The sequence below is a fragment of the Vibrio sp. A1-b2 genome (assembly GCF_021726015.1).
GTDB classification, from domain to species: domain Bacteria; phylum Pseudomonadota; class Gammaproteobacteria; order Enterobacterales; family Vibrionaceae; genus Vibrio; species Vibrio diazotrophicus.
In genome coordinates this window covers 1-57,671 of the sequence record NZ_JAKKCI010000015.1, presented here as the reverse complement: position 1 = coordinate 57,671, position 57,671 = coordinate 1, and the positions used below count along the sequence as shown (strand labels likewise).

The window sequence follows — 57,671 nt, the reverse complement described above, 5'->3', positions numbered from 1 at the left end:
CACCCATAGCATCTACTTCTTTAACTAAGTGGCCTTTACCAATGCCACCGATCGCTGGGTTACAAGACATCTGTCCTAGCGTGTCAATATTATGCGTTAGAAGTAACGTACTTTGTCCTGTACGTGCGGCTGCGAGAGCGGCTTCCGTTCCTGCGTGACCGCCACCAACCACAATGACGTCAAATGTTTCGTGATAAAGCATGAACGACCTCAGGTATTCAATGAGATTAAGATTAAACAAAAGAGACGTATTCTACCCTCTTTCCTAAGTCTAGAAAATCGCTTTTCTATATTTTCCTCTCACTACCGATAACTTAATATATATAAGATCTTTATATAGAGATCTTTTATTACTCTTACTATTAGGATCGACGATCTCTGTGGATAAGTGGAAAATGATCAACAAGATCATGGTTCTTTAATGGATCAGAACTTGTGATCTACACATGATCTTATTGCGTATTAGCTGGGATCAAAATTGCCAGTTATGCACAACCCCCTAAACTGATCAAAGTTGTTATTGGGATAACTATAGGTTGATCACCGGATAAAGGTGTAGTTATCCACAAGTGATTTGTTTGAAATAGCATCAATATTGAATAAGTTTACAGTTCAATTTTAAGTTTATTTTCTTTCAAGTATAAAAAAAGCAGCGTTTCCGCTGCTGTTCTTATCAATTTTGTGCTTATTTAAGCTGGTGGATGATGCTTTTCAGCCACTCTTCTGCGGCATCTTCAGGAACTGGATGCTCTTGAATATCGATAGTAAAACACTCAGATAGCGGAGTTGCACCGATATCCTCAAGCAGTGCATGAGCATGCTTGCCTGCGGCACAAAAGGTGTCATAGCTTGAATCACCAATCGCAACAACCGCAAATTTTAAGTTGCTGGTTCTCGGTGGTGTATTTTGCAATGCTGCTATAAAAGGCTGAATGTTATCAGGATAATCTCCAGCACCATGAGTCGAGGTGACGATTAGCCAAGTACCGTCTGCTGGAATTTCTTCAAATGCAGGTTGGTTGTGGATCGTCGTTTCCAATGACTGCTCTTGAAGTAAATCACTGAGATGATCGCCCACGTATTCAGCACCGCCAAGGGTGCTACCCGTAATTATATGGATCATAGTGCTCCGCTTTATTTACCAATACAGAAAGATGAGAAGATTCGGCCCAATAGGTCGTCTGAGCTGAATTCACCGGTAATTTCGTTTAAGTGTTGCTGAGTAATACGCAGCTCTTCCGCTAATATTTCACCAGCCATGTAGCCTTCAAGTTGTTGCTGACCTATGTCTAGGTGCTCTGCGGCACGTTCCAGAGCTTCTAAGTGGCGACGACGCGCCATAAAGCCACCTTCTTGGTTACCAGAGAAGCCCATACACTCTTTTAAGTGTGTTCTCAGAGCTTCTACACCTTCGCCAGTCTTCGCTGAAAGACGGATTAATGTTGGTGTGCTCACATGGCAAATGCCCAGCGTTTCACCTGTTTGATCCACTTTATTACGAATAACCGTCATACCCATGTTGTCTGGTAGACGATCAACGAAGTCTGGCCAAATATCTTCAGGGTTAGTGGCATCTGTTGTGGTGCCATCAACCATGAACAGTACTCGGTCAGCTTGCTTTATTTCGTCCCAAGCGCGCTCAATACCGATTTTTTCTACTTCATCTGAAGCATCACGAAGGCCCGCTGTATCAATAATGTGCAGCGGCATACCGTCTATATGGATATGCTCACGCAGAACGTCACGAGTGGTACCTGCGATATCCGTTACGATAGCGGACTCTTTACCTGACAAAGCATTCAGTAGACTGGACTTACCGGCATTTGGTCGGCCAGCGATTACGACTTTCATGCCTTCACGTAAAATGGCACCTTGGTTGGCTTCTTTACGTACAGCATTCAGGTTATCAATAATTGCTTGCAGATCAGCGGCGACTTTACCATCGGCCAAGAAATCAATTTCTTCTTCTGGAAAGTCAATCGCAGCTTCCACATAGATACGCAGGTAAATAAGTGACTCCACCAGCGTGTTGATACGTTGTGAAAACTGTCCTTGCAAAGATTGCAGTGCTGATTTCGCCGCTTGTTCAGAGCTGGCGTCGATCAAATCCGCAATGGCTTCCGCTTGGGTTAAGTCCATTTTGTCATTGAGGAACGCGCGCTCTGAAAACTCACCTGGTCGTGCTGGGCGAACGCCTGAAATTTTCAAAATACGCTTAATCAGCATATCCATTACTACCGGACCACCATGGCCTTGCAGCTCTAATACGTCTTCGCCAGTAAATGAGTTCGGGTTAGGGAAGTAAAGCGCAATGCCTTGGTCCAGCTCTAGACCGCTTTCATCTTTGAAAGGCAAGTACTCCGCATAGCGCGGTTTTAACGTTCGTCCCGTTACTTCTAAAGCAACCTGAGCCGCCTTTGGACCAGAGACACGGATAATGCCTACACCGCCTCGTCCAGGGGCTGTTGCTTGAGCAACGATGGTATCAGTTGTCATAAAGGTTGTTACCTAAATACATTTCGAATTAGCGTCATTGTAATCAGCAAAAAACAAAAAGGCGACCTTTTGGCCGCCTTTGCTGATTCATCATTAACTTACTTAGAGTGTAAGCCTTTCTTCTCTAGCGCTTTGTAAATCAAAGTCTGCTGAATCAGAGTCACGACGTTCGATACCAACCAGTAAAGAACCAGACCTGAAGGGAAGAACAAGAAGAAGAATGTGAACATCACCGGCATGAAAGTCATGATCTTTTGTTGCATTGGATCAGTAACTGTCGTTGGGCTCATCTTCTGAATCATGAACATACTTGCACCCATTAATAGTGGCAAGATGTAGTATGGGTCTTGTGCTGACAAGTCATGAATCCAACCAAAGAATGGTGAGTGACGTAGTTCAACAGATTCCATTAGTGCCCAGTATAGCGAGATGAAAATTGGCATCTGTAGGAAGATTGGTAAACAGCCACCAAGTGGGTTTACTTTCTCTGTCTTGTACAGTTCCATCATCTCTTGGCTCATGCGTTGACGGTCGTCGCCAATACGCTCACGCATTGCTTGCAGTTTAGGTTGCAGCATGCGCATTTTCGCCATAGATGTGTATTGAGCTTTAGTTAGTGGGTACATAGCACCACGAACGATGAAGGTCAGACACATAATTGCTAGACCCCAGTTCACTACAATGCCTTGAATGAAAGAAAGCAGTGAGTGTAGAGGTTTTGCGATGAACCATAACCAACCGTAATCCACTACAAGGTCTAGGCTTGGTGCAACCGCAGCCATTTCATCTTGCAGTTTTGGACCAACCCATAGCGTAGATGTGAAGGTTTCTTGAGTACCATCAGCCAAGGTTTTGTTTGGCATACGAATACCGATATCACCTAAGTTACCGATAATACGAGAGTAGATATTAGTGCCCGGTTCGTTACGTGGAATCCACGCTGTTGCGAAGTAGTGTTGGATCATTGCTGCCCAACCAGTACCGCTTGGTAGGTTGATAGACAGGTTACGATCTTGCATATCGTCGAAGCTGTACTTTTTGTAACGAGTATCTTCACTTGAGTATGCGCCGCCACGATAAGTTGGCATTGCTAAGCTACCGCCAGAATCTTGTAGATTTTGACGTAGGTGCGCGTACATACCCATAGTTGCGTTGCTGCCAGAGTGGTTAACAACGTTGAATTCAACGTCGATAGCATAGCTGTCACGCTTGATGATGAAGGTTTTGGTGTACTCAATACCGTTTGCTGAATAAGTCATCGGAACACGAAGTTCGTCCTGACCGTCTGCTAGCGTGTAGCTGTCAGCGTCAACATGATAATTTGGACGTGTAGTGCTGCTTAGGTCGATACCTTGAGGACCGATCAAGCCACTTTGAGCAATAAACTGGTGTCCTTGCTCATTTTTAAGTAGTTGGAATGGAGTCTCTGAATCTAGTTCTTCTGCATACTGATTAAGTTTTGCAGAAACAACATCACCGCCAACTGTGTCAATCGACAGAGTTAGTACATCTGAAGTAACGGTAATCGTTTTTGCAACAGCACTAGTTTGAGATGGTGCTGGGTCAAACTCATCTGCAAATGATGGTGCAGGTACTGTATTGCCTGATTGAGCCTGTTCAACCGCTTGCGGAGCTGGATTCTTAGCTACTTGCCATTGTTGGAAGAGTAAAAAAGAAACCAGAGCCAAAGCGATTAACAGGATATTACGTTGAGAATCCATCGTTAATTATCTCTGTCGTGTTTTTGGATCGGTGGAACGGGGTCAAACCCGCCTTCATTCAAAGGGTGGCATTTTAATAGACGTTTGCCAGATAACCAACACCCTTTTACAAAACCGTGAACTCTCAGAGCTTCTATCGCATATGAGGAACAGGTTGGAGTAAACCGGCAGCGAGGGCCGATAAGCGGACTAATAGTCCATTGGTAAAGTTTTACTAAACCAATGGCTATCCACGTGAAGGGCGAGATAGGCGTTGCCATAACTTTTCGAACAAAGTAAATAGTTCTTCATTGCTCAAATACTGCGCGCTATTTTTCGCTATTACAACAAAATCTTTATTAGGAAGTTTGTGCTGTTGTAGACGAAAACTTTCTCTAGATAAACGCTTAAAGCGGTTACGACCAACGGCAGTTTTAATTTGTTTTTTTGGAACAGCTAAACCTAAACGAGGGTGAGAAAGATTATTGTTGCGGGCAATGATTGTGAAATGAGGAGAGCCAGCTCGATGAGCTTGCTGAAAGACATTTTTATAATGCTCGGGAGTTAACAAGCGTAACTCCCGATTGAATGCGTACGTACTCAAAATAATTTATGGATTATTTTGAAAGGCGCTTACGGCCTTTTGCACGACGTGCATTAATTACTTTACGACCGTTCGCTGTCGCCATGCGAGCACGGAAACCGTGAGTACGCTTGCGCTTTAGAACTGTAGGTTGAAAAGTGCGTTTGCTCATTGTAAATACCTTACTGATCAGTAGTTTTTAGGTTTGTTAAACCCGGCGTGGGCTTTGTGTCTTCTCTTTATATAAAGAAAGGACTATCCGACGCCTCTCAACAAAGAGGCGGAATTGTAATCACTGTCACAAAAGGTGTCAATGATTGGGTTTGCCGAAGTCCTGTTCAGTTTCTCAAATTACTAAGAAATCGAGGCTTCGGTTTTTCCGGTCGGGCGATTATACGGAGTCTCGGTAAAATCTCAAGGATCCTTATTCGATCCCAACCATATTTAAGAATTTCTTTAAACGAGGATCCTGTGGATTACCAAATATATCCTGTGGAGAACCTTGTTCGACGATATTGCCTTCAGCCATGAAGATCACTCTATCCGCGACTTCTCTGGCAAACTGCATCTCGTGAGTAACCACTAACATCGTTTGATGTTGCGTGGCGAGTTTTTTCATCAGCGCAAGAACTTCACCGACCCATTCTGGATCCAGTGCAGATGTTGGCTCATCAAACAGCAGTAGTTCAGGTTGCTGTGCCATTGCTCTGCCAATACCCACTCGTTGCTGCTGGCCACCAGAAAGCGCAGAAGGGTAACTGTCTCCCTTGTCGCCAAGTCCAATGTCATCAAGTATCTGTTGAGCTCGTGCTAAAGCATCGCTCTTTTTCCAGCCTTTCACTGTAATTAGACCTTCAGCGATGTTCTGTCTTGCTGTCATATGAGAGAACAAGGCGTAGTTCTGAAAGACAAACCCCGTTTTGCGTCTAAGCGCTAACACTTCCGATTTGCTGTGTGATTGGCAATCAACGGCCACGTTATCAATAGTGATCGTGCCTTGGTCTGCTTGCTCTAGGAAGTTAACACAACGCAACAGCGTTGATTTACCTGTACCACTTGAACCGATAATAACGATGATCTCTCCTTTATTAATAGAGAGATCGATGCCTTTAAGAACTTCGCTATCGCCAAAGCGTTTGTGAATGTTAGTTAAGTTGATCATCTTACATACGCCTTGTTGAGTTTATTTTCAGCCCACATCTGTACTCGTGTCAGAACCACAACCACAGCCCAGTAAATCAATGCTACTGCTAGGAATGCTTCAAAAAAGCGAAAACTGGATGATGCTTCCATCTGAGCTTTAGCCATAATTTCCGCAACACCCAAAGTAAAGGCGAGGGAGGTCGACTTAATCATATCAATGAAGTAGTTCATCAGTGACGGCAAAGCCACACGTGTTGCTTGCGGTAATATAATGCGACGCATAGCCTGACTAGTGGTCATTCCCACAGAGAGGCTGGCTTCCATCTGGCTACGGTCAATACCAATAATCGCCGCACGAATACTTTCTGCCATGTAGGCGGAGAAATGCAACGTGATACCAATAACCGCGGCACTGAAAGCATCAATACCGACTAGGATCGGGAATATCTGTGGCAAACCATAATAAAGAAGGAACAGCTGTACTAATAGTGGTGTTCCACGGAAGAAGCTGATGTAGAGCTGACTAAGCTGATCAAGAACCGGAACTTTGAACACCCGAATATTGGCCAAGATTACAGAAAGAATCAGAGAGAAAAACATTCCCCATGTCGCCATTTCCATGGTGGTGCCAAGATACTTGAGCAGTATCGGCATCAGATCCAGCATGTATTGAAAGTCAAAACCCATTTACTTCCCCTTAAAGACAACAAAAGGCGGGATCATACAATCCCACCTCTTTAAAAGTACAGTCTAGCTTATTAATTAGTAATATCAGTGCCAAACCACTTGTTAGAGATCGCGCTTAGCGTACCGTCTGCACGGATTGCTGCAAGCGCTTTGTTAACTTCAGCTTGTAGTTTCTGACCTTTTTCGTTGTTCAGGAATGGCCAAGCATTTTCAATGGTTTCGAAAGGCTTACCTGCAAGTTGCAGTGGTAGACCTGTTTTCTCGATAGTCTCTAGCACTGATAGACGGTCCATTACGAATGCGTCAGCACGGCCAAGAGCAACATCATGTTCAATACCAGTGTCGTACGTCTTAATGTTGATTTTACCGTCTTTGTCGTAGTCACGTAGTAGCTGTTCAAAGTTTGAACCTAGGTTAACGGCAACTGTTTTGCCTGCAAGGTCTTCAATACCTTTGATGCTGCTGTTACCTTTACGAACCGCGATCTGTGCACCGTCAATAACATATGGGTCTGCAAACAGGTATTTCGCTTTACGTGCGTCGGTAATCGTAATTTGGTTAGAAATCGTATCGATACGACCTGTTTCTAGTAGACCAAATAGACCAGAGAAGTTTGAAGTAACAAACTCAACCTTGTAATCATTGCGTTTAGCAATTTCATTCCATACATCGACTTCAAAACCTTGAAGTTGGTCTTGCTTAACAAATGTGAATGGGAAGTAACGGCCAGACATGCCGACTTTAATATCTGTTGTTGCTTGAGCTGCTGAAGCTGCCAATACAAGAGAGGCTACTGCGAGTTTAATCCAGTTTTTCATTTTCTAACTCCGAATGAATATAGGGCAGAATGTTACTGGTAAATGTTAGTACAGAACAAATAACCTTATGTTATTAACAATAACCATAATAAGTTTTTATTTTGGGATAACTCACTAATTTTCTGGGATATGTGGGTAAAAATGGGGATGTTTATGTAGATCTTCATAATTGAGACGGAAATATTGTGAATAACTTTGATCTTATTCACTGGATCTTCGATCAATCGCTGGCGATCTTAGTTATCAACAGGTAGAATTATCAACCTTTATCGATCATCAGATTAGAGTGAGAGCACAGTGTCATCTTCGCTTTGGTTGCAATGTTTGCAACAGCTTCAAGAAGAATTACCAGCCGCAGAATTCAGCATGTGGGTTCGTCCGCTACAAGCGGAGCTCAATGATAATACTCTCACTTTGTTTGCCCCTAACCGTTTTGTGCTTGATTGGGTTCGCGATAAGTACATCAACAACATTAACTTATTGTTGAGAGAGTATTGCGGCAACGATGTACCAAGCCTGCGTTTTGAAGTGGGTAGTAAACCTGTAGCGGCTGTGAAGCCAGCGCCAAAGCGCTCAGCTGCAGACGTGGCAGCAGAATCATCTGCGCCAGCTCAACTAGCTCAGCGTCGTCCTGTTCATAAAACATGGGATGATGAATCCGTTGAAGCGGATATTACTTATCGTTCTAACGTCAACCCTAAGCATAAGTTCAATAACTTCGTTGAAGGTAAATCGAACCAGTTAGGTTTGGCTGCTGCTCGTCAGGTGGCGGACAATCCGGGTGCTGCGTATAACCCTCTATTCTTATACGGTGGCACGGGCTTAGGTAAAACTCACCTTTTACACGCTGTGGGTAATGCGATTGTCGATAACAAACCGAATGCTAAAGTGGTTTACATGCACTCTGAGCGTTTCGTTCAGGACATGGTTAAAGCACTGCAAAATAACGCGATTGAAGAATTTAAACGTTACTACCGTAGCGTTGATGCGTTATTGATCGATGATATTCAATTCTTTGCCAATAAAGAGCGCTCTCAAGAAGAGTTCTTCCATACTTTCAACGCTTTGTTGGAAGGTAACCAGCAAATCATCTTAACTTCTGACCGTTATCCTAAAGAGATAAATGGCGTAGAAGATCGCCTTAAATCTCGCTTCGGTTGGGGTTTGACGGTGGCGATTGAACCACCAGAGCTAGAAACTCGCGTGGCGATTTTGATGAAGAAAGCGGAAGATCACCAAATTCATCTGCCAGATGAAGTGGCGTTCTTTATTGCGAAACGTCTGCGTTCAAACGTTCGTGAGTTGGAAGGGGCACTTAACCGTGTTATCGCCAATGCGAACTTTACCGGTCGTCCAATTACCATTGATTTTGTTCGTGAAGCGCTGCGTGACTTATTAGCTCTGCAAGAAAAGCTGGTCACCATTGATAATATTCAAAAGACAGTCGCAGAGTACTACAAAATTAAAATGGCGGATTTACTTTCAAAACGCCGTTCACGTTCTGTTGCGCGTCCTCGTCAATTAGCAATGGCGCTAGCGAAAGAACTCACCAACCACAGCTTACCAGAAATTGGTGATGCTTTTGGTGGTCGCGACCATACCACTGTGCTTCACGCATGTCGTAAAATTGAGCAACTGCGCGAAGAGAGCCACGACATAAAAGAAGACTATTCGAATTTGATTCGCACGCTTTCATCATAATTGCGCTATAGTTTGCGCTGATTTTGCGTCGTTAATCCGTCTATCGTTTAAGAGCACACTATGAAATTTACTATCGAACGTAGCCACTTCATTAAACCTCTACAACAAGTTTCCGGCACTTTAGGTGGCCGAGCGTCACTGCCTATATTAGGTAATTTGCTGATTAAAGTTGAAGACAATCAATTGTCGATGACGGCAACGGATTTAGAAGTTGAACTGATCAGCCGAGTGACGTTGGAAGGGGATTTTGAAGCAGGCAGCATTACCGTTCCGGCGCGTAAATTTCTCGATATTTGCCGAGGTCTTCCAGACTCAGCGGTGATCACTGTGCTTTTAGAAGGTGATCGCATTCAAGTTCGTTCTGGGCGAAGCCGATTCTCATTAGCGACTCTGCCAGCGAACGATTTCCCAAATATCGAAGATTGGCAAAGTGAAGTTGAAATTTCACTCACTCAGGCAGAGCTTCGTGGTTTGATAGAGAAAACGCAATTTTCGATGGCAAACCAAGACGTGCGTTACTACCTAAACGGTATGCTGTTTGAAATTGATGGCAGCACGCTTCGTTCAGTAGCAACTGATGGTCACCGTATGGCGGTTTCTCAAACCGAATTAGGTGCAGATTTTGCTCATAAGCAAATCATCCTACCGCGTAAAGGTGTATTGGAATTAGTGAAGCTGCTGGATGCTCCAGAACAATCTGTGGTACTGCAAATTGGTAGCTCAAATCTGCGTGCAGATGTGAACAATTTTGTTTTCACTTCTAAGCTGGTTGATGGTCGTTTCCCTGATTATCGACGCGTAATGCCGCAAAGTACCAACAAAGTATTGCTTGCTAACTGTGATGAGTTGCGTCAGTGTTTTTCACGCGCTGCGATTTTATCGAATGAAAAATTCCGTGGTGTGCGAGTGAATCTTGATGAAAACGAAATGCGCATCACAGCAAACAACCCGGAACAGGAAGAAGCGGAAGAGGTGTTAGATGTTACCTTCGAAGGAGACGCCATTGAGATCGGCTTCAACGTAAGCTATATCCTCGATGTGTTGAATACCCTTCGTTGTGATAACGTACGTATCTCTATGTCAGATGCTAATGCCAGTGCGCTGGTGGAAAATGCGGAAGATGACAGCGCGATGTACGTCGTGATGCCAATTCGCCTGTAACCAAGAGTTAACTACGCGCTATGCCGCTAACCCGTCTGGTTATTCAGCAATTTCGTAATATTAGAGCCTGTGATATTTCATTATCATCAGGCTTTAACTTTCTTATTGGTGTCAACGGAAGTGGCAAAACCAGCGTCTTAGAAGCAATTTATCTGCTTGGGCATGGTCGCTCTTTTAAAAGTTCGCTCACTGGTCGAGTGATTCAAAATGAGTGCTCTGAACTGTTTGTTCACGGGCGTTTTTTGACATCGGATCAATTTGAGTTACCTATTGGTATTAATAAGCAGCGCGACGGTTCAACTGAGGTTAAAATAGGCGGTCAATCTGGGCAAAAATTGGCACAGTTGGCACAAGTTTTACCATTGCAGTTGATTCATCCTGAAGGCTTTGATTTATTAACGGATGGACCGAAACAGCGTCGATCATTTATTGATTGGGGTGTGTTTCATTCTGAACCTGCATTCTATGATGCATGGGGAAGATTTAAGCGTTTAAGTAAACAGCGTAATGCATTACTCAAAACAGCAACCAGCTATCGTGAGCTGAGTTATTGGGATCAAGAATTAGCCTTGTTGGCTGAAAATATTGACCAATGGCGCAGAACTTACGTCGAACAAATGAAAGTTGTCGCAGAAGAGTTATGCCGCACGTTTTTACCCGAGTTTGATATTGCGGTAAAGTACTACCGCGGTTGGGATAAAGAGACCCCATACCAGCAGATATTAGAAAAGAACTTCGAACGCGATCAACAGCTTGGCTACACCTTCAGTGGCCCAAATAAAGCTGATTTGAAGATAAAAGTTAACGGTACTCCGGTGGAAGATGTGCTTTCACGGGGGCAACTGAAATTAATGGTGTGTGCACTACGTGTCGCACAGGGCCAACACTTAACTGAGTTGACCGGGAAGCAATGCATCTACTTAATTGATGATTTTGCTTCCGAACTCGATAGCCAGCGTCGTAAGCGTCTTGCAGACTGCTTGAAGGCGACGCAGGCTCAAGTTTTTGTAAGTTCTATTACACAAAGCCAAGTTGCCGACATGGTCGAGCCAAACAGCAAGATGTTTCATGTGGAACATGGCACAATAGAGCAAGGATAATTTAGTCAGAGAGTAACTCATGTCGAATAATTACGATTCATCGAGTATTAAGGTACTAAAGGGTCTGGACGCAGTACGTAAACGTCCAGGTATGTACATCGGGGACACTGATGATGGCACCGGTCTACACCACATGGTTTTTGAGGTGGTGGATAACTCAATAGATGAAGCGTTAGCAGGTCACTGTAAAGACATCATCGTTACTATTCACGAAGATAACTCAGTATCGGTTAGCGATGACGGCCGTGGTATCCCAACTGAACTGCACGAAGAAGAAAATGTTTCTGCGGCAGAAGTTATCATGACAGTACTGCACGCTGGTGGTAAGTTCGATGATAACTCTTACAAAGTATCAGGTGGTCTGCATGGCGTAGGTGTGTCAGTGGTTAACGCACTATCAGAAAAAGTGCTTCTGACTATTTACCGCGGTGGTCACATCCATACTCAAACCTATCGCCATGGTGTGCCTCAAGCGCCACTAAGCGTTGTTGGTGATACTGAAAAAACAGGTACAACGGTTCGTTTCTGGCCAAGTGCTGACACCTTTACCAATATCGAATTTCATTACGATATTCTTGCGAAACGTCTACGTGAGCTTTCATTCCTAAACTCAGGCGTATCAATCAAACTGATTGATGAGCGTGAAGAAGATAAACAAGACCACTTTATGTATGAAGGTGGTATCCAAGCGTTTGTTACTCACCTTAACCGCAACAAAACTCCGATTCATGAGAAAGTTTTCCACTTTAACTCAGAACGTGAAGACGGTATTAGCGTTGAAGTGGCGATGCAGTGGAACGACGGTTTCCAAGAAGGTATTTACTGCTTTACCAACAACATCCCACAGCGTGATGGTGGTACTCACTTAGCCGGTTTCCGTGCAGCGTTAACTCGTACGTTAAACACCTACATGGATAAAGAAGGCTACAGCAAGAAAGCCAAAACAGCGACATCTGGTGACGATGCGCGTGAAGGTTTGACTGCGGTTGTCTCGGTTAAAGTTCCAGATCCAAAATTCTCAAGCCAAACCAAAGACAAACTGGTTTCTTCTGAAGTGAAATCTGCAGTTGAATCTGCAATGGGCGAGAAACTTAACGAGTTCCTAGCTGAGCATCCTTCTGAAGCAAAAATGGTGTGTAGCAAAATTATCGATGCGGCACGTGCACGTGAAGCAGCGCGTAAAGCTCGTGAGATGACTCGTCGTAAAGGCGCGTTGGACCTTGCTGGTCTTCCAGGTAAACTTGCTGACTGTCAGGAAAAAGATCCTGCACTGTCTGAACTGTACATAGTGGAGGGTGACTCTGCTGGCGGTTCAGCTAAGCAGGGACGTAACCGTAAGAACCAAGCAATTCTTCCGCTGAAAGGTAAGATTCTAAACGTTGAAAAAGCACGTTTTGATAAAATGCTTTCTTCTCAGGAAGTGGCAACACTGATTACTGCATTAGGTTGTGGTATCGGTCGCGATGAATACAACCCAGATAAACTGCGCTACCACAACATCATCATCATGACCGATGCGGACGTCGATGGTTCGCACATTCGTACGCTACTGTTGACCTTCTTCTACCGTCAAATGCCTGAGCTTATTGAGCGTGGCTACATCTACATTGCACAGCCACCGCTTTACAAAGTGAAGAAAGGTAAACAAGAGCAATACATCAAAGATGAAGAAGCTATGGAACAATACCAAGTTTCTCTCGCGTTAGATGGCGCAGCACTGCATGTCAATGCGGATGCTCCGGCATTGGCTGGTGCTCCACTTGAGCAGCTTGTACACCAGTACAATGCTGCGGTTAAGCTAGTTGGTCGTATGAGTCGTCGTTACCCATACGCGATGGTTCAGGAATTCATGTATGTGCCTCGATTGACGGCTGAACAATGCCAAGATCAGGCGGCAGTAGATGCTTGGACGGCAGTTTTAGTTGATCAGCTTAACGCAAAAGAGTCTGGTGCGAGCCAATACAGCTACCAAGTAGAACACAATGAAGAGCAAAATGTTTATGCGCCTAAGATTGTCGTTCGTACTCATGGTGTGACTTACGAATACTTGATCAGTGTAGACCTGCTTAACTCAAGAGAGTACAGCAAGCTGGCTGACGCTTCAGAAGCACTACGTGGTTTGATTGAAGAGGGTGCATTTATCAAACGTGGTGAACGTACTCAACCAGTAGATAGCTTTGCTTCTGCGCTTGATTGGTTAATTAAAGAGTCTCGTCGTGGTCTTTCTTTACAACGATACAAAGGTCTTGGTGAGATGAACCCTGATCAGCTTTGGGAAACCACGATGGACCCAGAAACTCGTCGTATGATGCAAGTAACCATTGAAGATGCGGTCGGTGCTGATGAGCTGTTTACTACTCTAATGGGTGACCAAGTTGAACCTCGTCGTGCGTTTATTGAAAACAACGCACTGAAAGTAGCTAACTTAGACGTGTAGTTAGCTTGGACGTATAGTCTGAGTTATTCGAAATAGTAAAAGGCGCACTTTAAAGTGCGCCTTTTTTATGCTTGCCGTTTTACTTTAGCCTTTAGCTATTGAGCATTACGTAGCTCTCGACGCAGTACTTTCCCAACCGCAGATTTTGGTAGTTGCTCATGGAAAGTAATTCGTTTTGGCACTTTATAGTTGGTGAGGTGCTGTCGACAGAAGTGGATAATATCGCCTTCGTCTAATGGCTCTAGTGTTGCGACATGAGCATGTACTAACTCACCAGTATGTTCGTCATGATCGCCGACAACCGCGGCTTCAAAGATGTGTTGGTGGCTACATAGAATATCTTCTACTTCATTTGGATAAACATTGAAGCCAGAGACGATAATCATATCCTTCAGGCGATCGACTATTTGCACTTGGCCGTCGGTTTTAATCAAGCCGACATCACCCGTTTTAAAGAAACCATTAATAATTGAGTTGTTGGTTTCATCTGGTCGTTGCCAGTAGCCCGGCATGACCTGTGGCCCTTTCACCACCAATTCTCCAACTTCTCCTTGCGCGAGAGGTTGATTATTGATGTCCCAAACTTGGACTTCGGTTTCAAGTAGTGGAATACCGACACAACCAACTTGTTCTTTACCAAATTCGTTAAGGGTAATCACTGGTGACGTTTCAGATAATCCCCAACCTTCCGTGATGGTGCACCCTGTTGTTTGGTACCAGACATGAAACGCTTTGCTGGTCAGCATAGAACCGCCGGAAACCGTGACTTTCAGGTGACTAAAATCGACAGATGAAATCTCTGGATGCTGGCAGAGCCCCATAAACAGCGTATTGATGCCGGATAAGCCAGAGAAACGAACGTTTTTCAACGTATTAACGAAACCATCCATATCACGTGGATTAGGGATGAGAATATTTTGAACCCCAACGCTGAACAGGCTGATCATATTCACGGTAAACGCGTAGATGTGATAAAGCGGTAGCGGGCAAACAAAGCTGTCTTCACCTTCAATCATCTTCTGTGTGAGACGAATGTTCATCTGAGCTGCATTGGTCATAAGGTTGCTATGTGTCAGGCAAGCTCCTTTAGATACACCTGTTGTGCCACCCGTGTACTGAATAACGGCAATATCATCTGCAATTGCACTGTTTTCGTCGACGACAGGTAGGTGTTTACCTGCGGATATGGCGCTATTAAAGTCGCTATAAGTGCCGCGATCTTGTTCTTGTTGGGTTAGCAGATCTGGTGCGGCAGTAACGATCACATGCTTGATATTCAGCTCAGATTCTATTGCTTGGTATTTTGGTACTAAGTCTTCCAGAATGATCAGTGCTTTTGCGCCGGAATCACTAAACTGATGTTTCATCTCTCTAGAGGTGTAGAGAGGATTGGTATTAACAATAATCAGCCCTGCTCGTAGTGCGGCATAAGCGGCAATAGGGTACTGAGTTAAGTTCGGTAGCTGAATGGCGATTCGGTCACCGGCTTCTAGTCCGCATTCATGGCGCAACCACTGTGATAAGTAGCGTGATTTTTGCTCAATATCCTCATAAGTCAATGTTTGACCTAAACAATGAAACGCAGGCTTATCGCTATAGCGAGAAAATCCATCTTCAAGTAGTTGAGCTAGGTTATTGAATTTATTTGTGTAGTGGTAAGCATCTTTAATCATGTTCTATTCATTCCTTTTATGCATGACGGCAGATACGGTGTAGGAGTCTATCTTGGTTTAGCACCGTCATCAGGCTTATTAGATATGCAATTGTGGGAGAATGATGACTCAATATTCTTTTAACATTGCATTAACAATAAGCGAGTCTAACTGACCCAAATTTTTTGGCTATAGTCCTGAACGGTATATTGTGCGGATTGGCACTAATTTGTGATAGGCATCCAATACTCTTGATACTTTTATCATTTTTTATGCAATCAGATGCCAGACGAGTTGCCTCTATAAAAAACAAAAAATTTTTTAAGTGAGACTTGAAAGAGTAAAAGGTGGCCTTATATCTATTTACGAAGCAGGAAATGCCGCAGCTGGTGGGTTTCCACTGACTCGTCCAAAAGGAGAGTCCGCTTCATTATTTAGCATCTAATCAATGCATCATTTAAAAATATTGCTTCACAGAAGGATACTTATTATGAGAACTGTAGATTTTACTCCTCTATACCGCAACGCAATTGGTTTTGATCGTCTTCTTAATATGATGGAAGCGAACGCAGCAAAAAATAGCCAAGGCGGTTTTCCTCCATACAATATCGAGCAGCAAGAAGAGAATAAGTTCCGCATTACTATGGCGGTGGCTGGATTTGCTGACGAAGAGCTAGATATCACTCAACAAGAAAACACCTTGATTGTTCGTGGTGAGCGTAAACCAACAGAAGAAAAAAAATACGTTTATCAGGGCATTGCCGAGCGTGATTTCGAGCGTAAGTTCCAATTAGCTGACTACGTAAAAGTGATTGGTGCCAATATGGAGAATGGTTTGCTACACATTGATTTGGAACGTGAAATTCCAGAAGTGATGCAACCACGAAAAATAGCCATTAACGGCAAGCACTTACTAGAGAATTAATATGAAAGAGCCCGCGAAAGCGGGCTTTTTTGTGTCTGTTTTATGCTTCCTGATACGCTTTCTTCACTTCTTCAGCGATCACTGCAATGCCTTTTTGCATCGCTTCATCGTCCTGAACGTAGTTCATGCGCAGACACTGATGTGCATGAGCCCAATCTTCTTTCTGACCAATAAAGAAATACTCACCCGGAACAATCAGAACACCGCGATCTTTCAGGCGTTTGTAGAGCTCCATAGTGGTGATTGGCAGTTCATCAAACCATAGCCAAAGGAAAATCGCGCCTTCAGGTTTATGAATGCGGAAACGCTTATCATCGATAGCCTGTTGTAGAAGTTCTACTGCACGTTGAGACTTCTGTTTATAGAAAGGCTTAATCACCTCTTCACTCAGACGCAATAAGTCATTCTTTTCAATGATGCGGTGTGCCAAAGCTGGGCCAATACTGCCCGGCGCTAAGCTGATGATGCCATTCATATTGCTTAGCGCTTCCGTTACCTGTTCATTGGCAATCACGATACCGCAGCGTACGCCCGGTAGACCGAGTTTTGATAAGCTCATGCAAAGAATGGTGTTTTCATTCCAGAACGGTTCTACATCTTCAAAGATGATGTTTGGGAACGGTACACCATAAGCGTTATCCACCAGTAGCGGGATATTGTTCTCACGAGCCAATTGGTCGAGCTTGTGGATCTCTTCCTCGGTTAACACGTTACCTGTTGGGTTGGTTGGACGAGAGGCGCAGATAGCGGCAACAGAATCGTCGATTTTTAGCTGCTCAAAATCGACATGGTATTTGAACAGACCGTTATCCAGTAGTTCGATCTCTGGGTGGTATGAAACGAAAATATCTTCGTCGATACCCGCATCACCATAACCAATGTATTCCGGTGCTAGAGGCAATAAAATCTTCTTAAAGCTGCCATCTGGTTGCTTACCAGCAAACAGGTTGAACAGGTAGAAGAAACCACTTTGGCTGCCGTTGGTTAAGCTGATGTTCTTTTCTGTAATGTCCCAGCCATAGGTATCACGCAGCAGTTTTGCCAACGCGCTGATAAACACATCTTTGCCTTGAGGGCCGTCGTAGTTGGTCATTCCAGCCAGTAAAGAGCCATCGGCCAGCATTTCTTCGGTTGTCAGTCGGAAATAATCGAGCATTTCAGGAATGGCGGCAGGGTTACCTCCACCAAGCATGATGGCACCCGGTGTGCGTAAACCATCATTCAAATCGTCCATTAATTGGGTTATTCCAGAATATCGATTAAATTTCTCGCCAAAAGTTGAAAACTGCATTACTGACTACCTGGGGTTGTGTTTATTTGAGTATTGCCGGCGGATAGATTCTCAGCCGTTTAGAATAGTTCCTGAACATACCGTAATGCTTTTGTGAGGCAAAGCACTATTTCTTATGATGTAAAAAAAGCGGCGCAACTCGGAGGAGTCAGGCCGCTTTTTCAAGCTTTAGTGGGATAATCTCAGTGTTATAAACTGAGTTACTCCATTACTTTTGTAGTAATGAGATATCCGCAATTTGCAGGAACAAGTTACGTAGGTTGTTAAGCAGAGTTAAGCGGTTTTTCTTCAACGCTTCATCATCTGCCATTACCATTACGTTATCAAAGAACGCATCTACTGGCTCGCGTAGTGCAGCAAGTTGGCTCAATGCTTGTTGATAGTTACCCGTTGCAAATGCAGGCTCTAACGCTTCAGTGAGAACTTCAACGTTTTCAGCCAGAGCTTTCTCTGCATCTTCCTGAAGAAGAGACAGTTCGATCTCTGCTGGCAGTTCGCCTTCGAATTTCGCCAGAATGTTACCCACGCGTTTGTTTGCTGCTGCAAGTGATTCTGCTGCATCCAACTCGCGGAAGTGAGAAACCGCTTTAACACGTTGGTCAAAGTCTGCTGGTTTAGTTGGGCGACGAGCCAGTACCGCTTGGATGATGTCTACGCTGAAACCTTCATCTTGGTACCATGCACGGAAACGACCTAGCATAAATTCAATCACATCTTGCTCTACGCTTTCGTTGGTTAAACGATCACCGAACAGTGATTTCGCTTTCGCGACTAAGTCTACTAAATCTAGGTTGTAACCGTATTCAACAATGATACGCAGAACACCCAGTGATGCGCGGCGTAGTGCAAATGGATCACTGCCTTTTGGTGCTTGGCCAATACCGAAGATACCTACGATAGTGTCCAACTTATCCGCCATAGCAACCGCTGCTGATACACCGTTGGTTGGCAGGCTGTCGCCAGCGAAACGAGGCATGTATTGCTCGTTAAGTGCTACCGCAACTTCTTCTGCTTCACCGTCGTGGCGTGCGTAGTGCATGCCCATAACACCTTGAGTATCGGTAAACTCGAATACCATTGATGTCATTAGGTCACATTTTGCTAGCAAGCCAGCACGTTTTGATTTCTCAACATCCGCACCGATTTGCTCAGCAATGTAGCCTGCAAGTTCAGTAATACGGTCTGTTTTGTCTTTGATGGTGCCCAGTTTTTGCTGGAAGATTGCCGTTTCTAGCTGAGGAAGGCGATCAACCAGTTTGCTCTTCAGGTCAGTGTTGAAGAAGAACTCTGCATCAGCAAGACGTGGACGAACTACTTTCTCGTTACCTTCGATAACATGGCGAGGCTCTTTAGACTCGATGTTTGATACGAAGATAAAGTTAGGCAGCAGTTTCTTATCTGCGTCATACACTGGGAAGTACTTCTGGTCGCCTTTCATGGTGTAAACCAAAGCTTCTGAAGGTACTTTGAGGAACTTTTCTTCAAACTTAGCAGTAAGCACAACAGGCCATTCAACCAGTGAAGTTACTTCTTCTACTAGGTCATCTTCTAGGTCAGCAACACCGCCAACTTGTTGTGCTGCTTTTTGTGCATCAGCGATGATAGTAGCTTTACGAGCATCGTAATCAGCGATGACTTTGCCACGCTCTTCCAGAATCGCTGGGTATTGAGATGCAGAATCGATAGTAAATTCTGCTTCACCCATGAAACGGTGACCACGGATAGTACGAGAAGAACTCACACCAAGGATTTCACCTTCGATAAGTTCATCACCGAACAGAATGGTTAGCGTTTTTACTGGACGGATAAATTGAGTTTCTTTATCACCCCAACGCATTGGTTTCGCGATAGGCAGGTTAGCCAGTGCTTTTGCTGCAAGTTCAACAACAACCGCTTTTGCTTCTTGGCCTTTCACTTCTTGTTTGTAAAGCAGCCATTCACCTTGGTCTGTCTTTAGGCGATCTGCTTGTTCAACAGTGATGCCGTTACCACGAGCCCAGCCTTCAGCAGCTTTGGTTGGTTTACCATCTGCATCAAAAGCAACCGCAATCGCAGGACCACGTTTTTCAACTACTTTATCCGCTTGGCCTTCAGCAAGGTTAGCGACTTTAAGAGCCAAACGACGTGGCGTTGCAAACCACTTGATGCCTTCATGAGCAAGGTCTGCGGCTTTTAATTCAGCTTCAAAGTTTGCAGCAAATGCTTCCGCTAGCGTGCGAAGTTGCTTTGGTGGTAACTCTTCAGTACCGAGTTCAATTAGAAATTCTTTTGCCATCTTATTTGTCCTCACCCTTTTTACACATAGGGAAGCCCAAAGCTTCACGAGATGCGTAGTACGCTTCTGCAACCGATTTAGTTAGGTTACGAATACGTAGGATGTAACGCTGACGCTCTGTTACTGATATTGCTTTACGCGCATCCAGTAGGTTGAACGCGTGGCCAGCTTTCAAAATACGTTCGTAAGCTGGTAGCGGGAGAGGTTTTTCAAGCTCAAGCAGGTGTTTACACTCTTTTTCGCACTGGTCGAAGAAGGTGAATAGGAAATCCACATCTGCGTGTTCGAAGTTGTAAGTTGATTGCTCAACTTCGTTTTGATGGAAAATGTCACCATAGGTTACTTTGCCTAGTGGGCCATCTGTCCATACCAAGTCATACACAGAATCCACGCCCTGAATGTACATCGCCAGACGTTCGATACCGTAAGTGATTTCACCTGTAACAGGTTTACACTCTAGACCACCAACTTGTTGGAAGTAAGTAAACTGAGTTACTTCCATACCGTTTAGCCAAACTTCCCAGCCAAGACCCCATGCACCTAGCGTTGGGTTTTCCCAGTTATCTTCCACGAAACGGATATCGTGTACTTGTGGGTCAACACCTAGCACTTTCAGAGAACCTAAGTACAGTTCTTGAATGTTGTCTGGTGACGGTTTAATGATCACCTGGAACTGGTAATAGTGCTGAAGACGGTTAGGGTTTTCACCGTAACGACCATCAGTTGGACGGCGTGAAGGTTGAACGTACGCTGTAGCGATTGGCTCTGGACCAAGAGCTCGTAAGCACGTCATTGGGTGAGACGTACCAGCGCCCACTTCCATATCTAATGGCTGAACAATGGTACAGCCTTGTTGGGCCCAATAATCCTGCAGCGCGAGGATCATACCCTGAAAGGTTTTGATATCGTATTTTTGCATAGTCAGGTTCGCGCGATTCTTCTGTCTGAATTGATAAAAAATAACGATCAAGTATACCCAGTTATTCCCTGACAAAGTAGTGCCAATATTGCTTAATTATTGGCTTAAACTTTCTTTTAGGAGAGTTTTTGTCGTTTATTAGTCTTTCTTCTTTGATAAGAGAAAGGCTGAAATGGAAGTGTATGGTGAATTTGGGGTTGAGATTAATAACGATGCTGTATAGAATTCGGCCTGTCTTTGGGGAGTAGCTTATCGGGCGCTGTGGCAAACAGTACCGATTCGTTCGTCAACATAATTGGTGCAAAATCACCATGGCGTCCGAGACTCGAAGCCCTTCGAGTTTAGCAAGACCTTAGACAAACACCGCGAACTTGGGTAGGGCGTGGGGTTTGTCTATGGTTTATATAATAATCCCTACCCTAATGAGTAGGTCGTGAGCGTTTTAGCTATTTCAATTACAACTGTCGCCTTAGCCGAAATTGGTGACAAAACCCAATTATTATCTCTTCTGTTAGCCAGCCGTTACCGTAAACCGGTACCAATCATTGCTGCTATTTTCCTTGCAACCGTTGTGAACCACGCATTAGCTGCTTGGTTAGGTGTTGTCGTTGCCGATTATTTATCTCCGGAAATCCTTAAATGGGTCGTGGTGGTCAGTTTCTTAGCCATGGCTGGCTGGGTGTTGATTCCAGATAAATTGGATGATGACGAGGAAATCTCGAATCGCGGACCTTTTATTGCAAGTTTTATCGCGTTCTTTGTCGCTGAAATTGGTGACAAAACTCAGATTGCGACTTCTATTCTTGGTGCTCAGTTCGCAGACGCGTTAACCATGGTGGTGTTGGGTACGACAATTGGTATGCTGCTAGCCAACGTTCCGGTTGTTCTGATTGGCAAATTGTCTGCTGACAAACTTCCTTTAGCTATGATTCGAAAAGTCACCGCACTGCTGTTTTTGGCCTTAGCTGCGGGCACTGCTTTCTTATAAATCTCACATGTCAGTCTGTCATTTTCGGTTGCAAATATTGTTTGAATAACAATCAATAATGCGCGGGCTGACATATTTGTGTCATGCTTGTCATGCTAATGTAATAGGCGATGGTTTTCTAAAAAAGAGGGCTCGTTTATGTTGTCACGATACATGGGGATGAGCGTTAAGAGTCAGGCTTATTTGTTTACGTTTGGCTTTGGTTTAACTTTGCTTGGAATGTCGTTAACTGAAATGTGGCTACCAATGGTTGCTGGTGCAATCATTATGGCGGCTTTAAGCGTCGAGTCTTGGATTCGGGTATCCCACATCATTCCACTGCATAACGAAATTCGAGCGTTACAAAAACAGGTCAACAAACTGCAAGCGGAGTTACGTTCTGTAGAAAATCAAGATTAAGCAAAAGGCTGCCACGACATCCATTCATAAAGATGAATGTGTTGTGGCAGCCTTTGTTTGTTTCCATTCTCGCTTTTTATTCCAAACCTTTCTTAATCAGGTACTGGTAAGGCAGCTCGTCTGTTTTTGATGACAATAACTGGTGGTCCATAAAGCGACAGAAACTTGGGATATCCCGAGTGGTTGACGGGTCATCCGCTTTTACCAGCAGCACTTCACCATCCTGCATAGTACGAATTGTCTTTCTGACCATCATTACAGGCTCAGGGCAGCGTAATCCTTCAGCTTCCAATACTTGATTGACACTGATGTTATCGGTGATTTCTGGATTGATACTCATAGCAAACCTAACGGATGTCACATTTAGGGCGTTGATAATACTGTTGGGGAAAAATTATTCAATAAACTCTTGGCAAATGAAACAATTTGGTTTAATTTAATTAACAAGTTGGTAACAAGTGAGCTGGAGGTTGTATGTTAACAGCGTTAGATAGACTGACCATCTATTCGGTTCTGTGTTTTATCTCTTTCTGCTCATTAGTTATTAGGACACCTGCTGAACCATCACTCATGCCACTACTTGGCGTGATTGCTTCAATCAGTGGTATCTGGCTTGAGATGCACCTGTGGCAAGGCTCATCTGAAGAACAGAAACATTAATTGTCATACTATGCTCTACGATATTCCGACACTATCCCCAGTTTTCTTGGGCTTCCCCGCTGAAAGGCGGGATTTTTTTTATTTATTGGTTACACTCAGAGTATCGTTATAAACCAGAGTGTTATTGTGGAATTAGAAGATGTTTATCGTCGGGATTTAAACTTACTTATTGCTTTACGAGTTCTGGTCGAAGAGTGCAGTGTCAGTCGAGCTGCTGAACGCCTCAATTTAAGCCAGTCAGCAATGAGCCGAGTGTTAGGGCGGCTGCGTAGTTTATTGGCTGATCCGCTTTTTACCCGTCAAGGTCAAAGTCTTATCCCGACAGAAAGGGCTTTAGCGATTAACTTAGCGCTAGGTGAACCTTTAGAATCTCTGCGTCAGGTACTTTCCCCTTTGGATTTCAATCCAACCTCCTGCGATCACACCTTCACGATTGCAACTACTGATTACGCAATGCAAACCATTTTGCCATTCGCTCTGCCTCGAATTTATAAAGAAGCGCCGAATGTCGCTTTTGAATTTTTGCCTCTTCAACATGAGCGATTGATGGATCAGCTCACTTATGATGGTGCTGATCTCGCTATTTGCCGACCTATTCGTTCGATTGAACCTTTGCGACACGAGATACTAGGAAGAGTAGGGGTTCTATGTTTGCTATCCAAACAACATCCGTTGGCGAACAGCACGATGAGTTTGCAAGATTATCTGCAGTATCCTCATGCAATGATAGCAATCAGTGATGGCGTGAAGGCGCTGATCGATCAGGCTCTTGAAGGTTGCCCTCCTCGTCATATGGTGTTGCGGGCTTATCATTTAGAAGCCGCACTAGCCATCATTGATATGATGCCTCTGATTATGACGGTGCCGGCGGATTTAGCTTATCTGGTTGCTGAGCGGTATGACTTGGTTGTTAAACCTTTGCCATTTCAGTTCACACCTTTTGACTACTCAATGATTTGGCATCCAAGATGCGAACATTCGCCAGCTCAGGAGTGGCTTAGAAGTATAGTGAAAGAAGAGTGTGGAAAGTTGATCGCTAAGCGTGTGGAAGATATGGGATTGGAATAAAAAAGATAAGGCTCAATGAGCCTTATCTTTCCATCTTTTACAGCTTAATCACAACACGACCAGTCACTTGGCCATTGGTAATGTCTTCAGCGTATTGTGCTGCTTTCTCAAGCGTAATCTCTGTGCACGCTTGTTCGAAGTAACTTGCTGGTAATAGTTCAGCCAATTTTTCCCATGCAGCAACACGTTTTTCAAACGGGCAGCTTACTGAATCCACACCTTGCAAACGAATGTTACGCAGAATAAAGGGCATTACAGTGGTTGGAAGATCAAAGCCACCAGCAAGCCCACAAGCAGCAACAGCACTGTTGTAATCCATTTGCGCTAACACTTTTGCTAATACCTTGCTACCCACAGTATCAACGGCACCAGCCCAAACTTGCTTCTCTAGTGGGCGTGCAGGTTCTTCAAACTCACTGCGGTCGATAATTTGGCTAGCACCTAACTTTTCAAGTAACGGACCGTTAGTTTCAACTCGGCCAGTAACTGCGGCAACTTTGTAGCCTAGTTGTGCCAGTAGGGTAACCGCAACAGAGCCAACACCACCGCTTGCACCAGTCACCAAAATGGGGCCATGTTCTGGTTTGATTTCTGCGTCGATGAGAGCTTGAACACAAAGCATTGCGGTAAAGCCAGCAGTACCTACCATCATGGCTTGTTTTGCCGAAAAACCTTGAGGAAGAGGTACTAACCAGTCTGCTTTAAGACGAGCTTTTTCTGCCATGCCGCCCCAATGATTCTCACCAACACCCCAACCAGTCAGAACAACAGCGTCACCTTCTTTATAGCGAGAGTCTTCAGAGCTGATGACTTTGCCCGCGAGATCAATACCCGGAACCATAGGGAAATTGCGGATTATTTTTCCTTTACCTGTAATGGCAAGACCGTCTTTGTAGTTCAGAGATGAGTAATCAACAGCAACAAGTACATCACCTTCCGGAAGTTGTGATTCATCAAGCTGTTCAATAGTCGCAATAGTTTGTTTTTCTTCTTGGTTTAGAGTTAAAGCCTGAAACATACAGTTTCTCCACAAAGGTTATCGGGTTATTGAGGACAGTCTAGCGCTGAAAGACTAATGAATTAAATGAAACTTTAGCATTAGATCTATGCATTTTAGTCATAGTCTATGTAAATGTTTTTAAACACAGAGTATAGACCAAGCGTTTTATCCCATGAGACAGCGGCATGTTTTGTTTTTACTTTATGCTGACTAAATTTATTTCCTTTTAAATGGTTTAAATACCATTAACAACTATCCTTTATGTTTGGCGTTAATTTCTTCGTTATTTTAACTTTTTGATTTTTAAGTGTTGGTTTGAAGTTCATGACTGATTTTATTTTTTGAGTTGTTTAATAGATTTCTCTTATTGATTAAATCGGTTTAAAGAATGTGATCATATTTCAGGCTACTCATATACTCATTGTTGAAATAACAAAGAGACATAAAACCTATTTCGAAATAGAGAACAATTAGCGTCTAGATAATAGGTTTTGGGTGTAAGAACGACAGACAGAACTTCGCTTTGAAAGGAGCATGCTCAATGGATAAGAAAGATCACAACTCTGCAGGAAAGTGCCCGGTGATGCATGGTGGCATGACATCAACGGGATCTTCGGTAATGGCTTGGTGGCCGAATGCTCTAAACTTGGACATCCTTCATCAACACGATAAGAAAACCAACCCACTTGGTGAAGACTTTAGTTACCGAGAAGAACTTAAAAAGCTTGATGTAGAAGCTTTGAAAAAAGACCTAACAGCATTAATGACAGATAGCCAAGAATGGTGGCCAGCAGACTGGGGTCACTACGGCGGTTTGATGATTCGTATGGCTTGGCACTCAGCAGGTAGCTACCGTACTGCGGATGGTCGCGGTGGTGCTTCTACCGGTAACCAGCGCTTTGCTCCTCTCAACTCATGGCCAGATAACGCGAACTTAGATAAAGCGCGTCGCCTACTATGGCCAATCAAGAAAAAATACGGCAACAAAATCAGCTGGGCTGACTTGATGATTCTTGCAGGTAATATTGCTTATGAATCAATGGGTCTGAAAACCTTTGGTTTTGCGTTCGGCCGTGAAGATATCTGGCATCCAGAAAAAGACATTTACTGGGGTTCTGAAAAAGAGTGGTTAGCGAAGAGTGGTGGCGAAGGTAGCCGTTACTCCGGTGAACGTGACCTAGAAAACCCTCTAGCAGCCGTAATGATGGGCTTAATTTACGTAAACCCAGAAGGTGTGGACGGAAAACCTGACCCACTAAAAACTGCGGCTGACATGCGTGTGACGTTCGCTCGCATGGCAATGAACGATGAAGAAACCGTAGCGCTAACGGCTGGGGGTCATACTGTGGGTAAAGCTCACGGTAACGGCAAAGCTGAAAACCTAGGTCCAGATCCAGAAGGCGCTGACGTTGAAGAGCAAGGTCTGGGCTGGAACAACCATAAATCTCGCGGTATCGGTCGCGACACAGTGACAAGTGGTATCGAAGGCGCATGGACAACTCATCCAACACAGTGGGACAACGGCTTCTTCAAGATGCTTCTAGAACACGAGTGGAAATTGACTAAGAGCCCAGCAGGTGCATGGCAATATGAGCCAGTAGACATCGCTGAACAAGACAAACCAGTAGACGTTGAAGACCCATCAATCCGTTACAACCCAATGATGACGGATGCCGACATGGCACTTAAAGTTGACCCAGAATACCGTAAGATTTCTGAGCGCTTCCACCAAGATCCAGCGTACTTTAACGAAGTGTTTGCGCGTGCTTGGTTCAAACTGACGCACCGCGATTTAGGTCCGAAAACAAACTATGTTGGTCCAGATGTACCTGCAGAAGATTTGATTTGGCAAGACCCTATCCCAGCAGGCGTTACTGGTTACGATGTTGAAGCGGTTAAAGCCAAAATCGCAGCGACGGGTTTAACTGTATCTGAATTGGTTTCAACGGCATGGGATAGTGCGCGTACCTTCCGTAATTCAGACTTACGCGGTGGTGCAAACGGCGCTCGTATTCGCCTTGCTCCACAAAACGCATGGGAAGGTAACGAACCTGAGCGTCTAGCTCGAGTGCTTGCTGAATTAACTAAGATTGCACAAGAGTTTGGTATCAGCATTGCAGATACGATTGTTCTTGCAGGTAACGTTGGTATCGAGAAAGCGGTTAAAGCAGCCGGTTACGACTTTAAAGTACCATTTGCAGCGGGTCGTGGTGATGCGACAGCAGAACAAACCGATGCCGAATCATTTGATGTACTTGAGCCTGTCGCAGACGGTTTCCGTAACTGGCAGAAGAAACATTACACAGTGACTCCTGAAGAGATGTTGCTAGACCGTGCTCAACTGCTTGGTTTGACAGCGCCAGAGATGACAGTGCTTATCGGTGGTATGCGTGTTCTAGGTACTAACCATGGTGACAGCAAACACGGTGTGTTTACTGACCGCGTTGGTACTTTGACTAACGATTTCTTCGTTAACCTAACCGACATGGCATTTACTTGGAAACCAACGGGTCGTAACTCTTACGACATCTGTGACCGTAAGACTGGCGAAGCTAAGTTCACGGCAACTCGTGCTGACCTAGTGTTTGGTTCAAACTCTGTCTTGCGCTCATACGCGGAAGTGTATGCTCAAGATGACAACCAAGAGAAGTTCGTAAAAGACTTCATCGCCGCTTGGACTAAAGTGATGAATGCAGACCGTTTTGATCTGAACAAGTAAGACTTAGAAATCTAAGTGTCATTAAAGCTCCTGCCATCGGTGGGAGCTTTTCTTTTGCGCCAAAGCCAAAACAAGCAGAAAAAGAAAAGCCATCGACTTTCGATGGCTTTCGTACTGAAGTTGCTATTTAGCTAAGAAGAAACGGTAAGACGGGTTGTCGGTTTCATCTTTACAGCGATAGCCCAGCTCAACAAGATGAGCAGAGAAACGTTCTAAATCAGATTGTTCAAGTTCAAAGCCACAAAGTACGCGACCATAGTCAGCACCGTGGTTACGGTAGTTGAACAGACTGATGTTCCAGTGAGTACCGAGGGTGCTTAAGAACTTAAGCAGTGCGCCCGGATATTCTGGGAATTCGAAGCTGTATAAACGCTCTTTCAATGGCTTAGATGGCTTACCACCAATCATATAGCGGGTGTGCAGTTTCGCCATTTCATCGTCAGAGAGATCCTGAACTGGATAACCAGAGTTATGCAATTCTTTGATGATGGATTGCAGCTCTTCCTGACCACCTACCAGACGAACACCGACAAAGATGTTTGCTAGTTCGTCATCGCTATAACGGTAGTTGAACTCTGTCACTGCACGGTTGCCAATGATTTGGCAGAACTTAAAGAACGCACCTTTCTGCTCTGGAATGGTGACCGCAAGTAAGCCTTCGCGTTTTTCACCCAATTCACAGCGCTCAGAAACATAACGCAGACCGTGGAAGTTGGTGTTCGCACCCGATAGCACGGTTGCCAGCTTTTTATCTTTCAGTTGGTTTTTCTCAGCGAATTTTTTCAATCCCGCCAGAGCTAAAGCTCCTGAAGGCTCGGCAATCGCGCGAGTATCTTCAAAGATGTCTTTTACTGCAGCGCAGATTTCATCACTCGATACCGTGATATGACCGTCCAGATATTGCTGACATAAGCGGAAGGTTTCATCACCGATGCGTTTTACTGCCACGCCGTCGGCAAACATGCTGACTTGGTCAAGCACCACAGGTTCACCAGCATCCAGCGCTGCTTTTAAACAGGCTGAATCTTCAGGTTCTACCGCAATGACTTTGATTTCCGGCATCAACTGTTTAACCAGTACCGCGACACCCGCCGCTAAACCGCCGCCGCCAACTGGGACAAAAATGTAATCGAGATGGCCGTTTTGTTGCAGCATCTCCATACCGATAGTGCCTTGACCTGCGATGACCAGTGGGTGGTCAAAAGGTGGCACAAAGGTATAACCGTTTTCTACCGACAGACGCTCAGCTTCTGCTTTCGCTTCGTCAAAATTGCTGCCGTGAAGAATGACGTTGCCGCCAAAACCGCGAACTGCTTCAACTTTGATATCCGGTGTGGTGCGAGGCATAACTATGGTGGTTTTAATACCTAGCTTGGTCCCTGACAACGCCATACCTTGAGCATGGTTGCCCGCAGAGGCTGCAATAACACCGGCTGCTTTCTGCTCTTCGGTCAGGTTCGCCACCATGTTGTAAGCACCACGTAATTTAAACGAGTGCACTGGCTGGCGGTCTTCTCGCTTGATCTGCACTTGGTTACCGATACGAGCAGACAGACGAGGCATATCTTGAAGTGGCGTGACATTTGCCACCTCATAGACAGGAGCGCGGAGGACTTGGCGCAGATAATCTGCGCCAGTTTGTTGGGTTAAGGTCATAAAGCTAGCCCTCTAGCTTAGATTTATCTCGCACCGCACCTTTGTCAGCACTGGTTGCCATGCTGGCATAAGCTTTTAGTGCAAAAGAAACTTCACGTTGACGATCAACCGGCTTCCAACCGAGTTTATCTTGTTCAGCGCGGCGCTCAGCAAGCTCCTGCTCTGATACTTGTAGAGAAATAGTACGGTTTGGAATATCGATAGAGATAGTGTCGCCCGCTTTCACTAGACCAATCGTGCCACCATTCGCTGCTTCAGGAGAAACGTGACCAATCGATAGACCAGAAGTACCGCCAGAGAAGCGGCCATCGGTTAATAGCGCACACTCTTTACCTAGACCCATAGATTTTAGGTAAGTGGTTGGGTACAGCATCTCTTGCATGCCCGGACCACCTTTAGGGCCTTCGTAACGGATAACGACCACATCGCCAGATTTCACTTTGCCACCAAGAATGCCTTCAACCGCATCTTCTTGGCTTTCAAATACCACTGCTGGGCCTTCGAACTTGAGGATACTTTCATCCACACCTGCAGTTTTAACGATACAGCCGTCCAACGCGATGTTACCGCTAAGTACAGCTAGGCCACCGTCTTGGCTGAAAGCGTATTGTTTCTCACGGATACAACCTTCTTTACGGTCAACGTCCAGCGTGTCCCAACGGCAGTCTTGCGAGAAGGCTTTAGTGGTACGGATACCCGCAGGGCCTGCGCGGAAAAAGTCTTTTACCGCGTCCGAATTGGTTTGCATCACATCGTATTGGCTAAGCTGCTCTTCCATCGTTAAACCTAGCACCGTGTTGGTTTTACTATGTAGCAAGCCTGCACGGTTTAGTTCGCCCAAAATACCCATTACGCCACCAGCGCGGTGAACGTCTTCCATGTGGTATTTCTGAGTTGATGGCGCCACTTTACACAGATGCGGAATTAAGCGAGACATGCGGTCGATATCGGTCATATCGAAATCCACTTCGCCTTCTTGAGCCGCAGCAAGCAAGTGAAGAACCGTGTTAGTTGAACCTCCCATTGCGATATCTAACGCCATTGCGTTTTCGAACGCATCTTTGTTCGCGATATTGCGTGGCAGAGCGGTTACATCATCTTGCTCGTAGTAACGCTTTGTCAGTTCAACGATACGACGGCCTGCATTGAGGAACAGCTCTTTACGGTCAGCATGTGTTGCCAGCATAGAACCGTTACCCGGTTGAGAAAGACCGAGAGCTTCTGTCAGACAGTTCATTGAGTTTGCGGTGAACATACCTGAACAAGAACCACATGTTGGACATGCAGAACGTTCTATTTGCTCACTTTGCGCGTCAGAGACTTTAGGGTCAGCACCTTGCATCATGGCATCAACAAGGTCTAGCTTGATGATCTGGTCAGAAAGCTTGGTTTTACCCGCTTCCATTGGACCACCAGAAACAAAGATCACTGGAATGTTCAGGCGCATTGACGCCATTAGCATCCCCGGAGTGATTTTGTCACAGTTGGATATACACACCATAGCGTCTGCACAGTGTGCATTCACCATGTACTCTACTGAGTCTGCAATCAGCTCACGAGAAGGCAGTGAGTAAAGCATGCCGCCGTGACCCATTGCGATACCATCGTCAACCGCGATGGTATTGAATTCTTTGGCGATGCCGCCTGCCGCTTCAATTTCAGCAGCAACTAGCTGACCTAAATCTTTAAGGTGAACGTGACCCGGAACGAACTGAGTGAACGAGTTCACGACTGCGATAATCGGTTTACCGAAATCTTCTTCTTTGACGCCAGTGGCACGCCATAGTGCGCGTGCTCCAGCCATATTGCGTCCATGTGTTGTGGTGGCCGAACGGTATTTAGGCATGTTGTGTTTCCTTACCTTATTTCTTTATAAATTAGTGGCTTTAAGAACTAATGCTTTAAGCGCAAATTTGTTGTTGTAAATTGTTATTTGGCAGCTCGTCGTTTCTGATGTTGGTCACATCAACAGTGCGAACATCCCATAATTTTTCAATCTGGTTGGTCAAAGTTGTGATTGGTCTGTCGCTGTCGACAATAATCTCTACACTTGCAACCTTGCTTTCATGGTTTTGAGTTGCCGCTACTTGTCTAATGATAAAACCGCGGTGGCGAATAACACGCAGAACACGCTCAAGTAGTACTGGTTTATCGTCTGCTTTGATGTCTAACAGATATCTTTGCATGGTGAGCCTCTCTTAAGTGTTCTCTAGCATGTCATTGTTGGATGCGCCCGGTGGTACCAGCGGCCATACGTTTTCTTCTTCATCAATTAAGACATGAAGCAGATAAGCGGTTTTGCTTTCAAGCATTTCTTTTAATGCGGGTTCAACTTCTTCTTTCTTAGTGATGGTTTTGCCCGGAATATCGAAGGCTTTTGCCAGCATGACGAAATCTGGGTTGTCATCTAGGATAGTTTCACTGTGGCGACCATCGAAGAATAGTGATTGCCACTGACGAACCATACCCAAGCGTTGGTTGTTCAACAGAACCATCTTCACCGGAATTTTACGGCGTTTCAGAGTGCCAAGTTCTTGGACGTTCATCATGAACGAACCGTCTCCAGAAACCAGAATCGATTGGTCTTCTGGACGAGCGACAGCTGCACCCATCGCCGCAGGTAAACCAAAGCCCATCGTGCCTAGACCCGCTGACGAGATGAAGTTTTGTGGCATACGAGGTTGGATATGCTGTGCAGCCCACATCTGGTGTTGGCCTACGTCGGTAGAAACAATTGAGCTATCCGGCATCATGTCAGACAGTTGCTTCAATAGCAGTGGGGCATAAATAAGATCACCCGGATGGTCATAGCGCCATTTAAAGCCACTACGTAAGCTTTCACTGTGGTGAACCCAAGGAGCAATGTCGTGGCTCAGTTCTAGCTGAGGCAAGATACTGTTGATGTCACCACGCAGCGCAGCATTTGCTTTACGCAGTTTGTTGAATTCCGCTGCATCAATATCAATGTGAATGACTTTCGCGTGCGGCGCAAAAGTATCCAGCTTGCCGGTCACACGGTCATCAAAACGAGCACCGACAACGATCAACAAATCGCTTTCCTGAACGACTAGGTTAGCGGCTTTGGTACCGTGCATACCCAACATACCAAGGTAATGTGGGTCGTGGCGCTCGATGGTTCCCAAACCTTTCAGTGTGCTCACTGAAGGCATTGGGTTCAAACGTAAGAAGTTGCGCACGCAGTCGGTAGCATGAGCCAGTTGAACCCCACCGCCGACATACAAAACAGGACGTTTGCTTTCTGTCATCAGCTGTTGAGCTTTGACTAACTGCTGAGGGTCAACTTGAGGAATCGCTGGTGGGGTAAAACTCGGTAGCGAAGTCACAGGTGCTTGACCAAGTTGCACATCTTTAGCGATATCAACGATAACCGGACCTGGACGGCCAGTTTTAGCAACTTCAAATGCTTCTGCAAGTGTTGGAGCAAGCTCATTAATATCGGTAACGAGGTAGCTGTGCTTGGTACAAGAGAGAGACATACCTATCACATCCATCTCTTGGAAAGCGTCAGTACCAATGTGAGAGCTGGCGACCTGACCTGTGATAGCAACGAGTGGAACGGAATCTAGAAAGGCATCGGCAAGGCCGGTTACAAGGTTAGTGGCTCCAGGGCCTGATGTTGCCATACATACTGCTACGTCTTGAGTTGCTCTGGCCATACCGATGGCAGCCATTGCAGCACCTTGTTCGTGGCGACACAGTATGTGTTCTACTCCGCCATCATACAAAGCATCATAGATGGGCATGATTGCGCCACCCGGATAACCAAAAACGGTCTTGATACCCTGCTGTTTTAAAGCGGCTACGACTAGTTGCGCTCCCGTCATCGTATGCCTCCGTTATTGCGATTTGAATCGCTGTGATTGTTTGTTGTGTTGTGTTTGCACGTCATGTGCGCTCCCATTCTTCCTGACATATCCGACTAGGTATTAATCAGTATGTGCTTTTTATTTATCCCCTTCCTACTTGAATCTGCAGCGGTGTTGTCTTCGTTCGTTCACCCCAATCACATAGTTATCTATGCTCATGGGGATTCACTCACTTGCCGCCTACCTGCAACTTCAAGTAGTTTGGGTATAGTCTTATTGTTTTTGTTTCAGCACAAAGGCTGTAAAAAAGCCCCCGGACTTTTCAGTGCGGGGGCTTTTTGAATCTTGGCAATTATTTTACGCCTGCAAGTCCCCGCGCGGTCTTAATAATGACCACGATAATCAGGGTAATCAGAGAGTTAAAGCGGGCGTTTAAATTCATTATTTGCTCTAAAAAATCGTTTTAATAGTATGCGCAATTGTTTGCGTCTCTAGTGGTAACACACATCTCCGTTACATGACAAGCAAAAACTCATTCTTTTTTCACATTCTCGTTTTGAACTGCCACGATATATAACAATTGCCACTAGCCGATTGGAGACTCGATTGGCTGCTGAGTGATTGTTAATCAAAGAATAAGGGAAAAAATGGGACTCGCGATTATTCATAGCCGGGCAAGTGTGGGTGTGGAAGCACCTTCAGTGACAGTGGAAGTTCATATTAGTAACGGCATGCCGGGGTTCACTCTGGTGGGGTTACCTGAAACCACCGTAAAGGAATCAAGAGACAGAGTACGCAGTGCCATTATCAATTCTCAGTTTGTGTTTCCTGCCAAAAAAATCACGGTCAACTTAGCTCCGGCTGATCTTCCCAAGGAGGGTGGCAGATTTGATTTGCCTATTGCATTAGGCATCTTGGCTGCATCGAACCAAATTTCTCAAACCAGTTTGAATAAACACGAATTTATCGGTGAACTTGCGCTGTCTGGTGAACTTCGTCGTGTGAAAGGTGTGCTACCAGCGGCGTTAGCGGCGTCTAAAAAGAGTCGTTGTTTGGTTGTTCCGCATTGGAATGGCGATCAGGCTGCTCTCGTAGACAGAAAGCTACATAAATCGGCGCAAACTTTACTGGAAGTGTGTGCAGACCTTTGTGGACAGAAAACACTGAGCTTGTTTGAGAGTTCAAATATCGCACCAAGCGTACGCACTCAAAGAGACTTGCAAGATATTATCGGTCAACAACAGGGCAAGCGAGCTTTAGAAATTGCAGCGGCGGGTAACCATAATCTGCTGTTTTTGGGGCCACCCGGAACAGGCAAAACCATGCTGGCTTCGCGCTTATGTGATTTATTGCCGCCAATGAGCGACGTTGAGGCGATGGAAACCGCCTCTGTCGCTTCTCTCACTCAGCAAGAGATTAATATTCACAACTGGAAGCAAAGGCCGTTTCGTTCGCCTCATCACTCCAGCTCGATGGCGGCGTTAGTGGGCGGAGGTTCTATTCCTCGTCCGGGAGAAATTTCTCTCGCTCACAATGGATTGCTGTTTCTCGACGAGATGCCCGAGTTCGAACGAAAAGTCTTAGACTCACTACGTGAACCTTTGGAATCTGGCGAAATCATTATTTCTCGCGTGCAAGGTAAGACGCGTTTCCCCGCTCGTTTTCAGCTGGTGGGTGCATTAAACCCAAGTCCGACTGGGTATCACGAGGGGGAACAAGCTCGAGTCAATCCTCAGGTGATTTTGCGTTATTTGAGTCGCCTGTCAGGCCCATTGCTCGACAGGTTTGATATGTCGATAGAGATCCCCTCTTTACCGAAAGGCACACTGTCTAATGGTGGTGACAGAGGAGAGCCTACGGCGCTTGTCAAAGAGCGAGTGCTGCAAGCGCGGGAAAAAATGTTAGAGCGAAGCGGAAAAGTGAATGCCTTGCTGCAGAGCCGAGAGATAGAGCAAGTTTGCCCTTTAACTAAGCCGGATGCGGAATTTCTAGAAAATGCTCTGCACCGTTTGGGGTTATCCGTTCGGGCGTATCATCGCATCATCAAAGTCGCGCGTACGATTGCTGATTTACAGGGCGAGATACAGATAAATCGTTCTCACCTAGCGGAAGCATTGGGTTACCGAGCGATGGATAGGCTACTCAAACAACTTACTTCACAGTCGATTGGTTAATAGAAACGGATGCTTAGTTGACGTTTACTGATAAGCACTGGCTATGAGTACTCTGACCATTGCTGAACGATATTTTAAAAAAAGAACAAACTTGTATAATTGGGCGCTTATTTTTTGTTCATTGAATTGAAGGCTCTGCGTTGTCTTATTTTCTGCTCATTATTAATGCATTACTGGTTATCGTTAATACGGCGATAAGCTCTCTGATCATCTGTGCAATTGCTGTCATTAAAGTGCTGTTGCCAACTCCAAAACTGAAAGCGCGAGCCACTCAGATGGCAGATAAAGCGATGTGGATGTGGGCGACGGTGAATACTAGATTGCTTGCTGTTTCAAATCCTGTGCAGTGGGATATTGAAGGGGGTGAAGACTTAAAGAAAGATGGCTGGTACTTGCTTATCAGCAATCATTTGAGCTGGACGGATATTGTTGTGCTGTGCTCGGTATTTAAGGATCGTATACCTATGCCGAAGTTTTTCTTAAAGCATCAGCTCCTGTATGTGCCTTTTGTTGGAATGGGTTGTTGGGCGCTTGATATGCCTTTTATGCGTCGTTATTCCCGTGAATATTTGCTTCGTCATCCGGAAAAACGTGGTCAGGATTTGCAAACGACTCGCCGCTCATGCGAGAAGTTTAAGTTCCATCCGACCACAGTGGTTAACTATGTTGAAGGTACTCGTTTTGATACCCACAAGCAGCAAGCGGTACGTTCTTCTTATCAGCACCTTCTGCCGCCGAAATCCGGTGGTATGGCTTATACCTTAGCGGCGATGGGTGAGCAGTTTGAAAACATTATAGATGTCACTCTGGCGTATCCAGACAATTTAGAAAAACCATTCCGAGACATGTTGATGGGGCGTATGAAAAGAGTTGTCGTGCGTGTTCGAGTATTGCCTGTTGATGAGAATGTCTCTGGCGATTATTTCAATGACAAGCCATATAAACGTCAGTTTCAGCAGTGGCTGGGGGATGTGTGGCAAGACAAAGATAAGATGTTGGAAGAGATTTATAAATCTTAATCAAAAACAAAAGGAAGCTTGAGCTCCCTTTCTTGTGTTTATTTCTTATTGACTAAGAAGTTCACCAACTCGAAGTATTCATCCAATGTTTTGATGCCTTGAGCCTGAACCAAGTAGTGGTTGTTCACTATTACGGAAGGTACACCGCTTAGGCCACTTTCTTGGAACTGTTTGTCAAAACGACGAACCATAGAATCTACCGCAAAGCCGTTAAATGCAGCGTCGAACTTGCCGCCATCAATACCTTCATCAGTAAAGATCTGACGAAGCTCTTGATCGTCTTTTGGTGGCTTACGCAAGTTGTGAATACGATTGAACATGACAGGTATCATTTTATCTTCAACGCCTAGTGCAATCATAGTTGCGTAAGCTTTGCTCATTGATTTACCCATGTTACCGCCCATGAAAGATACGTGATTCTTTTGCAGTTTCACGCCTTCTGGCAGTTTGTCTTTTAGTTGGGCAATGATCGGCTCAAACGAATTACAGTGCGGGCAGTAAAAAGAGAAATACTCTACTACGTTAGGTTTTGAAGAAGGGGTTAGGTCGAGCTCTTTGTAGTGCACTCCTTCCTGAAAGTCTGTTGCGTAAGCCGAAAGGCTGAACATCAGGGTTGCAACCAGTGCAAACAATTTTTTCATTACGGACTCCATTTTTCCTTTTAAAGGCAATAAATTACCATTGTGGCATCAGTGAGAGCGCAGGCTCGTCTAATGCTGAGATTTGTTCTTTGAATGACAGCACTTGGCTTTCCCAATATTTAGGATCGTTAAACCAAGGAAAGGCGATTGGGAATGCTGGGTCATCCCAACGTTTTGCCAACCAAGCCATGTAGTGCACCATTCGTAGACCACGAAGTGGCTCAATTAGTTTCAATTCCGAGACGTTAAAATCGCAAAACTCTTGGTAGCCTTCAAGCAAAATATCCAGTTGAACGAGCTTATCTTGTCTTTCACCGTTGAGTAGCATCCACAGATCTTGCACGGCAGGGCCATTACGAGCGTCATCGAGATCGACGAACATAGGGCCGTCACGCCATAAAATATTACCGGGATGGCAGTCGCCATGGAGGCGAATGTTTGCATGTTTACTTGACCATTGCTGCTCGATTTTCTTGATCAGATAGTCTAGGTCATTAAAGAATACATTCTCTAAATGCATTGGAATGCACTGAGAGTTTTGTAGCAGCTCTCGAGGCTGATATAGGTATTCTTCCAAGCTCAAAGTTGGTCTATGTTGGAAAGTTTTCTCAGAACCGATTTTATGAATTCGGCCTAAAAAGCGACCCACCCACTCCAATTGCTCTTCGTTATCGACTTCAAATTGACGACCACCGACACTATTGAACAGTGCAAAGTCATAGCCTTGATAGTGATGAAGGCTAGCGCCGTTGATGACCAGTGGTGGGACTAGAGGGATCTCCGCTTCTGCCAATTCGAGTGCAAATTCATGTTCTTCGCGAATTTGGTCGGCTGTCCAGCGTTCTGGTCGATAGAACTTTACGACGAAGCGTCGTTTGTCTTCATCCACAAACTGATACACACGGTTTTCATAGCTATTAAGAGCAAGAAAGCCGGATTCTGCACGAATACCGATGCTCTCTAGTGCGTACCACATGAGATCGGGAGTTAATGCGTCAAAGTGAAACGTTGCTTGAGTCATTGATTAAAAAGGGCTCATTACTGAGCCCTTTTCCTTTGATAATGATGAAGTCTATAGCTTCTTAATAAAGCGGCTTTCAACTTCTATCGTGAATTGGTTGGTATCGTCGCTGAGTATAAACTGAATTGTCGCAACAGGAGAACTTAAGCTATCCGGTTTGACTCCTAAACTCATTGGTAGGTTGACCACTTCGCCCGGTTTCACCTGTACTGTTTGTTTACCATACCAAGTCACATCAGTGAGCCCTGAGACATCAAGTTGATAATCTTGGGTCTGTTGTGTTTTGTTGATGACTTTTAGCGTGTAGGTATTTTCTACTTCACCTGCGCTGTTGGTTCTAAATAACTGGTTACGATCGCGAATCACGCTTAGACCAGCAGGGTCGACCGCGGCAATTTGAGCGACAAACAGCCCGCACATAACCAGTAACACTGCTCCATAGCCAATCAGCTTTGGACGCATAACTTTGGTGTGTTTACCGGATAGACGATGCTCAGTGGTGTAGCTAATCAAACCTTTCTCATAGCCCATACGTTCCATCGTAGTATCACAAGCATCGATACAGGCACCACAGTTGATACACTCATACTGCAAGCCGTCACGAATATCGATACCAGTAGGGCACACCTGAACACACAAGTCGCAGTCAATACAGTCACCCAAACCTAGTGCTTTAGGATCGGCTTTGCGTGAACGAGGTCCACGTTGTTCACCGCGATCGGTGTTGTAGCCAACAATGAAGGTGTCTTTATCAAACATGGCAGATTGGAAACGAGCGTAAGGACACATGTGAATGCACATGATTGAACGCATCCAACCCGCATTACCATAAGTACAGATGGCAAAGAACAGAACCCAGAACACCGGCCAGAAAGTTGCATTTATAGTGAAAAAGTCGATAACTAGGTCGCGAATAGGCACGAAATAGCCAACAAAAGTGAAACCGGTGATTAACGCAATCGCAAACCAAGCAATATGCTTGAGCGTTTTACGCATCGCAAGTTTAGCCGTCATTTTGCCTTCATCTTGCTTACGACGTTTATTGGCGCTGCCTTCGAGCTTTTCTTCAAACCATATGTACATAAAGGTCCATACGGTTTGTGGGCAGAGGTAGCCACACCATACTCGTCCTAAGAATGTGGTCAGGAAGAACAGTCCGAATGCGGCAATCATAAACAGGAGTGCAAGCAAGGTTAAATCTTGCGGATAAAGTGTGGTGCCGAAAAAGTTGAACTGTTGGTTACCCATATCCAATAGGATAGCTTGGCGATCGCCGTAAGAGATCCAAGGTACCAATCCAAAAAGTAATAATAAGAACCAGCCACCATAGCGACGCAGTTTCTGGTAAGTGCCTTTACTTTCTCGAACGTATATCCCTTTGCTCGGGTTGAATCTGTCTCCTTCCTGACCTTTGTGGGTTTTGGGATTAAAGACTTTGGGAGTCACATCTTTAATGTCTATTTTGTCCTGACTCATGGAATATTCCTTTGGGCTTTTTGGTGCCGTTTCAAAATGACGGCACTCTCTGACATTGCTTTCCCCTTCCGCACTCAGTGAGAAGGATGAGTATTGTTTTAATAAGTGGGCGATTATAACGCCATCAACATTTTTATTTCTTTAAGGCAATCAATCTTTAACAACAAAATGTGTATTTCTGCTCAGTTATCAACACAAACTCGTTGCTAAAAAAACGGTGATAACAAAAAAGAGCGACATGAAAGTCGCTCCGTTCGATGAGTTTCTTAATCTTTGATGACACCACGAGCACGAAGCAGTGCGGTTTTAAAATCATCTTCGTAATCTTTTTTCAATCCGGGAATGACTTCATCTTTAGCGCTGTTACGCATTTTAAGGTGATAAATGAGAACATCGTCAGTGAGTTCTTCCAACTGACCTTTGTAACCCGCTTCGCCTGCTAATTTCATGATGAATTGTAGTAAGTTGCATTCAGAATCTTTTTGCCATTCAGGCTCAAGTAACTCCAGCAATTCTTCAATACGGTGACACTTCATAGCTTTCTCCACATTCTTTTAATGGTTTTAAGCTAAAGGTATCAAATGTAGGAAAAAGTAGAAAAGAAAAAAGCGCATATTGCTATTTATAAGCAATCTGCGCTTTTCTTTATTAAGCAGCCTGTTCGACTTTTGTCTCTGGCGATGCAGTAAGTGCATTGGTTTCAACAAGAGTTTTTGCAGGTGCGAGCTTTTTCGCAACCGGCGCAGCAACGAAGCCACTACGACGACGCATTGCACTACGGTTTGTGTGCGAAAACCTGACAGTTGTTGGGCGCATTCATTTACCTAACAGTCAGGCATATCCATTGCCGATGTAATGGACCTAGGCAACTATGAGCTGCTCTTCTGGCACCGAGGTGTTTGAAGGATGGCTCCTTCTGGCAATCGCCAATCCACTTAAATTGTCTAGGAATAACGATATAAATAATATCGAAGTTAGATTAGCACCAAGTTTTCAATTGGTCGATAGTTAACCAGTCAATATGTTAAAAAAAAATGAATTGATTGTGTGAGAACTGCAATTGAGTTTTTTTATTCATACGTTTTACTATGAATAGCGATAGAAGGAGGTGTGTATGTCGTTTCTCAAGAAAACCCTCGCAAGTTTTGGAATAGGTTCCGCAAAGGTGGACTCCGTTCTTCAACAAGAAGTACTTTATCCTGGCCAATCGGTGAAATTTACCGTCCATGTTTATGGCGGTTCGAGTGCGCAGGATATTGATAATATTGAATTAAAACTTTGCTGCCGCTATGTAGAAGAAGTATTCGAAGACAGTTCCAAACAGCAAGGTTCACGTAAGCGTAAAGAACATCGCACTTACGTTCTAGCGGATTGGTCGCTACCGTATTCTTTTACTATTCAGCCTGGCGAGACGCGCGATTTTGATGTTGAGATGGATGTGCCTTGGAACACTCCGGTGACTATTGGCGATGCCAAAGTTTGGTTGGAGACTGGTCTCGATATTGCGATGGCGCTTGATCCGACCGATAAAGATATTTTGACCGTTCGGCCAGATCCTTTGATGGATGGTATTTTTTCTGAGCTGGAAGAGCACGGGTTGCGCTTACGCCAAGTTGAGTGTGAAGCTGCAAAAGGCTTTGCACTGCCATTTGTGCAAGAGTTCGAGTTTGTTCCGACCACTGGGCCTTTTCATGGTCGCTGGCGTGAGTTGGAAATTGTGGCTTATCGCGACAAGGATTCTTTGCAAATGTGGTTTGAAATTGATCGCTACCAAAGTGGTGCGACAGGTATGTTAGCGAGTCTTTTGGGTTTAGGAGAACTAAAACGTCAAATGACGATTACTAGCGGTGAATCACCACAAGCTGCTGGGACAAGAGTGCTTGAATATCTGGATTCTCACTCATAGTAGCTTAACTAAAAATTAACACTTCTAGCTTACAGTTGTAAGCTGAATGTGTCATAATCTGCCTACTGTCCTGTTCTATGTGGGTGTGGTATGTCAGTGAGTGAATACAGTGTGAAAGAAGAAATAGCCAATGCGATCAGTCATGGTATTGGCTTGATATTGGGTATTGTTGGCTTGGTTTTATTGCTGGTAAAAGCGGTAAACCATAGTGCAGATGCCCTGACTATTGCCAGCATGAGCGTATATGGTGGCAGTATGATCGCACTGTTTCTTGCTTCGACGCTTTACCACGCCGTTCCCCATCAAAGAGCGAAACATTGGTTAAAAATCTTCGACCACTGTGCCATTTACTTATTGATCGCGGGTAGCTATACCCCTTTCCTGCTCGTTGGCTTACGCACTCCGCTTGCTTTTGGTTTGATGATAGTAATCTGGTCGATTGCTCTGTTGGGTATCGTCATGAAAATCGCTTTTGTGTATCGATTTAAGCGTTTTTCACTGTTCTCCTATCTCGCAATGGGTTGGCTATCTCTGGTGGTGATTTACCAACTCGCTTTGAATCTGGATGTGGGCGGATTAACACTACTGGCGGCGGGTGGCGTGGTTTATTCACTGGGTGTGATTTTCTACGTAGCGAAGCGCATCCCATATAACCATGCGATTTGGCACGGATTTGTTCTTGCGGGTTGCGCTTGCCACTTCTTGGCGATTTACCTGTACGTGAATCCGATTTAGCGGGTTTCTAGGTTTGAAACCGTCGCAATAAGCTGATAGCTCTCCGCTCTCGGCACTTCAATTTCTATCACTTTGCCTTCTGCGGCTGTCTTTGGTCGCAGATAGGTTTCCGCCAGCCGTTTTATTGATTGCCAAACCACCGTTTCTTGCTCTGTGAGCTTTTTCCCCTGGTTGTCCAAAAGCTCTATCTTGAGTTGAACATTGATCACCGATAGCGAACTTTGGTTGGTGATAGCGGTTGGTAAAACGACCTTACCATTTTGGTAACTTGCGGCACCAATAACAATATCCACACCTGAGTCAGACAGTTGCAGACTTGGTTTGCCGCTTTCAAGTACGAGAGTTGTCCCGCGTTGTGAAGAGATAATGGGCGTAGCTACAGCAAGGGCTGTTGCTTGATGAGTGTTTTCAGGCTGAATATATTGCCAAGTAAAATCATCATTGAGCTGAACTTTACGTCCATCCTGTAGTTCGATGACTTGGCTAGCCGCTGCATTAGAAGTGATGGCAATTAAAGTGATTGCCACTGAAGTAGGGATACATTTCATGATTAGCGTCTCCAGAACGCTGGGAAGAATAACACCAGTATCGTCAAAATCTCTAAACGCCCCATCAGCATGCCAAAACTTAACACCCACTTTGCTGCATCCGGCAGTGGGGCAAAGTTACCTGTTGGGCCAATAACAGTGCCCATTCCCGGTCCAACGTTTGCTACTGCGGTGATCGACCCTGAAATACTGGTCACAGGATCCAGTCCCATCGCGGATAAACAACCCGCAATTAAAATAATGGTGATGGCGAAGGTAAGACCGAAAGCAACCACTGAGCGGACAATATCTTCATTCACAGGGCGTTGATTATAACGCTGAACGAAAACGCCATTTGGGTGAATCAGCCTCATCATCTGGTTTTTTAGTAAGGCAAAGCAGATTTGGAAACGGAAGATTTTAATACCACCCGCCGTCGAACCGGAACAGGCTCCCACCATCATAATAAAACCAAATAGCGTGGTTGGAAGTGCTCCCCAAGCCGTAAAGTCATCAAGCCCGTAACCTGTGGTGGTGACCACGGAAACAATGTTGAACATGGATATGCGCAGAGCGTCCAGTACTGAGTAGCCATTGTTAAGGTTGAGCCATGCTGCAACCACTAGGCTTGCAACAATGAACAGCAGGAAGAACCCTTGTACCTGTGCATCCTTTAATAGCACCATAGGGCTACGTTTTCTCAACGTAGCCACAAACAGCAGGAATGGCAATCCACCAAGGAACATAAACAGAGTAGCAATCCAATGAGCACCATTAGAGAAGTGATTCATTGAGCTGTCAGAAGTTGAGTAACCACCAGTAGACAGCGTGGTGAACGCATGGTTAATGGCATCAAATAAGCCCATTCCAGTCAGCATGTAGCCCATAATACACAGCAGGGTCAGCACTAAGTAGACCGCCACTATGTTCTTCGCGACCGTTTTGGCTCGCGGGCTGCTTTTATCAGACCAATCTGAAGATTCCGTTTGGAACAGCTTCATACCACCTACGTTGAGCATTGGTAGTACAGCTACGGCCATTACGATAAAGCCTACACCACCGAGCCATTGCAAAATAGAACGCCATAACAGAATGCTTAGCGCCATATCATCAAGCCCACTCAACACCGTTGAACCTGTCGTCGTTAAGCCAGACATGGTTTCAAAGTAGGCATCGGTAAAGCTGATGTGGTTGATGAAGACAAAAGGCAGTGCGGCGAACGCACTGGCAACCGTCCACACTAAACTGGTGATAAGGAACATGTCTCGCACACTGAGACGAAAATCGGATGTCCGGCCTATGGTCAAACAAATGAAAGCCACAATGTGTGTGATGATGACGGCTTGTGCGAAATCGAGGAATCCGCCTGTACCCGTTATGAATGCGACTATGGTTGGCACATACATAAACAGGGCTAGTTTTGAGAGAACTAACCCAACGACAAACAAAATGGGGCGTAAATTCAGCATAGTGACGCCGGCATCCTATAAGAAGAAAGGACTTGGCTGGAACAAAGCTTCGACGTCCGGCACGTATTTCTTGTTCACAAGGAACATTACGACGTGATCATCCTGCTCAATAACCGTACGGTCATGGGCAATTAAAACTTCTTCGCCACGTACAATAGCACCAATGGTAGTACCCGGCGGAAGCTTAATATCACCTACTGCACGGCCAACAACTTTTGAGGTCGTTTCATCACCATGAGCGATGGCTTCAATCGCTTCAGCTGCACCTCGACGAAGGGAAGATACGTTAACAATATCTGCACGACGAACGTGAGTAAGCAGCGCTGAAATGGTCGCTTGTTGCGGCGAAATCGCCACATCAATTACACCACCCTGAACCAGATCGACGTATGCGCCACGCTGGATCAGTACCATTACTTTTTTCGCACCAAGGCGTTTTGCCAGCATCGCTGACATGATGTTGGTTTCATCTTCGTTGGTTAAGGCAATGAACACATCAACTTGGTCGATGTTCTCTTCAGTTAGCAGTTCTTGGTCTGCGGCGTCGCCACAGAAAACGATACTGTTCTCCAGCTCTTCGGAAAGTTGTTCCGCGCGGCTGTAGTTACGTTCAATCAGCTTAACGCTGTAAGTGTGTTCAAGACGTTTTGCTAGGCTTGAACCTATGTTACCGCCACCAACAATCATAATTCGGCGATAAGGCTTTTCTAAACGCTGCAATTCACTCATGACAGAGCGAATATGGTTACTTGCTGCGACGAAGAACACTTCGTCATCCGCTTCAATGATGGTTGTACCTTGAGGGCGGATTGGTCGACCTTGACGGAAGATAGCTGCAACGCGGGTATCGATGTGAGGCATGTGTTCGCGTAGTGCTGATAACGCATTACCCACCAGTGGACCACCGTAATAGGCTTTTACCGCTACGAGGCTGACTTTCTCGTCTGCAAAGCTAACCACTTGTAGAGCGCCTGGATATTGAACTAAGCGTTCGATATAGCTTGTCACCAGTTCTTCAGGTGCGATTAGGTGATCAACGGGTACTGCGCCTGACTGGAATAGCGCTTCTTTTTCAGCAAGATATTGAGGTGAACGAATACGGGCAATTCGGTTCGGGGTGTTAAACAGAGTAAAAGCGACTTGGCAGGCTGCCATATTGGTTTCATCGGTATTGGTTACCGCAACCAGCATGTCTGCATCTTGTGCGCCCGCTTCTCTCAGTACGTCAGGGTGGCTGGCATGGCCATTCACAACGCGTAAATCATATTTATCTTGCAGTTCTCTGAGGCGGTCACCGTTTTTATCAACAACAGTAATATCGTTGTTTTCGCCCACTAAGTTTTCGGCGAGTGTTCCGCCAACTTGCCCTGCACCAAGAATGATGATTTTCATACCTGTTCTCTTATTCTCTACTAATATCAAAGGCAGCCTGAGGCTGCCTTTGATTCAATAACTTACGCGTTTTTAACCATGACAGCGTAGTAGAAGCCATCCATATCTTGCTCACCAGGAAGAATTTGACGACCTGGTTGCTCTGGATCTGAACCAATCAGTTGCGCGTCAGCTGTACGCGCTAAAAAGTCTTTAACCTGCAGGACGTTTTCCTGAGGGGTAATTGAGCATGTTGCGTAAACTAACGTACCACCAGGCTTCAATTGTTGCCACATTACCTGCAATATTTCACGCTGTAGCTCGGCTAATGCATCAATATCATTCGCGCGGCGTAACCATTTGATGTCCGGATGACGACGAATGACACCTGTCGCAGAACATGGCGCATCGAGCAAAATACGATCAAATTGTCCGCCTTGCCACCACTGTTGCGGATAACGTGCATCACCACAAATAACATCGGCCTTCAGGTTTAAACGTTCTAGGTTGTCGTGCACTCGATTCAGTCGTGTGGCATCGCTATCAAGCGCAACCACTTCTGTATCTTCGGTATGTTCCAGAATATGTGCAGTTTTACCACCCGGCGCCGCACAGCAATCAAGAATGAGTTCACCTTTTTTTGGTTGAAGGTAATCAATCGCCAACTGAGCTGCTGCATCTTGCACCGATACCCAGCCTTTTTCAAAGCCCGGAAGCAAGGTGACATCACACGGTGTGGTCAGTTTGACCGCATCTGCCGCTTCTGGGTGAAGAGTGTATTCAATCTCTGCCTCATCCAGAAGGATTTGGTATTTATCTCGAGTATGATGCTGGCGGTTCACACGCAACCACATTGGTGCTTTGCTGTTGTTCGCTTCTACGATCGCTTCCCATTGCTCTGGGTAGCTCTCTTGCAGCATTTTAAGAATCCAATTTGGGTGACCATATTTACCCGCGTTGTGACTAACGGCGAATTGGTCCAGCTCTTCTTGATTGCGCAGATAATTACGTAATACAGCGTTAATGAGCCCACTCAGGTTTTCACCACGCAGAGTTTTTGTGCCTTCCACTGTATCAGCTACTGCTGCGTGAGAAGGAATGCGCATGAAACCTAATTGGTAAAGCCCTACCAGAATCAGGTGGTGAAAAACGCGCTTTTTACCCTTGAGAGGATTATCCATCAGCTCATTGGCAATAGACTCTAAACGAGGAAGATAACGTAGAGCGCCGTAGCAAATCTCTTGCAACAGAGCATGATCTCTCGGGCGAATGGTTTTTTGAGCTGCTGGAAGAGCGTGAGAAAGTGAATGACCTTTGTCGACCACTTGGAAAAGGACGTTAGCAGCTGCTGCGCGAACATTCATGGTGAAACCCTTAAAATTCAATAGGGACATCTCTGCCCCTGTGATTAATGTACTTTGCCCATCCTGTGTAATATCAAGTCTGGGTTATATCTCCACCCATCGATAAGGTGGTTAAAACTGCTTAGCTCAGTTGTGTGCCAACTTCAAACCAACTAGCGCGTGCATTGAGGATGTCTTGTACAGGCATTGCTTTTTTACCCGGAACTTGAAGCTGTTCTAGCACCAATACACCCTTGCCTGTTGCCACATAAATACCAGTTTTGTCGGTTTGTATTATGGTACCAGTAGGTTGGTCTGAGCTTTGATCCACAACACGGCTTTGCCAAACTTTGATGCTATTTTCTGCAACCTCAAAGTGACTCATTGGCCATGGGTTAAATGCACGAACGCATCGTTCGATGTGTGCTGCATCATCACTCCAGTTGATACGAGCTTCTTCTTTGCTCAGTTTCTTGGCGTAATTGGCAAGCTCATCGTCTTGTTTTTCAGCTTTCGCATTGCCGTTCGCAATATCGACTAAACATTCAACCAAAGCTTGTGGGCCTAGATCTGCAAGTTTCTCGTACATGGACGCGCTGGTATCCGTTGCTTCGATTGGCAGCGTAGCAATTTTCAGCATATCGCCTGTATCTAAACCGATGTCCATTTGCATGATGGTTACACCTGTTTCCGCATCACCCGCCCAGATAGAGCGCTGAATCGGTGCGGCACCACGCCAGCGTGGCAGGATTGAACCATGCACATTAATACAACCCAGTTTTGGTGTATCTAAAACCGCTTGCGGTAATAGTAGGCCGTAAGCAACCACGACCATTAAATCAGCATTTAGATCAGCCAACTCTTGTTTGGCTTCATTTGATTTAAAGTTCTCAGGTTGATAAACGGGAATATCATGCTCAAGCGCTAGAGTTTTTACTGGGCTGGCAGTCAGTTTTTTACCTCGGCCCGCAGGACGGTCCGGCTGAGTATAAACTGCAATAACTTCGTGCTCCGAAGACAACAACGCCGCCAAGTGACGGGCGGCGAAATCCGGAGTACCTGCAAAGACAATACGTAATGATTGGCTCAAGGTAACCTCTCTATTTTTATTGATTCTTATCGTTGAAGCGTTTGATTTTCTCTAGCTTCTCTTTGATGCGCTTACGTTTTAGCGGTGAAAGATAATCAACAAATAGTTTGCCTTCTAAGTGGTCTAATTCGTGTTGTACACAAATCGCCAGAAGGTCATCTGCTTCAAAAGTATATTCTTCACCATCACGGTTAAGAGCTTTAACGGTGACTTCAGCAGCACGTGGCACAAGAGCACGAGCACCAGGGACAGATAGACAGCCCTCTTCAATACCATCTTCGCCGCGCTTCTCAATAATTTCTGGGTTAATCAATACCATTGGCTGATCACGGCTGTCAGAAATATCAATCACCACGATGCGTTGGTGAATGTCGACTTGCGTCGCAGCTAAACCAATACCCTCTTCGTCGTACATGGTTTCAATCATGTTATCTACGATGGTTTGGATCTCTGGTGTGACTTTTTCAACCGGCTTGGCAACGGTGCGAAGACGGTCATCTGGGAATGTTAATACTTGTAATACAGACATATACACTCGAAATATTGAACTAGGCCGAAACAGGATAAAGCTTGTTGGCTCAATTCTAGACATTTTATGAGTCAAATGACAGCATCCTGCGTGATTTATCAAAATCATTCTCATTCATTTAACGCAGGATATAAGGTCATGACTCGATTGAAAGGTTATTTTCTCCTAGTGTTCATTGCGCTAAATGGCTTTTCTTTAAAGGCTTTCGCCCAACAACCTACCCAATTGACGCTTAAGCAAGGTGCGCCGACGACTTACACGGTCGTGAAAGGAGATACCTTGTGGGATATATCGGCCATGTACTTAAACAACCCTTGGTTGTGGCCGCAGCTGTGGGACATCAACTCTGATATTGAAAACCCACATTTAATTTATCCCGGTGATCAGCTCTATTTAGTCTGGAATAACGGTAAGCCTCAGCTGAAGTTCAAACCTAAAGTCACCCTAAGCCCTAAAGTTCGTAAAGTGAAAAAGCAACCGGTGCCGATTGTGGAACAAGGTTTAGTGATGCCTTATTTGCAGTCTGACCGATTGATAAACAAAGAGGTTTTGGCGACCAGCAGTAAAGTAATAGGGGATAGTGAAGGACATCAGTACATCACCCAACAAGATGTGCTCTATTTTACAGGGCATCATACTCAGGCTCAGTGGGGTGTTTATCGTCCAGCCAGTGAATTTGAGCGAGAGAAGGAAGTATTAGTGGCACTGCGCCTAATCGCGACGGGCGAACTTGTCCGATCCGACGAAACGATTTCAACATTGCGTATTAAAGAGCAATCTCAAGAAGTCGTGCAAAACGATATCGTTTTACCCCTAGTCAATATCGAAAGTTTGAAACTGACCACCACATTTTTTCCCCATCCTGCTCCGGAAAGTGCCAATGCCCGTATATTGGGAGCGCTAGAAGGCAGTCAATATTATGCTCAAGGGCAGGTTGTTGTTTTGAACCAAGGTGGTGAAGATGGCTTAAAACAAGGCTGTATGTTCGAAGTTTATAACACCGGTAGCCATGTTTTTGGTTTGAAAGGTCAGTTTAGCTATGAAAAGAAATGGTTTGATAAAGGGATGCCACTGCCAAGTAAGAAAGTCGGCGAGTTGATGGTCATCCGTCCTTATGACAAATTCAGCTTAGCGTTAATCACCCGCAGTCAAACGGCATTCAATCAAGATGCTATGGCCTTGTCTCCGCTCGCGGCTAATGCCGCTCTGCCTCTATCTTCTGATACTGACGATTAAATAGAGCCAGTCATGAATGAAAGGGATTTATCAGCATGGTTGGCGCTAAGCTTTACGCCAAAACTGAGCAAAAAGTCTGTTAAACAGTTATTAAGCCGAGATTCCCTCTCCAACCTTTTTAGCTATTCAGCCAGCCAGTGGCAGTCGGTAGGGTTGGCTTCTGATCAGATTCACTATTTGATGCATGATGCTCAGCGAGAGGTGGAAGAATCTCTCGAGTGGTTAAAGGCACAAGCCGGAAGGCATATCATCACGCCATTGTGTGATTCGTATCCTGCTCTACTGCAACAAATCTCCTCAAAACCAGATGTTCTGTTTGTTGAAGGACAACTGGAAACATTGAATCAACCACAAATCGCTATTGTTGGTAGTCGTAACGCCAGTATTGATAGTCAGAAGATTGCCCATCAGTTTGCAGGGCAGTTAGTGGAACAAGAGTTGGTGATCACCAGTGGTTTAGCCTTGGGAGTTGATGGCTACGCGCATGATGGCGCTTTGAAAGCTGGTGGCAAAACGATCGCTGTTTTAGGTTCTGGGCTAGCGTCTATCTATCCTTCGAGACATAAAAATCTCGCTGCTCGTATTATTGAAAACGGAGCTTTAGTTTCAGAGTTTCGTCCTAATGCGAAACCTCGCCCAACCCATTTTCCTCGGCGCAACCGGATCATCAGTGGTTTATCTATGGGGGTTCTGGTTGTTGAGGCGGCCGAAAAAAGCGGCTCTTTGATTACTGCTCGCTATGCAACGGAACAAAACCGAGAGGTATTTGTGGTGCCGGGATCTATTCTTAACCCCAATAGTGTTGGCAGTAATCGCTTAATTCAGCAGGGTGGATGCTTAGTTCAAAATGTACAACACATTGTGAATGAACTTGAATCTATGCTGGATTTCAATCGCTTACAGCCTCAGCAATGTCAGCATACACTTTTTTTACCCTTAAATAGCGAAGATGAATTGCCATTTCCCGAGCTGTTAGCTAACGTAGGAGAAGAAGCTATACCAGTTGATATTCTTGCAAGCAGGACCCATATACCTGTCCAAGAAGTCATGATGCAGCTCTTAGAGCTTGAGCTTTCAGGGCATGTTGTTGCAGTTTCCGGTGGCTATATTCGTAAGGGGAGGGGCTAGCTATGATGATGGATATTCTGATGTATCTGTTTGAAACTTATATCCATAGCGATGCAGAGTTGCAAGTGGATCAAGACGAGCTTGAAGATGAATTGCTTCGAGCAGGGTTTCACCAAAAAGATATCTACAAAGCCCTAAACTGGTTAGAAGAGCTAGCGGCATTGCAACAAACGGATGCACAGTCAGCGATTTCAACCAGTGCGGCAACATCTATGCGTATTTTTACAGCGCAAGAGATGGAGCGTCTAGACCTAGAATCTCGTGGTTTCATCCTATTTTTAGAGCAAATTAAGGTATTAACACCTGAAACTCGCGAAATGGTGATCGACCGAGTGATGGGGCTAGAGACCAATGAATTAGAGTTGGATGACCTGAAGTGGATCATTCTAATGGTGCTGTTCAATGTTCCCGGGAATGAGAACGCTTATACGCTTATGGAAGAGCTCTTGTACAGCAAAGAGCAAGGTATTCTTCATTAAGCTAATAAACGTATTATGAGCGGTAAAATTGATAGCGAGCTATTTTCAGCTCATGAACATGCGCTGAACGAACCTTGTCCGAAGTGTGGCGGAGCGTTACAGCTTCGCCATGGCAAACACGGCCCGTTTCTCGGCTGTACTCAGTACCCTAATTGCGACTACATAAAACCACTGCACCAGAATGACGGACACATAGTGAAAGAACTTGGTGTGCCTTGTCCTGAATGTGGGAGTGAGTTGGTATTGCGCCAGGGGCGCTATGGCATGTTTATCGGCTGTAGTGCTTACCCCAAATGTCACCATATTGAATCTCAAGATAACTCTGCAGATGAAACCAAGCCAAGCAAACTACATGCTTGTCCTGAGTGCGGTAAAGGCCATCTTGCTGAGCGTAAAACGCGTTTCGGTAAGACGTTTTATGCTTGTGATACTTACCCTAAGTGCAAATTTGCCGTTAACTTACCTCCAGTAGCAGGTAAGTGTGAGAAATGTGGTTTCTCATTACTGGTTGAGAAGAAGCTCGCTAGCGGCACTAAGTATCAATGTGCGGATCGCAAGTGTGGGCATATTCAGGAATAGAACCATAAAAAAACGGCGCTTTAAGCGCCGTTTTTTTATCTGGAATTAAATCTTAAGATTTAAATTGTTTCGCAACTTCCTGAACCGCTGGAAATGCTTCTGCATCTAAAACATCCGCCAGTTCACACAGTTTACGAACCAGTTCACCGTGGTAGTCAGCCGTTACGTTGATGTGGCCCATTTTTCTTCCCGGACGCTTTTCTTTTCCATACCAGTGGATATGGCAACCTTCCATTGCTAGTAGGCTTTCTGGTAACGAGTTTTCGCCAAGAATATTGATCATCGATGTCTCGCGAACCAGTTTGGTACTGCCTAATGGCATGCCACAAACCGCGCGCAGATGATTTTCAAACTGACAGGTTTCCGCACCTTGTTGTGTCCAGTGACCAGAGTTGTGTACGCGAGGTGCAATTTCGTTAACCAGCAGTTTTCCTTGAACATCAAAAAACTCTAATGCTAAAACGCCAACGTAATCTAAGCTGTTTGCCACAGCGGTAAACATCTCTTTTGCTTGTTCTTGTAGCTCAGGAGCATCAATAGCAGTTGAAAGGCTAAGGACACCATTCACGTGCACGTTTTCAGCTAATGGGTAAACGGCAACTTCGCCATTTTTGCCACGAGCACCAACCAGAGAAACTTCACGGTCAAAAGGAACGAATTCTTCTGCAACAATCGCTTGGTTATTAGAAGAAGCAATACACTCTGCCATTTCTGGCCAAATTTTATCTGCATCTTCCTTGTTCTTCAGACGCCATTGACCTTTGCCGTCATAACCCCCTAAAGCACTTTTTAGTACCATAGGAACGCCTACATGCGCGATCGCAGTATCGAAATCTTCACGGTTATTAATAACGGTGTACTTTGCATTACGTACGCCAGCATTATCTAACAATGCTTTTTCAAGTCGGCGGTCACCGCCAGCTTTAATGGAGTCAGTGCTTGGCAGGAACTTTCCGCTACGTTCACACACTTCAAGCACATCATGAGGAATATGCTCGAATTCAGCGGTAATGACATCTGCTTTTTCAATCGCTTGCTCTAAACCATGACCAATCACAGCTTGAGTTAAAGGATGAACGACATTCTTGCTGTTAACGTCAAACGCAGAAATTTCAATATTAAGTGGTGCGCCAGCCAATGACATCATACGTGCAAGCTGACCTGAACCTAATACCAATACGTGCATCAATTATTCCTCGGCTGGATTTGGATTTGCCAGTACAGATTCTGTTTGAGCCGTGCGGAAAGCTTCCACTTTTGCCATCACTTCTTCATCAAAAGTACCGATGATTTGAGCTGCTAGAAGCCCAGCATTAGCCGCGCCAGCTTCACCAATCGCAAGCGTACCTACCGCAATGCCTTTTGGCATTTGAACAATAGAGTATAGAGAATCTAAGCCAGAAAGAGCACGAGACTGAACAGGTACACCAAGAACCGGCAAGCTAGTGAATGCTGCTGCCATTCCCGGTAGGTGGGCAGCACCGCCAGCACCAGCGATAATCACTTTCAGGCCACGTTCTTTCGCGCTGCTTGCGTAGTCTGCTAGGAGTTGTGGAGTGCGATGAGCTGAAACTACTTTCGTTTCATAAGGAACACCGAATTGCTCTAGCATCTCTGCTGCAAGTTTCATGGTTGGCCAATCTGATTTGGAACCCATGATAATACCGACTTTCATCTCAAACTCCTTCAAGCATATTTATTTTGGTGAGCGAACGCCGCGCATTATACGAGGATTTTTACATCAAGCAAACGATTGCGTTGTTGTAATCAACAAATGTTTGCGGACAAATTACCCTTCGATGTTGATGGAAGGGTGGTTTGAACTTCCGCTCTTTAAGGTATAGGCGAAGTCACCGATAATTTGTACACTGGGCGCAAATAGAAATAAGTCAGCTCAATTAGGTAGTTTTCGTGAATAATTTTGAACAAGCTTTACATGCATTGCAGTCTGGTGAGGTCATAGCTTACCCGACAGAAGGTGTTTTTGGTGTGGGTTGCGATCCGGACAGCCCAGAAGCCATTGAGAAGTTATTGCAACTAAAGCAAAGACCTGTAGAGAAAGGTTTGATTTTAATTGCAGCCTCATACGAACAACTGCTTCCTTATATAGATGAAAGCCAGTTAACCGCAGAACAATTACAACAAATCAAATCAACTTGGCCCGGTCCTGTCACTTGGGTTGTACCTGCGAGCAGTAAAGTATCCAAATGGGTCAGTGGTCAGTTTGATACCATCGCAGTGCGTGTGACCGATCATCCTTTGGTTCAACAACTGTGTAACGCTTACGGTAAACCGCTAACCTCAACCAGTGCAAACTTAACTGGCCAACCTTCTTGTATGACAACGGAAGAGGTTGAAGAGCAGCTTGGCGACAAACTGGTTGCGATTCTACGTGGCGTAACTGGCGGGCGTAACAAACCAAGTGAAATTCGCGATGCGAAAACCCTACAAGTATTAAGACAGGGCTAATTCACTCTGCGATGGGAATGCGTAAGGAACAAAAGATGTCGACAATTAATAAAGAAGCCGTAAAGCAGTTTTTGCTGTCGCTACAAGAGCAAATCTGTCAGCAATTAGAGCATGTTGATGGTGGTGCCAAGTTTATTGAAGATGCGTGGCATCGAGAGCCGGGCGAAAAGTTGGGCGGCGGTGGCCGCTCTCGTGTGATGCGTGATGGTTTGGTGTTTGAACAAGGTGGCGTGAACTTCTCACATGTTACTGGAAAGCAAATGCCAGCCTCAGCAACGGCGCATCGCCCTGAATTGGCGGGACGTAAGTTTGAAGCCATGGGTGTCTCTTTAGTTATGCACCCTAAAAACCCTTATGTTCCAACATCTCACGCCAACGTGCGCTTCTTTATTGCAGAGAAAGAAGGTGAAGAGCCAATTTGGTGGTTTGGTGGTGGTTTCGACTTAACACCTTTCTATCCTTTTGCTGAAGATTGCCAGCAGTGGCATTCAACCGCGAAAGCGTTATGTGAACCGTTTGGTGATGATGTTTATCAGCAACATAAAGAATGGTGTGACCGCTATTTCTATCTTCCCCACCGAGAAGAAACTCGCGGTGTCGGTGGCCTTTTCTTCGATGATCTGAATCATTGGGAGTTCGATAAGTGCTTTGACTATATCAAAGCGGTCGGTGAAGGTTACTGCCAAGCTTATGTGCCGATTGTTGAACGTCGTAAAGCAACCGAGTATGGCGAGAGAGAACGTCAATTCCAGTTGTATCGTCGTGGTCGCTACGTGGAATTTAACTTAGTGTTTGACCGAGGAACGCTTTTTGGTCTGCAAACTGGCGGTCGCACAGAATCAATACTGATGTCTATGCCGCCACTCGCTCGCTGGGAATATAACTACCAGCCGGAAGCTGGCAGCAGCGAAGCTAAACTGAATGAGTTTTTAGTGCCGCGCGAGTGGTGACAGAAATTGCACTGAGTGATAGGGTCGTTAAGTATTGTTAAATAACAGACTTAGCGACCTTTTTATTGGTAGAGGCAGGGATATGGCTTTTGTAAAAGATCACTATGCGGTATTTGGTAATCCTATCGGACACAGCAAATCACCGTTCATTCACACATTGTTTGCGCGTCAAACCAATCAAAGCATGGAATACACCGCTGAGTTAGCCCCAGTTGATGGGTTTGTAGCTACTGCAAAAGCTTTCTTTGCCAATGGTGGCCGTGGTTGTAATGTTACGGTTCCTTTTAAAGAAGACGCCTACAAGTTTGCAGATCGTTTAACTGAGCGAGCACAACTTGCTGGTGCGGTGAATACGTTGAAGAAACTGGATGACGGTGAGATCTTAGGGGATAACACCGACGGTGAAGGTCTGGTACAAGATCTTATGCAATATCAGGTGCCGCTGAAAGGATCTAAAATTCTACTGATCGGTGCTGGTGGTGCAGCTAAAGGTGCACTGAAACCATTGATTGATAAAGAGCCTGAAAGTATCACCATTACCAATCGAACGTTTGCAAAAGCGGAGTCATTAGCGAACGCCTTTAGCGGTTTAGGAAAAGTGAATGCCGCAGAGATGAGCCAAATCGAGGGCAGCTTTGATCTTATTATCAATTCAACCTCTGCAAGCTTAGATGGAAAGTTACCGGAAATCTCTCCTTCTATATTCAGTGCCCAGAGTGTGGCCTACGATATGATGTATGGCAAAGGCCTAACCATCTTTAACCAGTGGGCACTGGATAATGGCTGTGGTCATGTCTATGACGGCTTGGGAATGTTAGTTGGGCAAGCAGCCGAGAGCTTTATGTTATGGCGCGGTTTGCGTCCCGGCACAAAACAAATCCATCGTGAATTAAGAAAAAATTTGGAAGGATAATGAACCAATCGATTCTTTTCCCTGACATGCAAGAGTGGAACAGTGAACTACAAGTCGTAACGTTTCCTGCTCAGCAATCTGGTGCTTTAATTGAATGTATTGTTACGCTCGATGAGCTTGCGAAGATCTCGGGTGCCACTATTAGTAGTGAGCAAGAAGCGTTAGCCGCATTTGAGAGGGTTCGATTTGACTTAGAAGAACTGGCTGAGGAACTGATTGAAGACGAAGCCTTCAATCAGCTTGGGCAAATAGAAGTTGTTAGCTAATCAAAGCACAACATCTTTAACATCGTTCAAATAGTCATTTTTCGTCTGCACGTAGTTATCGGCAGATTTTAGTAGGAAAGCTCGTTCTTTATCAGAAAGAGGACGAGCTTGCTTAACAGGGCTTCCGACATATAAGTAGCCACTCTCAAGGACTTTCCCCGGAGGAACCAAGCTGCCTGCCCCAATCATTACATCACTCTCTATTACAACGCCATCCAGAACAATAGCTCCCATACCAACGAGTACGCGATCGCCAATTGTGCATCCGTGTAGCATAACTTTATGACCGACAGTCACATCATTACCTATAATGAGTGGGTAGCCGTTCGGGTTATCGGCATTTTTGTGAGTGACATGCAATACGCTACCATCTTGGATGTTAGAACGTTCACCAATATGTATGTGGTTAACATCGCCGCGAGCAGAGACTAAGGGCCAGATACTGGCGTCGTCTCCTAATTGAATATCGCCCACTATTATAGACGTTGAATCGATATAAACTCGGGAACCGATGTTAGGTACGATACCTTTGTAACTACGAACAGGGCTCATGTGGCCTCCTTTTTCTGGCTGACAATGGCATATTAAAAGCCAATTAGTTGCATTTATAGCCCGTTGCGCGCAAAAAACAGTCAAACAAACAAAAAATAGAAAAAAAGCTAAAAAAGCACTTGCCAATGTGAAGCTGATCTCTATAATGCCCCCTCGCTGACACGGACAAGCTTCGAAAGAAACAAAAGGTGTTCAGCAAGGTTGTTTTGTAAGGCTGAAAGCCTACGAAAATAAACTTAAAAAAGTGTTTGACACGAAAGTTTATATCGCTAAAATGACCGCCTCTTCCGAAGTGACCTAAGTCACTAACGTGTAGGAAGAAAGCTCTTTAACAATTTAAACCTATCAATCTGTGTGGGCACTCGTTGATGAAAATCAAAGTTAAGTCTTTGTTCTTGTAGCAAAGCAACTTAGGTTTCAATGAACTGAGTGACCAATCAAGACTTCTTTTGGAAACATTAGGGGACTTGGCACAGTCAATTCATTACCATTCTGTTGGAATGGTAATAGCTTTAAAATTACGTCTTACTTTCGAGTAAGAGCAGTTTTGAAGTCAGTATTCGTTGAGCCGACAAAATCTTAAATTGAAGAGT

56 protein-coding genes (1 of these 56 running past the window's edge) are annotated in these 57,671 nt (G+C 45.0%); 22 read left to right on the top strand and 34 right to left on the bottom strand.

Going from position 1 to position 57,671, the window contains the following annotated elements:
- From mnmG to L3V23_RS20170, 10 genes are all read right to left on the bottom strand, one after another.
- Positions 1-202: the 5' portion of a tRNA uridine-5-carboxymethylaminomethyl(34) synthesis enzyme MnmG gene (mnmG, locus tag L3V23_RS20215; RefSeq protein WP_102955601.1), read on the bottom strand. 1,694 nt of this gene lie to the left of the window's left edge; the window shows 202 of its 1,896 coding nt (coding positions 1-202); the start codon lies at positions 200-202; its stop codon lies off the left edge, out of view.
- Positions 203-685: 483 nt separating this feature from the next.
- The gene (gene mioC, locus L3V23_RS20210) at positions 686-1,123 is read right to left on the bottom strand and encodes an FMN-binding protein MioC (RefSeq protein WP_042489530.1); all 438 of its coding nucleotides are present in this window, start codon (positions 1,121-1,123) and stop codon (positions 686-688) included.
- An 11-nt stretch (positions 1,124-1,134) separates the two neighbouring features.
- Complete coding sequence (gene mnmE / locus L3V23_RS20205; protein ID WP_042489528.1) at positions 1,135-2,496, bottom strand: tRNA uridine-5-carboxymethylaminomethyl(34) synthesis GTPase MnmE; 1,362 nt, start codon at positions 2,494-2,496, stop codon at positions 1,135-1,137.
- Between the two features lie 98 nt (positions 2,497-2,594).
- Positions 2,595-4,217, bottom strand: a complete 1,623-nt coding sequence (gene yidC, locus L3V23_RS20200; protein WP_237292833.1) for a membrane protein insertase YidC — start codon at positions 4,215-4,217, stop codon at positions 2,595-2,597.
- 2 nt (positions 4,218-4,219) lie between these two features.
- Positions 4,220-4,477 (bottom strand): membrane protein insertion efficiency factor YidD, encoded by a 258-nt coding sequence (gene yidD / locus L3V23_RS20195; RefSeq protein ID WP_081878773.1) that lies wholly within the window; start codon positions 4,475-4,477, stop codon positions 4,220-4,222.
- A complete protein-coding gene (rnpA, locus tag L3V23_RS20190) occupies positions 4,444-4,767 on the bottom strand; it encodes a ribonuclease P protein component (protein WP_237292831.1) in 324 nt (107 codons plus the stop codon). Before rnpA ends, yidD begins: the two co-directional genes overlap by 34 nt.
- A gap of 46 nt (positions 4,768-4,813) precedes the next feature.
- Positions 4,814-4,951, bottom strand: a complete 138-nt coding sequence (gene rpmH / locus L3V23_RS20185; RefSeq protein WP_004728723.1) for a 50S ribosomal protein L34 — start codon at positions 4,949-4,951, stop codon at positions 4,814-4,816.
- Between the two features lie 252 nt (positions 4,952-5,203).
- Positions 5,204-5,941, bottom strand: coding sequence for an amino acid ABC transporter ATP-binding protein (locus tag L3V23_RS20180; RefSeq protein WP_102955599.1), 738 nt, complete (start codon positions 5,939-5,941; stop codon positions 5,204-5,206).
- Complete coding sequence (locus L3V23_RS20175) at positions 5,938-6,609, bottom strand: amino acid ABC transporter permease (protein WP_237292830.1); 672 nt, start codon at positions 6,607-6,609, stop codon at positions 5,938-5,940. Before L3V23_RS20175 ends, L3V23_RS20180 begins: the two co-directional genes overlap by 4 nt.
- Positions 6,610-6,680: 71 nt before the next feature.
- Entirely contained in the window at positions 6,681-7,427 is a 747-nt protein-coding gene (locus tag L3V23_RS20170; protein ID WP_102955598.1) for an amino acid ABC transporter substrate-binding protein, read from the bottom strand.
- 297 nt (positions 7,428-7,724) lie between these two features.
- Here L3V23_RS20170 and dnaA point away from each other — a divergent pair, with 297 nt between their 5' ends.
- From dnaA to gyrB, 4 genes are read left to right on the top strand one after another with little or no spacing between them, the layout of a single operon-like run.
- Positions 7,725-9,128, top strand: a complete 1,404-nt coding sequence (dnaA, locus tag L3V23_RS20165; protein ID WP_042489512.1) for a chromosomal replication initiator protein DnaA — start codon at positions 7,725-7,727, stop codon at positions 9,126-9,128.
- A gap of 60 nt (positions 9,129-9,188) precedes the next feature.
- Positions 9,189-10,289, top strand: a complete 1,101-nt coding sequence (gene dnaN, locus L3V23_RS20160) for a DNA polymerase III subunit beta (protein ID WP_042489509.1) — start codon at positions 9,189-9,191, stop codon at positions 10,287-10,289.
- Positions 10,290-10,309: 20 nt separating this feature from the next.
- Positions 10,310-11,389: a DNA replication/repair protein RecF gene (gene recF, locus L3V23_RS20155; RefSeq protein ID WP_042489506.1), complete on the top strand. Its 1,080-nt coding sequence runs from the start codon at positions 10,310-10,312 to the stop codon at positions 11,387-11,389.
- Between the two features lie 19 nt (positions 11,390-11,408).
- Positions 11,409-13,826, top strand: a complete 2,418-nt coding sequence (gene gyrB / locus L3V23_RS20150; protein ID WP_102967064.1) for a DNA topoisomerase (ATP-hydrolyzing) subunit B — start codon at positions 11,409-11,411, stop codon at positions 13,824-13,826.
- A 95-nt stretch (positions 13,827-13,921) separates the two neighbouring features.
- Here gyrB and L3V23_RS20145 read toward each other — a convergent pair whose 3' ends face one another.
- Positions 13,922-15,499, bottom strand: coding sequence for an AMP-binding protein (locus L3V23_RS20145; RefSeq protein ID WP_237292828.1), 1,578 nt, complete (start codon positions 15,497-15,499; stop codon positions 13,922-13,924).
- A gap of 469 nt (positions 15,500-15,968) precedes the next feature.
- Here L3V23_RS20145 and L3V23_RS20140 point away from each other — a divergent pair, with 469 nt between their 5' ends.
- Complete coding sequence (locus tag L3V23_RS20140; protein WP_042489497.1) at positions 15,969-16,403, top strand: Hsp20 family protein; 435 nt, start codon at positions 15,969-15,971, stop codon at positions 16,401-16,403.
- A gap of 40 nt (positions 16,404-16,443) precedes the next feature.
- Here L3V23_RS20140 and L3V23_RS20135 read toward each other — a convergent pair whose 3' ends face one another.
- From L3V23_RS20135 to glyQ, 3 genes are all read right to left on the bottom strand, one after another.
- Entirely contained in the window at positions 16,444-17,694 is a 1,251-nt protein-coding gene (locus tag L3V23_RS20135) for a valine--pyruvate transaminase (RefSeq protein WP_237292826.1), read from the bottom strand.
- A 208-nt stretch (positions 17,695-17,902) separates the two neighbouring features.
- Entirely contained in the window at positions 17,903-19,969 is a 2,067-nt protein-coding gene (gene glyS, locus L3V23_RS20130) for a glycine--tRNA ligase subunit beta (RefSeq protein WP_237292824.1), read from the bottom strand.
- A gap of 1 nt (position 19,970) precedes the next feature.
- Positions 19,971-20,888, bottom strand: a complete 918-nt coding sequence (gene glyQ, locus L3V23_RS20125) for a glycine--tRNA ligase subunit alpha (RefSeq protein WP_042489583.1) — start codon at positions 20,886-20,888, stop codon at positions 19,971-19,973.
- A 433-nt stretch (positions 20,889-21,321) separates the two neighbouring features.
- Here glyQ and L3V23_RS20120 point away from each other — a divergent pair, with 433 nt between their 5' ends.
- Together L3V23_RS20120 and L3V23_RS20115 are read left to right on the top strand one after the other, a co-directional pair.
- Positions 21,322-21,876 (top strand): TMEM165/GDT1 family protein, encoded by a 555-nt coding sequence (locus tag L3V23_RS20120; RefSeq protein ID WP_042489488.1) that lies wholly within the window; start codon positions 21,322-21,324, stop codon positions 21,874-21,876.
- A gap of 138 nt (positions 21,877-22,014) precedes the next feature.
- On the top strand, positions 22,015-22,275 hold the full coding sequence (locus L3V23_RS20115; RefSeq protein WP_042489486.1) for a hypothetical protein: 261 nt from the start codon (positions 22,015-22,017) through the stop codon (positions 22,273-22,275).
- A 76-nt stretch (positions 22,276-22,351) separates the two neighbouring features.
- Here L3V23_RS20115 and tusA read toward each other — a convergent pair whose 3' ends face one another.
- The gene (gene tusA / locus L3V23_RS20110; RefSeq protein ID WP_042489484.1) at positions 22,352-22,615 is read right to left on the bottom strand and encodes a sulfurtransferase TusA; all 264 of its coding nucleotides are present in this window, start codon (positions 22,613-22,615) and stop codon (positions 22,352-22,354) included.
- Between the two features lie 134 nt (positions 22,616-22,749).
- Here tusA and L3V23_RS20105 point away from each other — a divergent pair, with 134 nt between their 5' ends.
- Together L3V23_RS20105 and L3V23_RS20100 are read left to right on the top strand one after the other, a co-directional pair.
- Entirely contained in the window at positions 22,750-22,935 is a 186-nt protein-coding gene (locus L3V23_RS20105) for a hypothetical protein (protein ID WP_042489480.1), read from the top strand.
- Between the two features lie 126 nt (positions 22,936-23,061).
- The gene (locus L3V23_RS20100) at positions 23,062-24,003 is read left to right on the top strand and encodes a LysR family transcriptional regulator (RefSeq protein ID WP_042489476.1); all 942 of its coding nucleotides are present in this window, start codon (positions 23,062-23,064) and stop codon (positions 24,001-24,003) included.
- Positions 24,004-24,040: 37 nt separating this feature from the next.
- Here L3V23_RS20100 and L3V23_RS20095 read toward each other — a convergent pair whose 3' ends face one another.
- The gene (locus L3V23_RS20095) at positions 24,041-25,021 is read right to left on the bottom strand and encodes an MDR family oxidoreductase (RefSeq protein ID WP_237292823.1); all 981 of its coding nucleotides are present in this window, start codon (positions 25,019-25,021) and stop codon (positions 24,041-24,043) included.
- Between the two features lie 523 nt (positions 25,022-25,544).
- Here L3V23_RS20095 and katG point away from each other — a divergent pair.
- Complete coding sequence (gene katG, locus L3V23_RS20090; RefSeq protein ID WP_237292821.1) at positions 25,545-27,722, top strand: catalase/peroxidase HPI; 2,178 nt, start codon at positions 25,545-25,547, stop codon at positions 27,720-27,722.
- 123 nt (positions 27,723-27,845) lie between these two features.
- On the opposite strand, the gene ilvA is transcribed toward katG, so the two are convergent.
- The 4 genes from ilvA to ilvG are packed head-to-tail and all read right to left on the bottom strand — an operon-like array spanning position 27,846 to position 33,223.
- Positions 27,846-29,378, bottom strand: a complete 1,533-nt coding sequence (gene ilvA, locus L3V23_RS20085; RefSeq protein ID WP_102964080.1) for a threonine ammonia-lyase, biosynthetic — start codon at positions 29,376-29,378, stop codon at positions 27,846-27,848.
- Positions 29,379-29,382: 4 nt separating this feature from the next.
- Entirely contained in the window at positions 29,383-31,224 is a 1,842-nt protein-coding gene (gene ilvD / locus L3V23_RS20080; RefSeq protein WP_102964081.1) for a dihydroxy-acid dehydratase, read from the bottom strand.
- A 55-nt stretch (positions 31,225-31,279) separates the two neighbouring features.
- Positions 31,280-31,564: an acetolactate synthase 2 small subunit gene (ilvM, locus tag L3V23_RS20075; protein ID WP_042489461.1), complete on the bottom strand. Its 285-nt coding sequence runs from the start codon at positions 31,562-31,564 to the stop codon at positions 31,280-31,282.
- Between the two features lie 12 nt (positions 31,565-31,576).
- Positions 31,577-33,223 (bottom strand): acetolactate synthase 2 catalytic subunit, encoded by a 1,647-nt coding sequence (gene ilvG / locus L3V23_RS20070; RefSeq protein WP_042489459.1) that lies wholly within the window; start codon positions 33,221-33,223, stop codon positions 31,577-31,579.
- 629 nt (positions 33,224-33,852) lie between these two features.
- Between ilvG and L3V23_RS20065 the strand changes: the two genes are divergently transcribed.
- Positions 33,853-35,379, top strand: a complete 1,527-nt coding sequence (locus tag L3V23_RS20065) for a YifB family Mg chelatase-like AAA ATPase (RefSeq protein ID WP_102967072.1) — start codon at positions 33,853-33,855, stop codon at positions 35,377-35,379.
- Between the two features lie 140 nt (positions 35,380-35,519).
- Entirely contained in the window at positions 35,520-36,398 is an 879-nt protein-coding gene (locus L3V23_RS20060; RefSeq protein ID WP_102967073.1) for an acyltransferase, read from the top strand.
- Positions 36,399-36,436: 38 nt separating this feature from the next.
- On the opposite strand, the gene L3V23_RS20055 is transcribed toward L3V23_RS20060, so the two are convergent.
- The 5 genes from L3V23_RS20055 to L3V23_RS20035 form a co-directional block, all read right to left on the bottom strand.
- The gene (locus L3V23_RS20055) at positions 36,437-37,039 is read right to left on the bottom strand and encodes a thiol:disulfide interchange protein DsbA/DsbL (protein WP_042489451.1); all 603 of its coding nucleotides are present in this window, start codon (positions 37,037-37,039) and stop codon (positions 36,437-36,439) included.
- A 34-nt stretch (positions 37,040-37,073) separates the two neighbouring features.
- On the bottom strand, positions 37,074-38,060 hold the full coding sequence (locus L3V23_RS20050) for a serine/threonine protein kinase (RefSeq protein ID WP_102964098.1): 987 nt from the start codon (positions 38,058-38,060) through the stop codon (positions 37,074-37,076).
- A gap of 51 nt (positions 38,061-38,111) precedes the next feature.
- A complete protein-coding gene (gene ccoG, locus L3V23_RS20045; RefSeq protein WP_042489445.1) occupies positions 38,112-39,536 on the bottom strand; it encodes a cytochrome c oxidase accessory protein CcoG in 1,425 nt (474 codons plus the stop codon).
- A gap of 266 nt (positions 39,537-39,802) precedes the next feature.
- Positions 39,803-40,072, bottom strand: coding sequence for a DUF1040 family protein (locus tag L3V23_RS20040; protein WP_102967074.1), 270 nt, complete (start codon positions 40,070-40,072; stop codon positions 39,803-39,805).
- Between the two features lie 112 nt (positions 40,073-40,184).
- A complete protein-coding gene (locus L3V23_RS20035) occupies positions 40,185-40,352 on the bottom strand; it encodes a hypothetical protein (protein ID WP_102955528.1) in 168 nt (55 codons plus the stop codon).
- Positions 40,353-40,650: 298 nt separating this feature from the next.
- On the opposite strand from L3V23_RS20035, the gene L3V23_RS20030 reads away from it, so the two are divergent.
- Positions 40,651-41,442 (top strand): sporulation protein, encoded by a 792-nt coding sequence (locus L3V23_RS20030; RefSeq protein WP_102967075.1) that lies wholly within the window; start codon positions 40,651-40,653, stop codon positions 41,440-41,442.
- Positions 41,443-41,532: 90 nt separating this feature from the next.
- Positions 41,533-42,177: a hemolysin III family protein gene (locus L3V23_RS20025; protein WP_042489437.1), complete on the top strand. Its 645-nt coding sequence runs from the start codon at positions 41,533-41,535 to the stop codon at positions 42,175-42,177.
- Here the strand turns inward: L3V23_RS20025 and L3V23_RS20020 are convergent.
- The 6 genes from L3V23_RS20020 to def all read right to left on the bottom strand — a co-directional run bounded on the left by L3V23_RS20020 (position 42,174) and on the right by def (position 48,506).
- The gene (locus tag L3V23_RS20020; RefSeq protein ID WP_237292819.1) at positions 42,174-42,725 is read right to left on the bottom strand and encodes a DUF3157 family protein; all 552 of its coding nucleotides are present in this window, start codon (positions 42,723-42,725) and stop codon (positions 42,174-42,176) included. The genes L3V23_RS20025 and L3V23_RS20020 overlap by 4 nt on opposite strands.
- Before the next feature lie 2 nt (positions 42,726-42,727).
- Positions 42,728-44,173, bottom strand: coding sequence for a TrkH family potassium uptake protein (locus L3V23_RS20015; RefSeq protein WP_102967077.1), 1,446 nt, complete (start codon positions 44,171-44,173; stop codon positions 42,728-42,730).
- Positions 44,174-44,188: 15 nt separating this feature from the next.
- Positions 44,189-45,565, bottom strand: a complete 1,377-nt coding sequence (gene trkA / locus L3V23_RS20010; RefSeq protein ID WP_042489427.1) for a Trk system potassium transporter TrkA — start codon at positions 45,563-45,565, stop codon at positions 44,189-44,191.
- Positions 45,566-45,627: 62 nt separating this feature from the next.
- Positions 45,628-46,908 (bottom strand): 16S rRNA (cytosine(967)-C(5))-methyltransferase RsmB, encoded by a 1,281-nt coding sequence (gene rsmB, locus L3V23_RS20005; protein ID WP_237292818.1) that lies wholly within the window; start codon positions 46,906-46,908, stop codon positions 45,628-45,630.
- Positions 46,909-47,029: 121 nt separating this feature from the next.
- Positions 47,030-47,977 (bottom strand): methionyl-tRNA formyltransferase, encoded by a 948-nt coding sequence (gene fmt / locus L3V23_RS20000; RefSeq protein ID WP_237292816.1) that lies wholly within the window; start codon positions 47,975-47,977, stop codon positions 47,030-47,032.
- Between the two features lie 16 nt (positions 47,978-47,993).
- Positions 47,994-48,506 (bottom strand): peptide deformylase, encoded by a 513-nt coding sequence (gene def / locus L3V23_RS19995; protein WP_042489422.1) that lies wholly within the window; start codon positions 48,504-48,506, stop codon positions 47,994-47,996.
- 138 nt (positions 48,507-48,644) lie between these two features.
- On the opposite strand from def, the gene L3V23_RS19990 reads away from it, so the two are divergent.
- Genes L3V23_RS19990 through L3V23_RS19975 form a run of 4 tightly spaced genes read left to right on the top strand, consistent with a single transcriptional unit; the run spans position 48,645 to position 51,928 of the window.
- Complete coding sequence (locus L3V23_RS19990; RefSeq protein ID WP_237292814.1) at positions 48,645-49,742, top strand: LysM peptidoglycan-binding domain-containing protein; 1,098 nt, start codon at positions 48,645-48,647, stop codon at positions 49,740-49,742.
- 12 nt (positions 49,743-49,754) lie between these two features.
- Positions 49,755-50,870 carry a DNA-processing protein DprA gene (gene dprA / locus L3V23_RS19985; RefSeq protein WP_237292812.1) on the top strand — a complete coding sequence of 372 codons (1,116 nt, stop codon included), beginning with the start codon at positions 49,755-49,757 and terminating at the stop codon, positions 50,868-50,870.
- Positions 50,871-50,872: 2 nt separating this feature from the next.
- Positions 50,873-51,349, top strand: coding sequence for a DUF494 family protein (locus tag L3V23_RS19980; RefSeq protein ID WP_042489417.1), 477 nt, complete (start codon positions 50,873-50,875; stop codon positions 51,347-51,349).
- A 15-nt stretch (positions 51,350-51,364) separates the two neighbouring features.
- Positions 51,365-51,928, top strand: a complete 564-nt coding sequence (locus tag L3V23_RS19975; protein ID WP_171138785.1) for a topoisomerase DNA-binding C4 zinc finger domain-containing protein — start codon at positions 51,365-51,367, stop codon at positions 51,926-51,928.
- Between the two features lie 52 nt (positions 51,929-51,980).
- Here L3V23_RS19975 and L3V23_RS19970 read toward each other — a convergent pair whose 3' ends face one another.
- Positions 51,981-53,114: a 5-(carboxyamino)imidazole ribonucleotide synthase gene (locus L3V23_RS19970; protein ID WP_237292810.1), complete on the bottom strand. Its 1,134-nt coding sequence runs from the start codon at positions 53,112-53,114 to the stop codon at positions 51,981-51,983.
- Between the two features lie 3 nt (positions 53,115-53,117).
- Complete coding sequence (gene purE, locus L3V23_RS19965; RefSeq protein ID WP_102942830.1) at positions 53,118-53,603, bottom strand: 5-(carboxyamino)imidazole ribonucleotide mutase; 486 nt, start codon at positions 53,601-53,603, stop codon at positions 53,118-53,120.
- A gap of 236 nt (positions 53,604-53,839) precedes the next feature.
- Between purE and L3V23_RS19960 the strand changes: the two genes are divergently transcribed.
- The 4 genes from L3V23_RS19960 (at position 53,840) to L3V23_RS19945 (ending at position 56,526) form a co-directional block, all read left to right on the top strand.
- Positions 53,840-54,397 (top strand): L-threonylcarbamoyladenylate synthase, encoded by a 558-nt coding sequence (locus tag L3V23_RS19960; protein WP_237292808.1) that lies wholly within the window; start codon positions 53,840-53,842, stop codon positions 54,395-54,397.
- Positions 54,398-54,432: 35 nt separating this feature from the next.
- A complete protein-coding gene (gene hemF, locus L3V23_RS19955; RefSeq protein ID WP_237292806.1) occupies positions 54,433-55,347 on the top strand; it encodes an oxygen-dependent coproporphyrinogen oxidase in 915 nt (304 codons plus the stop codon).
- Positions 55,348-55,429: 82 nt separating this feature from the next.
- A complete protein-coding gene (gene aroE / locus L3V23_RS19950) occupies positions 55,430-56,260 on the top strand; it encodes a shikimate dehydrogenase (protein WP_237292805.1) in 831 nt (276 codons plus the stop codon).
- On the top strand, positions 56,260-56,526 hold the full coding sequence (locus tag L3V23_RS19945; protein WP_102955515.1) for a DUF1488 domain-containing protein: 267 nt from the start codon (positions 56,260-56,262) through the stop codon (positions 56,524-56,526). The genes aroE and L3V23_RS19945 overlap by 1 nt, the downstream gene beginning before the upstream one ends.
- Here the strand turns inward: L3V23_RS19945 and L3V23_RS19940 are convergent, their stop codons facing one another.
- Positions 56,527-57,078, bottom strand: a complete 552-nt coding sequence (locus L3V23_RS19940) for a gamma carbonic anhydrase family protein (protein WP_042489394.1) — start codon at positions 57,076-57,078, stop codon at positions 56,527-56,529.
- Between the last annotated feature and the right edge of the window lie 593 nt (positions 57,079-57,671).

Coding starts and splice junctions, on each gene's coding strand:
- dnaN (WP_042489509.1), top strand. CDS start 9,189: ATGAAATTTACTATCGAACGTAGCCACTTCATTAAACCTCTACAACAA.
- L3V23_RS20040 (WP_102967074.1), bottom strand. CDS start 40,072: ATGAAGTGTCACCGTATTGAAGAATTGCTGGAGTTACTTGAGCCTGAA.
- glyQ (WP_042489583.1), bottom strand. CDS start 20,888: ATGCAAAAATACGATATCAAAACCTTTCAGGGTATGATCCTCGCGCTG.
- trkA (WP_042489427.1), bottom strand. CDS start 45,565: ATGAAAATCATCATTCTTGGTGCAGGGCAAGTTGGCGGAACACTCGCC.
- mioC (WP_042489530.1), bottom strand. CDS start 1,123: ATGATCCATATAATTACGGGTAGCACCCTTGGCGGTGCTGAATACGTG.
- L3V23_RS19945 (WP_102955515.1), top strand. CDS start 56,260: ATGAACCAATCGATTCTTTTCCCTGACATGCAAGAGTGGAACAGTGAA.
- L3V23_RS19980 (WP_042489417.1), top strand. CDS start 50,873: ATGATGATGGATATTCTGATGTATCTGTTTGAAACTTATATCCATAGC.
- def (WP_042489422.1), bottom strand. CDS start 48,506: ATGTCTGTATTACAAGTATTAACATTCCCAGATGACCGTCTTCGCACC.
- L3V23_RS20115 (WP_042489486.1), top strand. CDS start 22,015: ATGTTGTCACGATACATGGGGATGAGCGTTAAGAGTCAGGCTTATTTG.
- L3V23_RS20135 (WP_237292826.1), bottom strand. CDS start 17,694: ATGCAGTTTTCAACTTTTGGCGAGAAATTTAATCGATATTCTGGAATA.
- tusA (WP_042489484.1), bottom strand. CDS start 22,615: ATGAGTATCAATCCAGAAATCACCGATAACATCAGTGTCAATCAAGTA.
- L3V23_RS20180 (WP_102955599.1), bottom strand. CDS start 5,941: ATGATCAACTTAACTAACATTCACAAACGCTTTGGCGATAGCGAAGTT.
- L3V23_RS20015 (WP_102967077.1), bottom strand. CDS start 44,173: ATGCTGAATTTACGCCCCATTTTGTTTGTCGTTGGGTTAGTTCTCTCA.
- L3V23_RS19970 (WP_237292810.1), bottom strand. CDS start 53,114: ATGCACGTATTGGTATTAGGTTCAGGTCAGCTTGCACGTATGATGTCA.
- purE (WP_102942830.1), bottom strand. CDS start 53,603: ATGAAAGTCGGTATTATCATGGGTTCCAAATCAGATTGGCCAACCATG.
- glyS (WP_237292824.1), bottom strand. CDS start 19,969: ATGGCAAAAGAATTTCTAATTGAACTCGGTACTGAAGAGTTACCACCA.
- rsmB (WP_237292818.1), bottom strand. CDS start 46,908: ATGAATGTTCGCGCAGCAGCTGCTAACGTCCTTTTCCAAGTGGTCGAC.
- aroE (WP_237292805.1), top strand. CDS start 55,430: ATGGCTTTTGTAAAAGATCACTATGCGGTATTTGGTAATCCTATCGGA.
- yidD (WP_081878773.1), bottom strand. CDS start 4,477: ATGGCAACGCCTATCTCGCCCTTCACGTGGATAGCCATTGGTTTAGTA.
- L3V23_RS19940 (WP_042489394.1), bottom strand. CDS start 57,078: ATGAGCCCTGTTCGTAGTTACAAAGGTATCGTACCTAACATCGGTTCC.
- ilvD (WP_102964081.1), bottom strand. CDS start 31,224: ATGCCTAAATACCGTTCGGCCACCACAACACATGGACGCAATATGGCT.
- L3V23_RS20020 (WP_237292819.1), bottom strand. CDS start 42,725: ATGAAATGTATCCCTACTTCAGTGGCAATCACTTTAATTGCCATCACT.
- mnmE (WP_042489528.1), bottom strand. CDS start 2,496: ATGACAACTGATACCATCGTTGCTCAAGCAACAGCCCCTGGACGAGGC.
- ilvM (WP_042489461.1), bottom strand. CDS start 31,564: ATGCAAAGATATCTGTTAGACATCAAAGCAGACGATAAACCAGTACTA.
- L3V23_RS20035 (WP_102955528.1), bottom strand. CDS start 40,352: ATGCGCCCAACAACTGTCAGGTTTTCGCACACAAACCGTAGTGCAATG.
- L3V23_RS20145 (WP_237292828.1), bottom strand. CDS start 15,499: ATGATTAAAGATGCTTACCACTACACAAATAAATTCAATAACCTAGCT.
- L3V23_RS20055 (WP_042489451.1), bottom strand. CDS start 37,039: ATGAAAAAATTGTTTGCACTGGTTGCAACCCTGATGTTCAGCCTTTCG.
- hemF (WP_237292806.1), top strand. CDS start 54,433: ATGTCGACAATTAATAAAGAAGCCGTAAAGCAGTTTTTGCTGTCGCTA.
- L3V23_RS20065 (WP_102967072.1), top strand. CDS start 33,853: ATGGGACTCGCGATTATTCATAGCCGGGCAAGTGTGGGTGTGGAAGCA.
- L3V23_RS19975 (WP_171138785.1), top strand. CDS start 51,365: ATGAGCGGTAAAATTGATAGCGAGCTATTTTCAGCTCATGAACATGCG.
- recF (WP_042489506.1), top strand. CDS start 10,310: ATGCCGCTAACCCGTCTGGTTATTCAGCAATTTCGTAATATTAGAGCC.
- ilvG (WP_042489459.1), bottom strand. CDS start 33,223: ATGACGGGAGCGCAACTAGTCGTAGCCGCTTTAAAACAGCAGGGTATC.
- L3V23_RS20025 (WP_042489437.1), top strand. CDS start 41,533: ATGTCAGTGAGTGAATACAGTGTGAAAGAAGAAATAGCCAATGCGATC.
- L3V23_RS20175 (WP_237292830.1), bottom strand. CDS start 6,609: ATGGGTTTTGACTTTCAATACATGCTGGATCTGATGCCGATACTGCTC.
- L3V23_RS20170 (WP_102955598.1), bottom strand. CDS start 7,427: ATGAAAAACTGGATTAAACTCGCAGTAGCCTCTCTTGTATTGGCAGCT.
- dprA (WP_237292812.1), top strand. CDS start 49,755: ATGAATGAAAGGGATTTATCAGCATGGTTGGCGCTAAGCTTTACGCCA.
- L3V23_RS20105 (WP_042489480.1), top strand. CDS start 22,750: ATGTTAACAGCGTTAGATAGACTGACCATCTATTCGGTTCTGTGTTTT.
- katG (WP_237292821.1), top strand. CDS start 25,545: ATGGATAAGAAAGATCACAACTCTGCAGGAAAGTGCCCGGTGATGCAT.
- L3V23_RS20095 (WP_237292823.1), bottom strand. CDS start 25,021: ATGTTTCAGGCTTTAACTCTAAACCAAGAAGAAAAACAAACTATTGCG.
- L3V23_RS20140 (WP_042489497.1), top strand. CDS start 15,969: ATGAGAACTGTAGATTTTACTCCTCTATACCGCAACGCAATTGGTTTT.
- L3V23_RS20030 (WP_102967075.1), top strand. CDS start 40,651: ATGTCGTTTCTCAAGAAAACCCTCGCAAGTTTTGGAATAGGTTCCGCA.
- gyrB (WP_102967064.1), top strand. CDS start 11,409: ATGTCGAATAATTACGATTCATCGAGTATTAAGGTACTAAAGGGTCTG.
- L3V23_RS20050 (WP_102964098.1), bottom strand. CDS start 38,060: ATGACTCAAGCAACGTTTCACTTTGACGCATTAACTCCCGATCTCATG.
- ilvA (WP_102964080.1), bottom strand. CDS start 29,378: ATGACCTTAACCCAACAAACTGGCGCAGATTATCTGCGCCAAGTCCTC.
- yidC (WP_237292833.1), bottom strand. CDS start 4,217: ATGGATTCTCAACGTAATATCCTGTTAATCGCTTTGGCTCTGGTTTCT.
- ccoG (WP_042489445.1), bottom strand. CDS start 39,536: ATGAGTCAGGACAAAATAGACATTAAAGATGTGACTCCCAAAGTCTTT.
- rpmH (WP_004728723.1), bottom strand. CDS start 4,951: ATGAGCAAACGCACTTTTCAACCTACAGTTCTAAAGCGCAAGCGTACT.
- L3V23_RS19990 (WP_237292814.1), top strand. CDS start 48,645: ATGACTCGATTGAAAGGTTATTTTCTCCTAGTGTTCATTGCGCTAAAT.